Annotated in this window: 42 protein-coding genes and 2 tRNA genes (1 of these 44 running past the window's edge); 24 read left to right on the top strand and 20 right to left on the bottom strand. The window is 68.0% G+C overall.

The features are described from left to right. The 7 genes from tig to AC3WXD_RS31625 all read left to right on the top strand — a co-directional run. On the top strand, positions 1-1,056 hold the 3' portion of the coding sequence (tig, locus tag AC3WXD_RS31655) for a trigger factor (RefSeq protein ID WP_020203706.1). The gene continues 303 nt to the left of window position 1, outside the view; the window shows 1,056 of its 1,359 coding nt (coding positions 304-1,359); its start codon lies beyond the left edge, outside the window; its stop codon occupies positions 1,054-1,056. Positions 1,057-1,152: 96 nt separating this feature from the next. Further along, the gene (gene clpP / locus AC3WXD_RS31650) at positions 1,153-1,803 is read left to right on the top strand and encodes an ATP-dependent Clp endopeptidase proteolytic subunit ClpP (protein ID WP_020203705.1); all 651 of its coding nucleotides are present in this window, start codon (positions 1,153-1,155) and stop codon (positions 1,801-1,803) included. A gap of 211 nt (positions 1,804-2,014) precedes the next feature. Further along, positions 2,015-3,289, top strand: a complete 1,275-nt coding sequence (clpX, locus tag AC3WXD_RS31645; RefSeq protein WP_020203704.1) for an ATP-dependent Clp protease ATP-binding subunit ClpX — start codon at positions 2,015-2,017, stop codon at positions 3,287-3,289. Between the two features lie 249 nt (positions 3,290-3,538). Beyond that, the gene (gene lon, locus AC3WXD_RS31640; RefSeq protein ID WP_059412835.1) at positions 3,539-5,950 is read left to right on the top strand and encodes an endopeptidase La; all 2,412 of its coding nucleotides are present in this window, start codon (positions 3,539-3,541) and stop codon (positions 5,948-5,950) included. A gap of 322 nt (positions 5,951-6,272) precedes the next feature. Beyond that, positions 6,273-6,348: transfer RNA gene (locus AC3WXD_RS31635), tRNA-Val, on the top strand. A 92-nt stretch (positions 6,349-6,440) separates the two neighbouring features. Then, positions 6,441-6,517, top strand: a tRNA-Asp gene (locus tag AC3WXD_RS31630). Between the two features lie 196 nt (positions 6,518-6,713). Next, positions 6,714-8,651, top strand: coding sequence for a SurA N-terminal domain-containing protein (locus AC3WXD_RS31625; RefSeq protein WP_020203702.1), 1,938 nt, complete (start codon positions 6,714-6,716; stop codon positions 8,649-8,651). Positions 8,652-8,737: 86 nt separating this feature from the next. Here the strand turns inward: AC3WXD_RS31625 and AC3WXD_RS31620 are convergent, their stop codons facing one another. Beyond that, a complete protein-coding gene (locus tag AC3WXD_RS31620; RefSeq protein ID WP_492325410.1) occupies positions 8,738-9,403 on the bottom strand; it encodes an arylesterase in 666 nt (221 codons plus the stop codon). On the opposite strand from AC3WXD_RS31620, the gene AC3WXD_RS31615 reads away from it, so the two are divergent. Next, entirely contained in the window at positions 9,402-10,100 is a 699-nt protein-coding gene (locus AC3WXD_RS31615; RefSeq protein ID WP_029043755.1) for an ABC transporter ATP-binding protein, read from the top strand. The two genes, AC3WXD_RS31620 and AC3WXD_RS31615, sit on opposite strands and share 2 nt — an antisense overlap. 57 nt (positions 10,101-10,157) lie before the next feature. Here the strand turns inward: AC3WXD_RS31615 and pgi are convergent, their stop codons facing one another. The 8 genes from pgi to AC3WXD_RS31575 form a co-directional block, all read right to left on the bottom strand. Further along, complete coding sequence (pgi, locus tag AC3WXD_RS31610; protein ID WP_492325409.1) at positions 10,158-11,789, bottom strand: glucose-6-phosphate isomerase; 1,632 nt, start codon at positions 11,787-11,789, stop codon at positions 10,158-10,160. A 184-nt stretch (positions 11,790-11,973) separates the two neighbouring features. Then, positions 11,974-12,972 (bottom strand): DMT family transporter, encoded by a 999-nt coding sequence (locus tag AC3WXD_RS31605; RefSeq protein ID WP_492325408.1) that lies wholly within the window; start codon positions 12,970-12,972, stop codon positions 11,974-11,976. After that, positions 12,969-14,579, bottom strand: coding sequence for an NAD(P)H-hydrate dehydratase (locus AC3WXD_RS31600; RefSeq protein ID WP_020203697.1), 1,611 nt, complete (start codon positions 14,577-14,579; stop codon positions 12,969-12,971). The genes AC3WXD_RS31605 and AC3WXD_RS31600 overlap by 4 nt, the downstream gene beginning before the upstream one ends. Before the next feature lie 2 nt (positions 14,580-14,581). Further along, positions 14,582-15,892, bottom strand: coding sequence for a D-amino acid dehydrogenase (locus AC3WXD_RS31595; protein ID WP_059412677.1), 1,311 nt, complete (start codon positions 15,890-15,892; stop codon positions 14,582-14,584). Between the two features lie 74 nt (positions 15,893-15,966). After that, positions 15,967-17,277: a TRAP transporter large permease gene (locus AC3WXD_RS31590; RefSeq protein ID WP_020203695.1), complete on the bottom strand. Its 1,311-nt coding sequence runs from the start codon at positions 17,275-17,277 to the stop codon at positions 15,967-15,969. Then, positions 17,277-17,828 (bottom strand): TRAP transporter small permease subunit, encoded by a 552-nt coding sequence (locus AC3WXD_RS31585; RefSeq protein ID WP_020203694.1) that lies wholly within the window; start codon positions 17,826-17,828, stop codon positions 17,277-17,279. Before AC3WXD_RS31585 ends, AC3WXD_RS31590 begins: the two co-directional genes overlap by 1 nt. Positions 17,829-17,977: 149 nt before the next feature. After that, positions 17,978-18,940 (bottom strand): TRAP transporter substrate-binding protein, encoded by a 963-nt coding sequence (locus AC3WXD_RS31580; RefSeq protein WP_020203693.1) that lies wholly within the window; start codon positions 18,938-18,940, stop codon positions 17,978-17,980. Between the two features lie 204 nt (positions 18,941-19,144). Further along, a complete protein-coding gene (locus tag AC3WXD_RS31575; protein WP_492325407.1) occupies positions 19,145-20,488 on the bottom strand; it encodes an amidase in 1,344 nt (447 codons plus the stop codon). A gap of 320 nt (positions 20,489-20,808) precedes the next feature. Between AC3WXD_RS31575 and AC3WXD_RS31570 the strand changes: the two genes are divergently transcribed. The 3 genes from AC3WXD_RS31570 (at position 20,809) to purL (ending at position 29,463) form a co-directional block, all read left to right on the top strand. Further along, on the top strand, positions 20,809-21,417 hold the full coding sequence (locus AC3WXD_RS31570) for a winged helix DNA-binding protein (RefSeq protein ID WP_020203691.1): 609 nt from the start codon (positions 20,809-20,811) through the stop codon (positions 21,415-21,417). 89 nt (positions 21,418-21,506) lie between these two features. Beyond that, on the top strand, positions 21,507-25,148 hold the full coding sequence (locus AC3WXD_RS31565; RefSeq protein WP_492325406.1) for a hydantoinase B/oxoprolinase family protein: 3,642 nt from the start codon (positions 21,507-21,509) through the stop codon (positions 25,146-25,148). Positions 25,149-25,404: 256 nt separating this feature from the next. Further along, positions 25,405-29,463, top strand: coding sequence for a phosphoribosylformylglycinamidine synthase (purL, locus tag AC3WXD_RS31560; RefSeq protein ID WP_492325405.1), 4,059 nt, complete (start codon positions 25,405-25,407; stop codon positions 29,461-29,463). Positions 29,464-29,569: 106 nt separating this feature from the next. On the opposite strand, the gene AC3WXD_RS31555 is transcribed toward purL, so the two are convergent. From AC3WXD_RS31555 to AC3WXD_RS31540, 4 genes are all read right to left on the bottom strand, one after another. Beyond that, the gene (locus tag AC3WXD_RS31555) at positions 29,570-29,848 is read right to left on the bottom strand and encodes a hypothetical protein (protein ID WP_492325404.1); all 279 of its coding nucleotides are present in this window, start codon (positions 29,846-29,848) and stop codon (positions 29,570-29,572) included. A gap of 260 nt (positions 29,849-30,108) precedes the next feature. Then, a complete protein-coding gene (locus AC3WXD_RS31550; protein WP_020203687.1) occupies positions 30,109-30,948 on the bottom strand; it encodes a molybdopterin-dependent oxidoreductase in 840 nt (279 codons plus the stop codon). Beyond that, complete coding sequence (locus AC3WXD_RS31545; RefSeq protein ID WP_492325403.1) at positions 30,945-31,589, bottom strand: cytochrome b/b6 domain-containing protein; 645 nt, start codon at positions 31,587-31,589, stop codon at positions 30,945-30,947. The genes AC3WXD_RS31550 and AC3WXD_RS31545 overlap by 4 nt, the downstream gene beginning before the upstream one ends. A 10-nt stretch (positions 31,590-31,599) precedes the next feature. Then, entirely contained in the window at positions 31,600-32,247 is a 648-nt protein-coding gene (locus AC3WXD_RS31540) for a hypothetical protein (protein ID WP_020203685.1), read from the bottom strand. Between the two features lie 148 nt (positions 32,248-32,395). On the opposite strand from AC3WXD_RS31540, the gene AC3WXD_RS31535 reads away from it, so the two are divergent. From AC3WXD_RS31535 to AC3WXD_RS31485, 11 genes are all read left to right on the top strand, one after another. Continuing rightward, positions 32,396-33,067, top strand: coding sequence for a heavy metal response regulator transcription factor (locus tag AC3WXD_RS31535; RefSeq protein WP_020203684.1), 672 nt, complete (start codon positions 32,396-32,398; stop codon positions 33,065-33,067). Between the two features lie 44 nt (positions 33,068-33,111). After that, entirely contained in the window at positions 33,112-34,596 is a 1,485-nt protein-coding gene (locus tag AC3WXD_RS31530; protein ID WP_492325421.1) for a heavy metal sensor histidine kinase, read from the top strand. Between the two features lie 412 nt (positions 34,597-35,008). Continuing rightward, positions 35,009-35,800 carry an ABC transporter permease gene (locus AC3WXD_RS31525; protein ID WP_492325402.1) on the top strand — a complete coding sequence of 264 codons (792 nt, stop codon included), beginning with the start codon at positions 35,009-35,011 and terminating at the stop codon, positions 35,798-35,800. Beyond that, the gene (locus tag AC3WXD_RS31520; protein ID WP_020203681.1) at positions 35,797-36,459 is read left to right on the top strand and encodes an ABC transporter ATP-binding protein; all 663 of its coding nucleotides are present in this window, start codon (positions 35,797-35,799) and stop codon (positions 36,457-36,459) included. Before AC3WXD_RS31525 ends, AC3WXD_RS31520 begins: the two co-directional genes overlap by 4 nt. Continuing rightward, positions 36,456-37,559 (top strand): KpsE/RkpR family capsule polysaccharide export protein, encoded by a 1,104-nt coding sequence (locus AC3WXD_RS31515; protein ID WP_492325401.1) that lies wholly within the window; start codon positions 36,456-36,458, stop codon positions 37,557-37,559. The genes AC3WXD_RS31520 and AC3WXD_RS31515 overlap by 4 nt, the downstream gene beginning before the upstream one ends. Positions 37,560-37,561: 2 nt before the next feature. After that, positions 37,562-39,313 (top strand): polysaccharide biosynthesis/export family protein, encoded by a 1,752-nt coding sequence (locus AC3WXD_RS31510; RefSeq protein WP_492325400.1) that lies wholly within the window; start codon positions 37,562-37,564, stop codon positions 39,311-39,313. A gap of 8 nt (positions 39,314-39,321) precedes the next feature. Then, a complete protein-coding gene (locus tag AC3WXD_RS31505) occupies positions 39,322-40,350 on the top strand; it encodes a galactosyltransferase-related protein (RefSeq protein WP_492325399.1) in 1,029 nt (342 codons plus the stop codon). Positions 40,351-40,576: 226 nt separating this feature from the next. Beyond that, the gene (locus tag AC3WXD_RS31500) at positions 40,577-44,698 is read left to right on the top strand and encodes a CDP-glycerol glycerophosphotransferase family protein (protein ID WP_492325398.1); all 4,122 of its coding nucleotides are present in this window, start codon (positions 40,577-40,579) and stop codon (positions 44,696-44,698) included. Continuing rightward, positions 44,698-45,516 (top strand): phosphodiester glycosidase family protein, encoded by an 819-nt coding sequence (locus tag AC3WXD_RS31495; RefSeq protein ID WP_492325397.1) that lies wholly within the window; start codon positions 44,698-44,700, stop codon positions 45,514-45,516. Before AC3WXD_RS31500 ends, AC3WXD_RS31495 begins: the two co-directional genes overlap by 1 nt. After that, on the top strand, positions 45,513-47,552 hold the full coding sequence (locus AC3WXD_RS31490) for a capsule polysaccharide biogenesis protein (RefSeq protein WP_492325396.1): 2,040 nt from the start codon (positions 45,513-45,515) through the stop codon (positions 47,550-47,552). Before AC3WXD_RS31495 ends, AC3WXD_RS31490 begins: the two co-directional genes overlap by 4 nt. Before the next feature lie 74 nt (positions 47,553-47,626). Beyond that, positions 47,627-48,952, top strand: a complete 1,326-nt coding sequence (locus AC3WXD_RS31485; RefSeq protein WP_492325395.1) for a capsule polysaccharide biogenesis protein — start codon at positions 47,627-47,629, stop codon at positions 48,950-48,952. A gap of 36 nt (positions 48,953-48,988) precedes the next feature. Here the strand turns inward: AC3WXD_RS31485 and AC3WXD_RS31480 are convergent, their stop codons facing one another. Continuing rightward, a complete protein-coding gene (locus AC3WXD_RS31480; protein WP_492325394.1) occupies positions 48,989-50,200 on the bottom strand; it encodes a globin domain-containing protein in 1,212 nt (403 codons plus the stop codon). Between the two features lie 275 nt (positions 50,201-50,475). On the opposite strand from AC3WXD_RS31480, the gene AC3WXD_RS31475 reads away from it, so the two are divergent. Then, a complete protein-coding gene (locus AC3WXD_RS31475; protein WP_492325393.1) occupies positions 50,476-50,985 on the top strand; it encodes an RrF2 family transcriptional regulator in 510 nt (169 codons plus the stop codon). 13 nt (positions 50,986-50,998) lie between these two features. On the opposite strand, the gene AC3WXD_RS31470 is transcribed toward AC3WXD_RS31475, so the two are convergent. The 5 genes from AC3WXD_RS31470 to AC3WXD_RS31450 form a co-directional block, all read right to left on the bottom strand. Next, a complete protein-coding gene (locus tag AC3WXD_RS31470; protein WP_492325392.1) occupies positions 50,999-52,264 on the bottom strand; it encodes an NnrS family protein in 1,266 nt (421 codons plus the stop codon). A gap of 343 nt (positions 52,265-52,607) precedes the next feature. Next, a complete protein-coding gene (locus AC3WXD_RS31465) occupies positions 52,608-53,063 on the bottom strand; it encodes a carboxymuconolactone decarboxylase family protein (protein ID WP_454731543.1) in 456 nt (151 codons plus the stop codon). Between the two features lie 115 nt (positions 53,064-53,178). Continuing rightward, a complete protein-coding gene (gene pdxR, locus AC3WXD_RS31460; protein WP_059412692.1) occupies positions 53,179-54,600 on the bottom strand; it encodes a MocR-like pyridoxine biosynthesis transcription factor PdxR in 1,422 nt (473 codons plus the stop codon). A gap of 107 nt (positions 54,601-54,707) precedes the next feature. Further along, a complete protein-coding gene (locus AC3WXD_RS31455) occupies positions 54,708-55,142 on the bottom strand; it encodes a MarR family winged helix-turn-helix transcriptional regulator (RefSeq protein ID WP_020206932.1) in 435 nt (144 codons plus the stop codon). A gap of 128 nt (positions 55,143-55,270) precedes the next feature. Beyond that, on the bottom strand, positions 55,271-56,140 hold the full coding sequence (locus AC3WXD_RS31450; RefSeq protein WP_492325391.1) for an AraC family transcriptional regulator: 870 nt from the start codon (positions 56,138-56,140) through the stop codon (positions 55,271-55,273). Between the two features lie 115 nt (positions 56,141-56,255). Here AC3WXD_RS31450 and AC3WXD_RS31445 point away from each other — a divergent pair, with 115 nt between their 5' ends. Further along, the gene (locus tag AC3WXD_RS31445) at positions 56,256-56,732 is read left to right on the top strand and encodes a hypothetical protein (protein ID WP_492325390.1); all 477 of its coding nucleotides are present in this window, start codon (positions 56,256-56,258) and stop codon (positions 56,730-56,732) included. Positions 56,733-56,979: 247 nt separating this feature from the next. Here the strand turns inward: AC3WXD_RS31445 and AC3WXD_RS31440 are convergent, their stop codons facing one another. Beyond that, positions 56,980-57,306, bottom strand: a complete 327-nt coding sequence (locus AC3WXD_RS31440; protein ID WP_020206935.1) for a hypothetical protein — start codon at positions 57,304-57,306, stop codon at positions 56,980-56,982. Positions 57,307-57,671 lie beyond the last annotated feature (365 nt).

The following is a 57,671-nucleotide window of genomic DNA, read 5'->3' as shown; positions in this document are numbered from 1 at the left end:
GACGAAGTGGCGTTCGACGCCACCTTCGAGGTGTACCCGGAAGTCAAGCTGGGTGACCTGGCCACGGCCGAAGTGACCCGCACCAAGACCGAAATCACCGATGCCGAAGTCGACAAGACCATCGACATCCTGCGCAAGCAGCGCGTGCACTACCACACCCGCGGCGAAGCCGGCGAGCACGGCGACGGCGGCGGCGAAGCGGCTGCCCAGAACGGCGACCGCGTCACGCTGGACTTCGTCGGCAAGATCGACGACGTCGAATTCCCCGGCGGCAAGGCGGACGACTTCGCCTTCGTGCTGGGCGAAGGCCGCATGCTGCCCGAGTTCGAGCAGGCCGCCCTGGGCCTGAAGGTCGGCGAAAGCAAGAGCTTCCCGCTGACCTTCCCCGCCGACTACCACGGCAAGGAAGTGGCCGGCAAGACCGCCGAGTTCACCGTCACGCTCAAGAAGATCGAGTGGGCGCACCTGCCGGAAGTCAACGACGAGTTCGCCAAGTCGCTCGGCATCGCCGACGGCAGCGTCGAGAAGATGCGCGCCGACATCCGCGAGAACCTCGAGCGCGAAGTCAAGCGCCGCACCCACGCCATGCTGAAGGACCAGGTGATGGACGCGCTGCTCAAGGCCAGCGAGCTGGACGTGCCCAAGGCACTGGTCGAGCAGGACCAGGAGCGCCTGGTCGAGATGGCCCGCCGCGACCTGGAACAGCGCGGCATGCCGAACGCCAAGGACATGCCGATTCCGGCCGAGATGTTCACCCAGCAGGCCGAGCGCCGCGTCAAGCTGGGCCTGATCCTGGCCGAGATCGTCAAGGCCCACGGCCTGGACGCCAAGGCCGACCAGATCAAGGCCGAGATCGAGGACTTCGCCAAGAGCTACGAGGACCCGAAGGAAGTCATGCGCTGGTACTACGGCGACCAGCAGCGCCTGGCCGAGATGGAGGCCTACGTGCTCGAAAACAACGTGGTAAATTTCGTGTGCGACAAGGCCAAGGTCACCGACAAGACGGTGTCCTTCGAGGAACTGACTGCCGAAGGCAACCAGCCCCAGCAGGCCTGAGCCTGGCCAGTCCGGCGCGCCGTCTTCTGACGGCGGCGCCGGCCGCGGCCTCGCTTCTCGCCGCCTTGTCTCTCACCGAACTCCAGGAGAACTTGCATGACCCGCAATGATTTGCTTGACCGTCTGGCCACCACGCAGGCCTCCGCCCTGGAAACGCAGGGACTCGGGCTGGTGCCGATGGTGGTCGAGCAGTCCGGTCGGGGCGAGCGCGCCTATGACATCTACTCGCGCCTGCTGAAGGAGCGCGTGATCTTCATGGTGGGCGAAGTCAACGACCAGACCGCTAACCTGGTGGTGGCACAACTGCTGTTCCTGGAGAGCGAAAATCCCGACAAGGACGTCTCGCTCTACATCAACTCGCCGGGCGGCTCGGTGTCGGCGGGCCTCGCCATCTACGACACCATGCAGTTCGTCAAGCCGGACGTATCCACGCTGTGCATGGGCATGGCCGCCAGCATGGGCGCGTTCCTGCTGGCAGCCGGCGCCAAGGGCAAGCGTTCGGCGCTGCCGAACTCGCGCATCATGATCCACCAGCCGCTCGGCGGCGCGCGCGGCCAGGCCTCGGACATCGAGATCCAGGCCCGCGAGATCCTGTACCTGCGCGAGCGCCTGAACGGCATCCTGTCGGAAGTCACCGGCCAGCCGGTCGAGAAGATTGCCCGCGATACCGATCGCGACAACTTCATGAGCGGCGACCAGGCGGTGGACTATGGCCTGATCGACAAGGTCATCGCCCGCCGTAGCTGAAAACGCCACCCCGGGACCCGCGGGTTCCGGGGCCGGCGCGGATTGAAGAAGGCTATGCAGAAACGAGGCCTGGCGCCTCGTTTTTTGCTTTTGCCCCACAGCGTAGGGGTTCCACCGCCGCGCCAATTGTTTTGGCGTATGATGCGTTTGAAGCGTATCCCCGCAGCGCCTTGGCCCTGCGGCACGCACACTGCTAATGTGACTGATTCCTATGGCGGATAAAAAAGGTTCATCCAGCGAGAAGCTCCTTTACTGCTCGTTCTGCGGCAAGAGCCAGCACGAGGTAAAGAAGCTCATCGCCGGCCCGTCGGTGTTCATTTGCGACGAATGCATCGACCTGTGCAACGAGATCATCCGCGACGAGGCAGCGGCATCCGACAAGGATGCCGGCGCCACGGCCAAGTCCGATCTCCCCACGCCGCACGAGATCCGCGAAAGCCTCGATCAGTACGTGATCGGGCAGGAACAGGCCAAGAAGATCCTGGCCGTGGCGGTGTACAACCACTACAAGCGCCTCAAGCACCTCGGCAAGAAGGACGACGTCGAGTTGTCCAAGAGCAACATCCTGCTGATCGGGCCGACCGGCTCGGGCAAGACGCTGCTCGCGCAGACGCTGGCGCGCCTGCTCAACGTGCCGTTCGTGATCGCCGACGCCACCACGCTGACCGAAGCCGGCTACGTCGGCGAGGACGTGGAAAACATCATCCAGAAGTTGCTGCAGAACTGCAACTACGAGGTGGAGAAGGCGCAGCGCGGCATCGTCTACATCGATGAGATCGACAAGATCTCGCGCAAGTCGGACAACCCGTCCATCACCCGCGACGTGTCGGGCGAGGGCGTGCAGCAGGCCCTGCTCAAGCTGATCGAGGGCACGATGGCCTCGGTGCCGCCGCAGGGCGGGCGCAAGCATCCGAACCAGGACTTCCTGCAGGTCGACACGACCAACATCCTGTTCATCTGCGGCGGCGCGTTCGACGGCCTGGAAAAGGTCATCATGCAGCGCTCGGACAAGACCGGCATCGGTTTTGCCGCGCAGGTGCAGAGCAAGGAAGAGCGCGACGCCAGCGAAGTGCTGCCGCAGACCGAGCCGGAAGACCTGATCAAGTTCGGCCTGATCCCGGAACTGATCGGCCGCCTGCCGGTGGTCGCCACGCTGGCCAAGCTCGACGAGGCCGCGCTGATGCAGATCCTGGTCGAGCCCAAGAACGCGCTGGTCAAGCAATACCAGAAGCTGCTGGCGATGGAAGGCGTGGAGCTGGAAATCCGCCCGGCCGCGCTGTCCGCGATCGCGCGCAAGGCCATCCGCCGCAAGACCGGCGCGCGCGGCCTGCGTTCGATTCTCGAACAGTCGCTGATGGACGTGATGTACGACCTGCCGAACTACAAGGGTGTGCAGAAGGTGGTGATTGACGAGAACACCATCACCGGGGATGCCCCGCCGCTGCTGATGTACGAGGACCAGCCCAAGGTGGCCGGTTCGAACTGACGGCGAACGCCGGCGCTTTGTGTTTGATCGAGGCCGGCAGCGAGACCGAAAGGCCGCTCGCAAAAAGCGAGCGGCTTTTTTTCTTCATTTTCGTAAAACGAAGGGGAGGAAACGGGGGTATGCTGTTTGGACGGGTCCTGCAAGTGCGGAAACCGGCATTTGCATGGGGTCATGAATCGTTGGCGAAGCGTGTCTTGCAATCGATTCATGCGGCCCAATTTACGCCTAAATGACTGACTGGGGAAAATGATGTCCGGAACACAACTCCTCCCGGCTGAGCCGATTCGCCTGCCACTGTTGCCGCTGCGCGACGTGGTGGTGTTTCCGCACATGGTGATCCCACTGTTCGTGGGACGTCCGAAGTCCATCAAGGCGCTTGAAACTGCGATGGAGTCGGGCAAGAGCATCATGCTTGTAGCCCAGAAGACGGCGGCCAAGGATGAGCCGACCGCCGACGACCTCTACGAGGTGGGCTGCATCGCCAATATCCTGCAGATGCTCAAGCTGCCCGACGGCACCGTCAAGGTGCTGGTCGAAGGCACGCAGCGCGCGAATATCCGCGAAGTGAGCGAAGACGACTCGCACTTCATGTGCGAAGCCGTGCCCGTGCCGCCGGGCCCGGTCGAGACCGCCGAGACGGAGGCGCTGCGCCGCGCCATCGTGTCGCAGTTCGACCAGTACGTGAAGCTCAACAAGAAGATCCCGCCCGAGATCCTGACCTCGCTGTCGGGCATCGACGAGCCCGGCCGCCTGGCCGACACCATCGCCGCGCACCTGCCGATCAAGCTCGAGCAGAAGCAGAAGATCCTCGAGATGGTGAACGTCACCGAGCGCCTCGAGAGCCTGCTGTCGCAGCTCGAGGGCGAGATCGACATCCTGCAGGTCGAAAAGCGCATCCGCGGCCGCGTCAAGCGCCAGATGGAGAAGAGCCAGCGCGAGTACTACCTGAACGAGCAGGTCAAGGCCATCCAGAAGGAACTGGGCGAGGGCGAAGAGGGCGCCGACCTGGAAGAGCTCGACAAGCGCATCAAGGCCGCGCGCATGCCGAAGGAAGCCAAGAAGAAGGCCGACGCCGAATTCAAGAAGCTCAAGCTGATGTCGCCGATGTCGGCCGAAGCCACCGTCGTGCGCAACTACATCGACACGCTGGTCAACCTGCCGTGGCGCAAGAAGAGCAAGGTCAACAACGACCTCGCCAACGCCGAGCGCGTGCTCGACGAAGACCACTATGGCCTGGAGAAGGTCAAGGAACGCATTCTCGAGTACCTCGCGGTGCAACAGCGCGTGGACAAGGTGAAGGCGCCGATCCTGTGCCTGGTCGGGCCCCCCGGCGTGGGCAAGACCTCGCTCGGGCAGTCGGTGGCGCGCGCGACGAACCGCAAGTTCGTGCGCATGGCGCTGGGCGGCGTGCGCGACGAGGCCGAGATCCGCGGCCACCGCAGGACCTACATCGGCTCGATGCCGGGCAAGATCCTGCAGAGCCTGTCCAAGGTCGGCGTGCGCAATCCGCTCTTCCTGCTCGACGAAATCGACAAGATGGGCATGGACTTCCGCGGCGATCCTTCGTCGGCGCTGCTCGAGGTGCTGGACCCGGAACAGAACCACACGTTCCAGGACCACTATATCGAAGTGGACTTCGACCTGTCCGACGTGATGTTCGTGGCGACCTCGAACTCACTGAACATTCCGCCGCCGCTGCTGGACCGCATGGAAGTGATCCGCCTCTCCGGCTACACCGAAGAGGAAAAGGTCAACATCGCCCAGCGCTACCTGCTGCCCAAGCAGATCAAGAACAATGGTCTGAAGGCAGGCGAGATCGAAGTCAGCGAGGAAGCGCTGCGCGACATCATCCGCTACTACACGCGGGAAGCGGGCGTGCGCTCGCTCGAGCGTGAAGTGTCGAAGATCGCGCGCAAGGTGGTGAAGCTGCTGCTGCTCAAGAAGGAATCGGGCACGGTCAAGGTGGCCTCGGACAACCTGGACAAGTTCCTCGGCGTGCGCAAGTACGACTTCGGCCTGGCCGGCAAGGAAAACCAGGTCGGCCAGGTGACTGGCCTGGCGTGGACCGAGGTGGGCGGCGACCTGCTGACCATCGAAGCCGCGATCATGCCGGGCAAGGGCAACATCACGCGCACCGGCTCGCTCGGCGACGTGATGAAGGAGTCGGTCGAGGCGGCCCGCTCGGTGGTGCGCTCGCGCGCCCGCCGCCTGGGCATCCCGGACGAGATGTTCGAGAAGCGCGACATCCACATCCACGTGCCCGAAGGCGCCACGCCCAAGGACGGTCCTTCGGCCGGCGGCGCCATGACCACGGCGCTGGTGTCGGTGCTGACGGGCATCCCGGTGCGCGCCGACGTGGCCATGACCGGCGAGATCACGCTGCGCGGCGAAGTGCTGCCGATCGGCGGCCTCAAGGAGAAGCTGCTGGCGGCCCATCGCGGCGGCATCAAGCTGGTGCTGATCCCCGAGGAGAACGTGAAGGATCTGGCCGAGATCCCGGACAACGTCAAGAACGCCATCGAGATCATCCCGGTGCGCTGGATCGACAAGGTCCTGGAACTGGCGCTCGAGCGCAAGCCCGAGCCGCTGCCCGAGGAAGTGGCCAAGCCCGCCGACGTGGCGGACAAGGCCGCGGCCAAGGTCGAGATGATCCATCACTGACATCGCAGGGGCCCGCTGTCCGGGGCCCCGCCGCATGACGGCAGCACGAGACGCCGCGGGTTTTGCCCGCGGCGTTTTTCATTGCGCGCAGACATCGCGAAGGTCGGGGCGCACGACCATCGCGCAGGGTTGCGCGGGGTTGCGCAGGGTTGTTTACGGGGCTTTCACGCGGCCCGTACGCGGCTTTTGCGCCGCCCGATGCGGCCATGAAGAATGCTTGGCAAAACGGCGACGCCTGTATTACACTTGCGGCCTCGCAACGCAAACAGCAGTAAGTGCTCTGATATGTGCGCGGCGATACATGCAGATTCGCGGTACGAGCGGGTGCTTAGCTCAGTTGGTAGAGCGGCGCCCTTACAAGGCGTAGGTCGGGGGTTCGAGCCCCTCAGCACCCACCACGCTCGGTGCCTCGGACGCCTCGCCGTCTCTCGCCTCTTCGGTCTCGTCGCGACGAAGAACAGCGCGCAAGAGCACGGCCGCACCGAATCCAGGAGTGGTAGTTCAGTTGGTTAGAATACCGGCCTGTCACGCCGGGGGTCGCGGGTTCGAGCCCCGTCCACTCCGCCAAACAAGCAGTGAGCAGAACGTCAGCAGAACGGGCCCTTAGCGGCCCGTTCTGCTTTTCGGCGTTCGCCGGCTTTCCCCGTTCCCGGGCGGATCCGCGCGCAACCGCGCAATGGCGGGCCGTAAATCGCGTGAAGCGTGCCGCTCCTGATAGAATCCCGGAGTTTGCCGTTCGTACCAACCCTTCTCCTGAGTCCGCATGCTTGATTTCGTACGCAACAACCGCCGCTTGATGCTTCTGCTGCTGCTGGTGCTTGTCTTCCCGTCGTTCGTATTCTTCGGCGTGGAAAGCTACTCGCGCTTCATGGACAGCTCGCACGACGCAGCCAAGGTCGACGGCCGCGCGATCACCACGCAGGAAGTCGACAACGTCGTGCGCGACCAGAGCGAGCGCATGCGCCAGGTGCTCGGCCCCAACTATGACCCGCGCCAGTTCGAAGGCGCGCAGGCCCGCCAGCAGGTGCTCGACCAGCTCATCCTGCAGCGCGTGGTGGCCAACGACGTCGCCAACAAGCATCTGACGGTGTCCGACGTGGCGCTCCAGCAAGCTATCTACAGCATCCCGGCGATCGCCAGCCTGCCCAAGCAGGCCGACGGCCGCCTCGAGCCCAAGCCCTATCTCGAACTGCTGGCCCAGCAGGGCCTCACGCCCGAGCAGCTCGAGGCGCGCATGCGCTTCGACCTCGCCACGCAGCAGCTCGGCGGCTCGATCGGCGCCACGGCCTTCGTGCCCAAGTCGCTGCTCGACCGCCTGATCGCCATCCGCGACCAGCAGCGCGACGTGCAGGTGCTGCAGTTCAAGCCGGCCGATTTCGCCGCCAAGGTCACGCCCGACGAAGCCGCGCTGAAGGCGTACTACGAAAGCCACAAGACGCAGTTCGCCGTGCCCGAGCAGGCCAAGGTCGAATACCTGGTGCTGTCGGCCGACGCGCTGGCCGCCTCGACGCCGGTCACGCCCGAGGAACTCAAGTCCTACTACGACAGCAACATCGCGCGCTTTCGCACCGACGAGCAGCGCCGCGCCAGCCATATCCTGATCGCCTCGCCCAAGGACGCGCCGGCGGCGGACCGCAAGGCCGCCCAGGAAAAGGCGGCCAAGCTGCTGGAAGACCTGCGCAAGCATCCGGAAACCTTCGCCGACGTGGCGCGCAAGGAATCGAAGGATCCGGGCTCGGCGGAGAAGGGCGGCGACCTCGGCTTCATGGGCCGCGGCGCGCTGGTCAAGCCGTTCGAGGACGCCATGTTCTCGCTCAAGGACGGCCAGCTCAGCGATGTGGTGGAAACCGACTACGGCTACCACATCATCAAGCTCACCGGCATCAAGCCGGCCGAGACCAAGCCGCTCGACCAGGTCCGCACCGACCTCGAAGCCGAACTGCGCAAGCAGCTTGCCGCCAAGAAGTTCACCGAACTGGCCGACGCGTTCGGCAACACGGTCTATGAGCAGTCCGACAGCCTCAAGTCCGCCGCCGACAAGTTCAAGCTGACCATCCAGACCGCCGACGGCGTGACGCGCGAGCCGAACCCGGCGCTGGGCGCGCAGAACCCGCTCAACAACGACAAGCTGCTCAAGGCGCTGTTCAGCGAGGACTCGCTCAAGAACAAGCGCAACACCGAAGCCGTGCAGGTCGCGCCCAACATGCTGGTGGCGGCGCGCATCGTCGACTACCGCCCGGCCACCACGCGCAAGTTCGAAGACGTGCAGGCCAAGGTGCGCGAAGGCTACATCGCGCAGCAGGCCGCCGAGCTGGCCGACAAGGAAGGCGCGGCGCGCCTGGAAGCGCTCAAGAAGAGCGGCGCCGCCGAAGGCTTCGGCCCGGTGCTCACGGTGTCGCGCGCCAAGCCCGAGAACCTGCCGCCCAAGGCGCTGGAAGCCGTGATGCGCGCCGACGTCGCCAAGCTGCCCGCGCTGGTCGGCGTCGACCTCGGCGCGGACGGTTATGCCATCTATCGCATCGCCAAGGTCAGCCAGCCCGCGCAGGTGGACCCCGCGCAGCGCCAGGGCGAGGCCCAGCAGCTGGCGCAGATGGCCGGCCAGACCGAGCTCGAAGCGTTCTATGACAGCCTGAAGGCGGCAGCGAAGGTGAAGGTGCTCAAGCCCGTCGCCGCGGCCGCGAGCGAGGCCGCCGCGCAGTAAGGATTACCGGCAGCAAGACGACCCATCGGCACAAAGCCAGAGGCGCCCCAGCGGGCGCCTCTTTTTCATTCCGGCAGTCGTATGCCCTAGCGCTCGGCGGCGCGCGGCGCCGGCGCCTTCAGCAGCGGCCTGAGCTGCGGCCACACCGTATCGAGCAGCGTGCCCTGCGCCTGCGCCGTGGGATGCATGCGGTCCTGCTGGAACCAGTCCGGCCGGGCGATGACCCCTTCGAGCAGGAACGGCACCAGCCGCGTCTTGTATTCGCCGGCCAGCTTCGGGTAGAGCGCGAAAAAGCGTTCCGTGTAGTCCGGCCCGTAGTTGGGCGGGATGCGCATGCCGACCAGCAGTACGCCGGCCCGGGCCTGCTGCGCGGCGGTGACGATGCTGCGCAGGTTGGCCTCGGTGGTCTGCAGCGGCAGGCCGCGCAGCGCATCGTTGGCGCCGAGCTCCACGATTACCACGGCGGGGTGGTGGCGCGCCAGCAGGTCGGGCAGGCGGGTCTTGCCGCCCACGGTGGTCTCGCCGCTGATGCTGGCGTTCACGACGCTATAATCGAGGCGCTCGGCGCGCAGCCGGGCTTCCATCAGCTTGACCCAGCCCGCGTCGCGCGCGATGCCATACTCCGCGGACAGGCTGTCGCCCAGCACCAGGATGGCCGGCGCCGAGGCCGCCGCCGCCGTCAAGGGCAGCAGCGTGGCCGCACACAGCGCCAGCCCCAGCTTGCGCCAACCGCACCAGAACTTCTTGCTCATGTCTTCTTCCATTCTTGCTGTCGAGTCATTAGGAAAGACCGTAGCCGACACGACCGGTTCGCTGACGATTCTGCATGACGTCACGTTTTCCGTCACGCGCGGCGAAACGCTGGCCATCGTGGGAGCCTCCGGCTCGGGCAAGTCGACGCTGCTGGGCCTGCTGGCCGGCCTCGACCTGCCCACCACGGGCACGGTCCGGCTCAACGGCCAGGACCTGTTCCAGCTCGACGAGGACCAGCGCGCGGCGCAGCGCGGCCGCCACGTCGGCTTCGTGTTCCAGTCGTTCCAGCTGGTCGGCCACCTGACCGCGCTGGAGAACGTGATGCTGCCGCTGGAGCTGCGCGGCGAGACCGAAGGCGTGCGCGAACGCGCGGCCGACATGCTGGCGCGCGTCGGCCTGGGCGGGCGTCTTTCGCATTATCCGCGCACGCTGTCCGGCGGCGAGCAGCAGCGCGTGGCGCTGGCGCGCGCGTTCGTGGCGCGCCCGGACATCCTGTTCGCCGACGAGCCCACCGGCAGCCTCGACACCGCCACCGGCGAGGCCGTGATCGCGCTGATGTTCGAACTCAACCGCGATGCCGGCTCGACCCTGGTGCTGGTCACGCACGACCGCTCGGTGGCGGCGCGCTGCGGGCGCGTCCTGACCATCGAGGCCGGGCGCGTGGCCAGCGACGAGTTGATGGCGGCGCCGGTCTGAGCCGGCGGCGAACGAGACGCGCGGGAAGTCCGGGAAGTCCGGGAGGGGGCGGGAAAACTAGGCCGTGCCCAGCGCGGCGCGCGCGCGGGCGATCAGGCCGCTGGTGGAGGCGTCGTGCGGCGCCGGCGCGGCCACCGCGCCGGTCAGCTCGGCTTCGATCGGCTTGGCCAGGATCTTGCCCAGCTCCACGCCCCACTGGTCGAACGAATTGATGTTCCACACCACGCCCTGCACGAAGGTGCGGTGCTCGTACAGCGCGATCAGCGAGCCGAGCGCATGTGGCGTGATGTCTTCCATCAGCAGCGTGTTGCTGGGCCGGTTGCCTTCGAACACCATATGCGCGATGCGCACCTCGTCGGTCATGCCGGCGGCGCGCAGCTCGTCGGCGCTGCGCCCGCGCATCAGCGCCTCGCCCTGCGCGAAGCAGTTGGCCAGCAGCTTGGCATGGTGGCCGGGCAGCTCGCGCGGCGGCCGCAGCGGCGCCACGAAATCCACCGGCACGATCTGCGAGCCCTGGTGGATCAGCTGGAAATACGCATGCTGGCCGTTGGTGCCGGCCGAGCCCCACACCACCGGCGCGGTATGCGCGCGCACCGGGCGGCCGTCGAGCTGGACCGACTTGCCGTTGCTCTCCATCTCCAGTTGCTGGAGGAAGGCGGGAAACAGTTCCAGCGAGGTCGAGTAGGGCGCCATGCAGCTGGTCGGCATGCCGAAGAAATCGCGGTACCAGATGCCGATCATGGCCAGCACCACCGGCATGTTGCGCGCCAGCGGCGCGCCGGCGAAATGCTCGTCCATCGCGCGGCCGCCGGCCAGCAGGTCGGCGAAGGCATCGTAGCCGACCGCCAGCGCGATCGACAGGCCCACCGAGGACCACAGCGAGAAGCGTCCGCCGATCCAGTCCCAGAATTCGAACATGTGCGCCGGGTCGATGCCGAACGCGCGCACCGCCTCCACGTTGGTCGACACCGCGGCGAAGTGGCTGGCCAGTTGCGCCTGGCTCACGCCGCGCGACAGGAACCACGCGCGCGCGCTGTTGGCGTTGGCCATCGTCTCGAGCGTGGTGAAGGTCTTGGAGCAGACGATCACCAGGGTCTGCTCCGGGTCCAGCCGCGCCAGCGTCTCGGCCAGCTCGGTGCCGTCCACGTTGGAGACGAAATGCATGCGCGGCCCGCCGTCGGCCAGGTGCGACAGCGCCCGGCACACCATGCGCGGGCCCAGGTCCGAGCCGCCGATGCCGATGTTGATGACGTCGGTGATGCGCTTGCCGGTGGCGCCGGTCCACTCGCCGCCGCGCACCCGTTCGGAAAACACGCGCATGCGCTCGAGCACGGCATGGATCGCCGGCGTCACCGGCTTGCCGTCCACCTCGAAGGTGGTGCCGGGGCAGGCGCGCAGCGCGATGTGCAGCACCGCGCGGTCCTCGGTGGCGTTGATGTGGTCGCCGGCGAACATGGCGTCGCGGCGGCGGGCCACGCCGGCCTCGTCGGCCAGTTGCATCAGCAGCGCGAAGGTCTGCGGCGTGATGCGGTTCTTGGCGTAGTCGAGGTACAGGCCGGCGGCTTCCAGTGAGAATTGCGCGGCACGCTGGCTGGCATCGTCGGCATCGAACCAGTCGCGCATGGGGGTGTCGCGGATGGTCTCGTGGTGTTGCAGGAGGGAGCGCCAGGCGTGGAAATCAGTGGGCATGCGTGCGGAATTCTCTGGAGATTCTTTGATATGCAGTGCGGAAACCGGCCGGCGGCGCCGCGCATGAAGTATAGCGCCGCCACATGACGTGTTTTCGCCAAATAGCGGCAATAGACGGCATTGCTTCGTATTTCGAAACACTACCAAATAGGGGTATGGCGCGCTGTCGGTGCGTGGCTGACATTCAGCGCGCGCGGCCGAGCCTCCGCGCCAGCATGCGCAGCGCCGGTTCGCCGCCGGCCACGCACACGCCGCCGGCGCAGATCACGGCCACGCCCAGCGCCGTGATCCAGTCCGGCAGCTGGCCGAAGGCCAGGTAGCCGATGGCGGTGGCCGACAGGATCTGCAGGTAAAGGAAGGGGCTGAGGAACGATGCGTCCGCGTACTGGAACGCGCGGATCACGAAGTAGTGCCCGATCGAGCCGGTGATGCCGGTGCTCAGCAGCAGGCCCGCCTGCAGCGGCGTGGGCACCGACTCGAACCAGAAGAACGGCACCAGCGCGGTGGTCAGCGCCGCGCCGGTGACGCCGCTCTGGATCAGCGTGGTCATGGGCGCATCGTGCGCGGCGATGCGCCGCGTCAGCATCTGCATCAACGCGAACACCAGCGCCGACAGCAGGCCCAGCGCGATGCCCGGCCCGCTCAGTTCGCCGCCGGGGCGCACCACCACCAGCATGCCGGCGAAGCCGACCGCCACGCCGCTCCAGCGGCTGGCGCGCGCGTGGAAGCCGGGGCGCTCGCCGAGCAGCCACGGCGACAGCGCCACCACGAACAGCGGCGCGCAGAAATTGAGCGCGGTGGCCTCGGCCAGCGGCATCAGCCGGAGCACGCTGAAGAACACCAGCGTGGATACCAGCATCAGGCCGCCGCGCAGCCATTGCAGGGCCGGCTTCGCCGGGCGGCACTGCGCGCGGAAGCGCGCCGGCCCCAGCAGCAGGAAGATCGCCGCCACGTGGCCCACGTAGCGCACCCAGGCCACGCCCATCACCGGCAGGCCCTGCTGGGTCAGCATCTTGCTGCTGGCGTCGAGCAGGCTCAGGATCCACTGGCCCAGCACCAGCAGCGCCACGCCGGTCAGCAACTGGCGGCGGGCCGTGGCGGGCGCGGCGACGGATGCCGCGGTGGATGCCGTAGCGGAACCGGCCGGCGCCAGCGGCGCGGCGCGCTCGGCGGCGTCGCTCATGCGCGGCCCGGCTGCCGCAGCAGGTCGTTGAACAGCGCGCGCAGCGGCAGGTAGAGCTCGCTGGCGGTCAGCCCGGCCGGCCCGATGCCGTCGGCCACCAGGCGGTCGGCGGCGCGCCCGTGCAGCCATACCGCGGCCTGCGCGGCCTGCAGCGGCGGCATGCCCTGCGCCAGCAGCGCGCCGGCCATGCCGGCCAGCACGTCGCCGGTGCCGGCGGTGGCCAGGCCCGCGTTGCCGGTCGGGTTGACCGACAGCGCCACGCCGCCGGCCGCGTCGGGCGGTGCCGCGATCACCGTGCCGGAGCCCTTGAGCACCACCACCGCCTGCCACTGCGCCGCCAGCGCGCGCGCCGCGGCGAGGCGGTCGCGCTGGATCTCGGCCACGCTCAGGCCGGCCAGGCGCGCGGCTTCGAGCGGGTGCGGCGTCATCACGCGCACCGCCGCGCTGCCGGCCAGCAGCGCGGCCAGCGCGGGGTCGGCGGCCAGCAGGTTGAGCGCGTCGGCGTCCAATACCAGCGCCGGCGGTTCGGCCGCCGCCGCGCAGCCGTGCAGCAGTTGCGCGAGCTGCTTGCGCGCCGCCGTGCCGGTGCCCATGCCGGGGCCGATCACCAGCGCGTTCATGGCGGACAGGTCGACCTCCGCGATCGGGTGCAGCATCAGTTCCGGATGCACCGGATCGAGCAGCGGCGCCGGCTGCGCCAGGAAGGCGATGTGCACGCGCCCGGCGCCGAGGTGCTGCGCGGCGCGCGCGCCCAGCAGCGGCGCGCCGGTCATGCCCACGCCGCCGCCGATCACCGCCAGCGAGCCGAAGCTGCCCTTGTTGGTGGCATGCCGGCGCGCCGGCAGCGCCGCGGCGAACGAGGCCGGCACGTTGACCGTGGCGCACGCATGCTCGGCCGGCGGATAGATCAGGTCGAGCGGGGCGATGTCCACCTCGCCCGCGCAGTCGCGGCCGTCCAGCGTCAGCAGGCCCGGCTTGGCGCCGATGAAGGTCAGCGTGCGGCATGCGCATACCGCCGGCGCGCCGGCGCCGGTGTCGGCGAACAGGCCGCTGGGAATGTCGAGGGCGAACACCGGCAGCCCGGCGCCGTTGAGATGCGCGATCCACTGCGCGACGTAGCCGTCGGCGGGGCGGTTGAGGCCGATGCCGAGCAGGCCGTCGACCAGCGCGCGGGTCTCGGCCGGCAGCGGCGGCAGGCCGCCCTGGCAGGCGGACTGGGGCAGCACGCGCAGCGGCACGCCGGCGGCGCGAGCCTCCAGCCAGGCGCGCGCCGCGTCGGCGGGCAGGCGGTCCGGCTCGGCCGTGAGCCAGGCCTGCACCGCGCGCCCGGCCAGGTGCAGGCGGGTGGCGGCCACCAGCGCGTCGCCGCCGTTGTTGCCCGGGCCGGCCAGCATCAGCAGCGGGCCGTCCGGCGCATGCCGCGCCAGCCAGTCCGCGGCGGCGGCGCCGGCGCGCGACATCAGCTCGAAGGCGGGCAGCGTCGCCATCGCCGCGGCCTCGATGCGGCGGATGGCGGCCACGTCGTAGAGCGGGATGCCGGCGGCGCTGGCGGCGTCGAGCGGCAGCCAGGCCGCGGCGGAATGGGAAGCGGGCAGGGGTGTGTGCATGGTCAGCGCGGCCCGAGGCCGTAGCGGGCGGGCGTGAGGCCCTCCAGGTCGATGGCGGCGGCGTTGCCGGCGATCAGGTCGGCGGCGATGCGGCCCGAGCCGCAGGCCATCGCCCAGCCGGTCGAGCCGTGGCCGAGGTTGAGGAACAGGCCGGGCACGGCGGTGGCGCCGATCAGCGGCGGGCCGTCCGGCAGCATCGGGCGCGCGCCGGCCCACAGCGTGGCATTGCCGTAGTGGCCGGCCACCGGGAACCAGTCGCGCGCCACCTTGAGCAGGGTGTTGACGGCGGCCGGGCGCAGGTCGAGCCGGCGCGAGCCGAGCTCGGCCGTGCCGGCCACGCGCAGGCGGTTGCCCATGCGCGTGATGGCCACCTTGTACGACTCGTCCATCAGCGCGGCCAGCGGCGCCTGCAGCTCGTCGCTGACCTGCACGGTGGCGGAGTATCCCTTGACCGGGTAGAGCGGGATGCGCAGGCCGAGCGGGCGCAGCAGCGCGGCGCTGCCCACGCCCGCGCACACCAGCATGCGGTCCGCGGTGAGCGTCTCGGGCGCGCCGCCGGCGGCGTGGCCCGCATCGTGGCCCGTGCCATGGTCCACAGCGCGCAGGTCCAGCGCGAGCCCGCCGCCCGGCAGCGGGCGCGGCGCGCCGGCGTCGCGGTCCATGACGAAGCGCACGCCCGCGGCCTCGGCCAGCGTGCGCAGGCGCCGCACGAACATCGGGCAGTTGCCGGACTCGTCCTCGGGCAGGTGCAGGCCGCCGGCCAGCGGCGTGTCGGTGGTCAGGCCGGGCTCGATGCCGCGGCAGCCGTCGGCGTCGACCAGGCGGTGCGGCACCTTGTGCTCGCGCAGCAGCGCCAGCGCCGGCTCGGCCAGCGCCAGGTCGCGCCGCGTGCGGAACAGTTGCAGGTAGCCCTGCGACTGCTCGTAGTCGATCTCGAGCTTGCCGCGCAGCGCGTGCAGGCATTCGCGGCTGTAGAAGGCCAGCCGCTGCATGCGCAGCTTGTTCACGCGATAGCGCTCCAGCGTGCATTCGCCGAGCCAGCGCGCGATCCAGCGCCACATGGCCGGGTCGGCGCTGGGGCGGAACAGCACCGGCGAGGTGCTGGCGAACAGGTTGCGCAGCACCTTGCCGGGCATGCCCGGCGCGGCCCACGGCGTGACGTAGCCGGGCGCGATCACGCCGGCGTTGCCGAAGCTCGATTCCTGCGCGGGCGCCGCGCGCCGCTCGACCACGGTCACGTCGAAGCCGGCTTCGCGCAGATACCAGGCCGAGCACACGCCGATCACGCCGGCGCCGATCACGATCACATGCATGGCACTCCGTCGGGGCCGCGGCCCCCGCTGTTGCGCAATGCCGCCGGCGGCATGCGGCGGCCGGCAGCGCGGTCCTACTTCAGTTCCTTCTGCATCACCACGTCGGGCAGCCACGTGACCAGCGTCGGCCACACCGTGATGATGCCGATGGCGATCACCATCATCATGAAGAACGGCAGCGAGACCCGCGCGATGTAGTTGCTGTCCTTGCCTGTCATGCTCTGCAGCACGAACAGGTTGAAGCCGACCGGCGGCGTGACCTCGGCGATCTCCACCAGCAGCACGATGAATATCCCGAACCATACCAGATCGAAGCCCGCCGCCTGCACCATCGGCAGCACCGTGGCGGTGGTCAGCGCGATCATGGAAATGCCGTCCAGCGCGGTGCCCAGCAGGATGTAGATCACCGTCAGCACGGCGATCAGCGCCCACGGCGACAGGTGCATCGACGCTACCCACTCGGCCAGCGCGCGCGGAATGCCGGTGAAGCTCATCGTCACCGACAGGAACGAGGTGGCGCCCAGCACGAACATGATCATGGCGGTCAGCCGCGTGGCCGACATCAGGCTCTCCCAGAACGCCTTGCGCGTCAGCGAGCCGCCCGCCCAGGCCAGCGCCAGCGAGGCCACCACGCCGTAGGCGGCGGCCTCGGTGGCGGTGGAGTAGCCGGTGATCATGATCCAGGTGATGAAGGCGATCAGGATCATGCACGGCATCAACTGGCGGATCGAGGCCAGGCGCGCGCGCCAGCCGAAGTGCTCGGCCGGCGGCGTCTTGTCCGGGTTGGACAGCGCCCACGCCACGATGTAGCCCGAGAACAGCAGCATCAGCAGCAGGCCCGGCAGGAAGCCGGCCAGGAACACGCGGATGATCGACACGTCCGCCGACACCGCGTACACCACCATCGTGATCGACGGCGGGATCAGGATGCCGAGCGTGCCGGCGCACGACAGCGAGCCCAGCGTCACGCGCTCGTCGTAGCCGCGCCGCGTGAGTTCGGGCAGCGCCGACTTGGCGATGGTGGCGCAGGTGGCGGCCGACGAGCCCGACACCGAGCCGAAGATGCCGCAGCCCAGAATGTTGACGTGCATGAGCCGCCCGGGCAGCCAGTTCAGCCACGGCGACAGGCCGTTGAACATCTGCTCGGACAGCTTGGTGCGGAACAGGATCTCGCCCATCCACACGAACAGCGGCAGCGAGGCCAGCGTGTAGGACGCGCTCGAGGACCACCACGCATTGGCCAGGTTGACCAGCGCGTCGTGGTCGGCGAAGACCACCAGCCCCACCCACGAGGTGACGGCGATGGCCACCGGGATCCACGCTCCGATCACCAGGAACACGATCATCACCAGCAGCAGGATCAGGGAAACCAGGACGGTGCTCATCAGACGGTCTCCCCGAAGTCGCCGGCGGCCAGCTTGGCCTCCTGCGCGAGCTGGTAGCGCGGCTTCTGGCGGCGCGCCACGCGCAGCAGCTCGTCGAGCACGGCCAGCGCGAAGCCGGCGCAGCCCAGCACCGCGAAGCTCTGCGGAATCCACAGCGGCACCACGATCTGTCCCTGCGAGACGTCGCCGATCTCCCAGCTCTGCCAGGCGAAGCTCAGCAGCGCCCAGGTGGCATAGCCGGCGAACACCGCGCAGATGGCGAGCGACAGCAGCTCGAGCCACCAGCGCTGGCGCGGGCTCACCGCTTCGAGCAGCATTTCCACGCGCACGATGCCGCCGTGCTGGAAGGTCTGGCCGAGCACGAGGAAGGCGGAGGCCGCGCACAGCCAGGCGACGATGTCGTCGCCGCCCTTGAAGATGATGGTGGTCTCGCGCGAGAAGGACATCAGGATCATGATGATGCAGACCCCGAGGATGCACAGCGCGCCGAGCACGGCGAACAGGTCAAGCAGCCGGTCGAGCCAGCGCTTGTTGACGGCAGGAGCTTCCATGACGGCAGAGGAGGGAGGATGCGGTGAAAGGAGACGCATGCCGCGGCGGCAGCGGGCGCCGCCGCGGCTGCGCGCGGGAAATGCACGGGAAACGCGCGGTGGCGCCGCGTGCCGCGTGCATGGCGCCGGTCCGGCGCCGGCTGCCCGGCTTACTTCTTGTAGGCTTCGAGAATGGCCTTGCCGTCGTCGCCGGCGCTCCTGGCCCATTCGTCGACCATGACCTGGCCGACCTTCTGCATGTCCTGCCGCAACTGCGGCGAGGGCGGCTGCACGGTCATGCCGTTCTTGCCGAGCACGGCGAGGTAGTCGCGCGTCTTCTGCTCGGAGACCTGCCAGCCGCGCTTCTCGGCCTCGGCCACGGTCTTGAGCAGGGCGTCCTGGGTCGGCTTGTCCAGCGCGGCGAAGGCCTTCTTGCTGACCACCAGCATGTTCTTCGGCAGCCAGGCGTCCACGGTGTAGAAGTACTTCACGCTTTCCCACACCTTGGTGTCCACGCCGGTGGCGCCCGAGGACATGAAGGAATTGACGGTGCCGGTGGCCAGCGCCTGGGCGAGGTCGGCGGCCTGGATCGTGACCGGCTGCGCGCCGACCAGCTCGGCGATCTTGGAGGTGGCGGGATTGTAGGCGCGCCACTTGAGGCCCTTCATGTCGGCCGCGGCGTTGATCGGCTTGTTGGCGTAGATGCCCTGCGGCGGCCACGCCACCGCGTAGAGCAGCTTCATGCCCTGCTTGTCGAGCACCTTGTCGGTGACGGCGCGCGAGGCCTGCCACAGCTTGTAGGAATCCTGGTAGCTGGTGGCCAGGAAGGGCACCGCGTCCACGCCGAACACCGGGTTCTCGTTGGCCAGCAGCGACATCAGGATCTCGCCCATCTGCACCTGGCCGGTCTGCACGCCGCGCTTGATCTCGTTGGCCTTGAGCAGCGAGCCGTTGGGATGGATCAGGATCTTGAGCTTGCCGCCGGTGGCCTTCTCCACGTCGTTGGCCATCTGCTGCAGGTTCTCGGTGTGCAGGTTGTTGGTGGGGTAGCCGGTCGGCAGGTCCCACCTGGTCTGTGCCTGCGCCACGGGGGCCAGCGCCGACGCGGCGGCCAGCACCCCGCCCAGCAGCATGTACTTCAGTATTGCCTTCCCTTGCATCGATCTCTCCTGGTTGGTCGTTGCGGCTCGGTCTGTTCTGGTACGGTTTTTCTGTGCGGCTTGGGTCCTGCGTGTGTTTCGTGTGCTGCGTGGGTGCTGCATGGCGGTGCCCGTCCCGCGCGCGCGGCCTGGCTCAGGGGCCGCGCGGCGCGAAGGCCCGCCCGGGGGGCGAGCGTGTCAGGCGGCGGGCCTGACGATGGTTTCCAATGCAATTGCCGTGCCCAGCAACTGCGCGTCGCGCAGCGCACCGTGCGAGAGCATCAGCCCGACCGGCAGCTCGCCCGGCTGGTGGCAGGGCAGCGAGATCGAGCAGCCGTCGAGGAAGTTGAAGGCCGAGGTGTTGCGCAACAGCAGCGCGTTGGTGCGGAAGAAGAGGTCGTCGTCCGCCAGCAGCGGCGCGACCGGCGGCGCCACCATCGGCACCGTGGGGCAGGCCACCGCGTCGAAGCCTTCGATGCGCGCCAGCACGCGCGCGATCCAGGCGGCGCGCGCGCGCACCAGGTCCACGTAGTCGGGCGCGCTCATGGCGGCGCCGCGCTCGATGCGCATGGCCACGCGCGGGTCGTACTGGCCGCGCCGGGCCGCCAGCACGTGGCGGTGGATGGCGTAGGCCTCGGGCGCGGTGAAGCCGCCGGTGGCGTTGATGCCGGGCAGCTCGGCCAGTTCGGGCAGGTCGACCGGCTCGATGCGCACGCCGGCCGCGGACAGCAGGCCGAGGGTGCGGTCGAACGCGCGCGCCACGGTGGCGTCGAGGTCGTCCAGCAGGTACTGGCGCGGCACGGCCAGGCGGATGCCCGCCGCGGCCTTGCTGGCCGGCACCACGGCCTGGTCGGCGATCACGCTGTCGACCAGCGCGCAGTCGTGCACCGAGCGCGCCATCGCGCAGGCGGTGTCCAGCGTGTAGGACAGCGGAAACGCGCCGTCGAGCGGCACCCGGCGCTGGGTCGGCTTGAAGCCGGTCAGGCCGCACAGCGCGGCCGGGATGCGGATCGAGCCGCCGGTGTCGCTGCCCAGCCCGGCCACCGCCAGCCCCAGCGCCACGGACACCGCCGCGCCCGACGACGAGCCGCCCGGAATGCGCGCCACGCTGCGGTCGGCCGGGTTGACCGGCGTGCCGAAATGCGGGTTGATGCCGACGCCGGAGAACGCGAACTCGGTCATGTTGGTGCGCCCGATCAGCGCCGCGCCGGCCTCGCGCAGGCGGCGCACGACGGTGGCGTCCGCGGCGGCCGGCGCCGCATCGTCGCGCACCGGGGAGCCCGCGCGCGTGACCTCGCCGGCCACGTCGAACAGGTCCTTGACCGAGACCGGCAGGCCCGCGAGCGGATGCAGCGGCTGGCCCGCGCGGGCGGCGGCGTCGGCTGCGCGCGCGGTCTCGGCGGCGGCCTCGAAGGTGGCGTGGAGCAGCACGGACTGCGCCGCGGGCTGCCGCGCCAGTTCGGCCGCGGCGGCGATCACGCCGGCGCGCGTGGCGCTGCCGTCGTGAAGTTTTGTCTGCAATGTATGGATATCGGTGGGCATCTGGTTCGCGGTTCAGCCGCGCTCGGCAAGGTTCGGGTCGAGTCTAGCCAGTGCGCCGGTGCCGCGCAACCAGAGCGCCGGCGGGCGTCGCGCTAGCCCCGCGATAGTGCGTCCGCCGGTTTTCCTGCCCTGTCTTCGTGCAGAATCCACTGCTACGTCCCCGATGTTTTGCTTGGATTTATTTGGTGTTTATCCTCATAATTTGTTTATAAACTGTCAAGCCAAATCTGCGGGCCAAGCCCCCGGGGATATACCTAGCCGGGCCGCCGGCCGCGCCACGCCGGCGCATCGGACCAACAATGAGAGAGAGGAGTGTAGACATGGCGCGTAAGCCAGCCGCCGGCCAGGACCCGGCCGAGCACGACAACGGCGCGCAGGACGCGCCCGCGCGGTCCGCCGCCGCAGCCACCACGTTGCCGCGCGCGGTCGGGCCCAACATCGTGTCGTCCTCGCACCTGGTGTCCGAGCGCAGCCCCGAGCTGTCCGAGTTCGAGTTCGGCCTGAACACCGCCTACAACGCCTACAGCCGCTGGGTGGTGCGCTGCATGGGCGCCTCCGGCGTGCGCGACCTGACCTTCCTCGACGTGCTGGTGCTCCATCACGTCAACCACCGCGCGCGGCCCAAGCGGCTGGCCGACATCTGCTTCGTGCTGAACGTGGAAGACACCCACCTCGTCACCTACGCGCTGAAGAAGCTGCAAGGCATGGGGCTGGTGGAGGGCGAACGCGTCGGCAAGGAAGCCATCTACACCACCACGCCGGCCGGCACCCAGGCCTGCGCGCGCTACCGCGAGATCCGCGAGCAGTGCCTGACCAGCAATTTCACCGCCGGCAGCGCGGAGAACGCCGAGATCGGCGAGCTGGCGCGGCTGCTGCGCGTGCTCACCGGCCTGTACGAGCAGGCCGCGCGCTCGGCCACTTCGCTGTAGGCCGCGGCATGCGCGCGGCACCGGCGCGCATGCCATCGTTCCCGACATCCCATCACGCCAGACAAGGAAGCCCCCGCATGCCGTCGCCAATGCCGCAGTCATCCTCCGTTGCAGCCCCGGACCGCCGCCGCTGGCAATTCTGGATCGACCGCGGCGGCACCTTCACCGATGTGGTCGGGCTGCGGCCCGACGGCACGGTGGTCACGCACAAGCTGCTGTCCGAGAACCCGGAGCAATACCGCGACGCGGCCGTGGCCGGCATCCGCCACCTGCTGGGCCTGGCGCCCGATGAGCCGGTCACGCCGGCGCTGGTGGAGGTGGTGAAGATGGGCACCACGGTGGCCACCAACGCGCTGCTCGAGCGCAAGGGCGAGCCGCTGGCGCTGTTCATCACGCGCGGCTTCCGCGACGCGCTGCGCATCGCGTACCAGAACCGGCCGCGCCTGTTCGACCTGAACATCGTGCTGCCCGAGCTGCTCTACCGCGAGGTGGTGGAGGTCGGCGAGCGGCTCGACGCGCGGGGCGGCGTCGTCGCGCCGCTCGCCGAAGCCGCGCTGCGCGCCGACATGCAGCGCGTGTTCGCCGGCGGCATCCGCGCCATCGCCATCGTGTTCCTGCACGGCTACCGCGCGCCGGCGCACGAGCAGGCCGCGGCGCGCATCGCGCGCGAGACCGGCTTCACGCAGATCTCGGTGTCGCACCAGGTGTCGCCGCTGATGAAGCTGGTCTCGCGCGGCGACACCACCGTGGTGGACGCCTATCTCTCGCCGATCCTGCGCCGCTACGTGGAGCAGGTCGAGCAGCAGATGCCCGGCGTGCGGCTGCAGTTCATGCAGAGCAGCGGCGGCCTGACCGACGCGCACCGCTTCCAGGGCAAGGACGCGATCCTGTCCGGGCCGGCCGGCGGCATCGTCGGCATGGTGCGCTCGTCGCAGGGCGCCGGCTTCGGCCGCGTCATCGGCTTCGACATGGGCGGCACTTCCACCGACGTGTCGCATTTCAACGGCAGCCATCCCAACGATTTCGAGCGCGTGTTCGAGACCGCCGTGGCCGGCGTGCGCATGCGCGCGCCGATGATGAGCATCCACACGGTGGCCGCCGGCGGCGGCTCGATCCTGCATTTCGACGGCAGCCGCTTCCGCGTGGGGCCGGACTCGGCCGGCGCCAACCCGGGGCCGGCCAGCTACCGGCGCGGCGGCCCGCTGGCCGTGACCGACTGCAACGTCATGCTCGGCAAGATCCAGCCGCGCCATTTCCCCAGCGTGTTCGGCCCGGGCGCGGACGCGCCGCTGGACCGCGACGCCGTGGTGTCGCGCTTCGCCGAGCTGGCGCGGGCCGTGAGCGCCGCCACCGGCGACGCGCGCAGCCCCGAGCAGGTGGCCGAAGGCTTCATCGAGATCGCGGTCGGCAACATGGCCAACGCGATCAAGCAGATCTCGGTGCAACGCGGCCACGACGTGACCGGCTACACGCTCACCACCTTCGGCGGCGCTGGCGGCCAGCATGCCTGCCTGGTGGCGGACGCGCTCGGCATGCAGACCGTGTTCGTGCACCCGCTGGCGGGCGTGCTGTCGGCCTACGGCATGGGGCTGGCCGACCGCACCGCGATGCGCGAGCGCGCGGTGGAGGCGCGGCTCGATGCCGATGCGCTGCCGGCGCTGCAAGCCACGCTCGACGCGCTGGCGCGGGAAGCGCGCACCGAACTGCTGGAGCAGGAAGTGGCCGACGCGCAGATCGAGGTGGTGCGCCGCGCCCACCTGCGCTACGAAGGCACGGACTCCGCGCTGGTGGTGCCGTTCGGCACGCTGGCCGGCATGCAGGCCGCGTTCGACGCCGCCTACCGCCAGCGCTATGCGTTCCTGATGCAGGGCAAGCCGCTGATCGTGGAAGCGGTCTCGGTGGAAGCCATCGGCAGCAGCGAGCCGCCCGCGGAAAAGCTGCCCGAGCCGGCGCCGCGCGGCGGCGGCCCGGTGCCGGCCGAGCGCGTGCGCATGTTCAGCGGCGGCGCCTGGCACGACACCGGCCTGTTCCCGCGCGACACGCTGCGCCCCGGCGACGTGCTACCCGGCCCGGCCATCATCGCCGAGCGCAACGCCACCACCGTGGTGGAGCCCGGCTGGCAGGCCGAGCTGACCGCGCGCGACCACCTCGTGCTCACGCGCGCGGTGCCGCGCCCGCAGCGCCGCGCCGTGGGCACCGACGCCGACCCGGTCATGCTGGAGGTGTTCAACAACCTGTTCATGTCGATCGCCGAGCAGATGGGCCAGCGGCTGCAGAACACCGCCTACTCGGTCAACATCAAGGAGCGGCTCGACTTCTCCTGCGCCATCTTCGACGCCGCCGGCAACCTGATCGCCAACGCGCCGCACATGCCGGTGCACCTCGGCTCGATGGGCGAGAGCATCAAGACCGTGATCGCGCGCAACGCCGGCGGCATGGCCGACGGCGACGTCTACGTGCTCAACGATCCCTACAACGGCGGCACGCACCTGCCGGACGTGACCGTGATCACGCCGGTGTTCGACCAAGCCGGCCGCGAGATCCTGTTCTACGTGGGCTCGCGCGGCCACCATGCCGACATCGGTGGCATCACGCCGGGCTCGATGCCGCCGGACTCCACCGTGGTGGAAGAGGAGGGCGTGCTGATCGACAACTTCCCGCTGGTCAAGGCCGGCGTGCTCGACGACGCCGGCATGCGCGCGCTGCTGGCCGGCGGGCGCTACCCGGCGCGCAACGTCGACCAGAACATGGCCGACCTGCGCGCCCAGGTGGCGGCCAACGCCAAGGGCGTGGAAGAGCTGCGCAGGATGGTGGCGCAGTTCGGCCTGCCGGTGGTGCGCGCCTACATGGGCCACGTGCAGGACAACGCCGAGGAAGCGGTGCGCCGCGTCATCACCGCGCTCAGGGACGGCGCCTACGATTACCCGCTCGACAACGGCGCGTGCATCCGGGTGCGGGTGACGGTGGACCGGGAACGGCGCGAAGCCGTGGTGGACTTCACCGGCACCTCGGCGCAGCTGCCCAACAACTTCAACGCGCCGCGCGCGGTGTGCATGGCGGCGGTGCTGTACGTGTTCCGCACGCTGGTCGACGAGGACATCCCGCTCAACGCCGGCTGCCTCAAGCCGATCAAGGTGATCGTCCCGGAAGGCTCGATGCTCAACCCGCGCTATCCGGCCTCGGTGGTGTCGGGCAACGTGGAAACCTCGTCGTGCATCACCAATGCGCTGTATGGCGCGCTCGGCGTGGTGGCGGCCAGCCAGGGCACCATGAACAACTTCACGTTCGGCAACGAGCGCTACCAGTACTACGAGACCATCTCGGGCGGCAGCGGCGCCGGCAACGGCTTCGACGGCTGCGACGTGGTGCAGACCAATATGACCAACTCGCGGCTGACCGACCCGGAAGTGCTGGAATGGCGCTTCCCGGTGCGGCTGGAAAGCTACGAGATCCGCCCGGGCTCGGGCGGGGCGGGGCGCTGGCATGGCGGCAACGGCGGCATCCGCCGGGTGCGCTTCCTGGAGCCGATGACCGCCTCGATTCTCTCCAACAACCGCCTGCACGCGCCGTTCGGCATGGCCGGCGGGGCGCCCGGCGCCACCGGGCGCAACTACGTGGTGCGCGCCGACGGGCGGGAAGAGGCGCTCGGCCACGTGGGCCGCTGCGAGATGGCGGCCGGCGACGTGTTCGTGGTCGAAACGCCGGGCGGCGGGGGCTTCGGCGAGGCCTGAGCGGGGCGGGCGGCGGCGGCCCCGGCGGTACTCCGGCAGGCGCTTCGCGCGGCGAGTGGCGATAGCGCCGCTCGTTGGCCCTTGACCGGTCCGTGCCGGTCCGTGCCGGTCCGTGCCGGGGCGCGGCGGGCCGTGCTGCAACGCGGGAAAGGGCGGCCGACAAGGTATAATGCCGGTTTCCCGCCAGCACGGCGCCCCAACCAGCGGCGCCGGCCGGTAGCAGCCCCTACCTCCTGCCCTCCCGACCGCTCAGATCATGGCGCATTTTTCGTGCTTCCCCGGCGCATTGGCCCTTTCCGCCTTTCGCCAGCAACGCCTGCTCACCGCCCTCAAGCAGATCGACGCCGACATCGAGTCGGTTCACGGCCAGTTCTTGCATTTCGTCGATGCCAACGCGCCGCTGTCGCCGGCCGACAGCGAGCGCATCGCCGCGCTGCTGACCTACGGCGCGCCGTTCGAGCCGCAGGCCGAGGGCGACCGCTTCGTGGTGATCCCGCGCTTCGGCACGATCTCGCCGTGGGCCAGCAAGGCCACCGATATCGCGCACAACTGCGGCTTCGGGGAGGTGCACCGCATCGAGCGCGGCATCGAGATCACCGTGATCTGCAAGAAGGGCCTGCTGCGCGGGCGCAAGACGCTGGACGCCGGCACGCGCGCCGCCGTGGCCGCGCACCTGTTCGACCGCATGACCGAGACCGTGGTCGCCGCGCGCGAGGACGCCGCCGCGCTGTTCCAGGAACTGCCCGCCAAGCCGCTGCGCTTCATCGACATCGCTGGCGGCCGCGCCGCGCTGGCGCAGGCCAACGCCGAGATGGGCCTGGCGCTGTCGGAAGACGAGATCGACTACCTGGTCGAGGCCTACGCCAGGCTCGGGCGCAACCCGACCGACGTCGAGCTGATGATGTTCGCGCAGGCCAACAGCGAGCACTGCCGCCACAAGATCTTCAACGCCACCTGGACCATCGACGGCGTGCAGCAGGACAAGTCCCTGTTCGCCATGATCCGCAATACGCACCAGCTCAACCCGCAAGGCTCGATCGTGGCGTACTCGGACAACTCCGCCGTGATGGAAGGCGACGTGGCCGAGCGCTGGTTCCCGCGCGGCGCCGCGCAGAAGTACGGCCGCCACGAGGCGCTCACGCACACGCTGATGAAGGTGGAGACGCACAACCACCCGACCGCCATCTCGCCGTTCCCGGGCGCCTCCACCGGCGCCGGCGGCGAGATCCGCGACGAAGGCGCGACCGGCCGCGGCGCCAAGCCCAAGGCCGGCCTGACCGGCTTCACGGTGTCCAACCTGATGCTGCCGGACGCCGTGCAAAGCTGGGAAAACGCGCGCGACGCCGCCCAGCCGCTAGCGCACCGCAACCCCGACGACAAGGCCGGCCGGGCCGACAACATCACCGGCAAGCCCGACCGCATCGCCTCGCCGCTGCAGATCATGATCGACGGCCCGCTCGGCGGCGCCGCCTTCAACAACGAATTCGGCCGCGCCAACCTGGGCGGCTACTTCCGCGTCTACGAGCAGAACGTGGGCGGCACCGTGCGCGGCTACCACAAGCCGATCATGATCGCCGGCGGCATCGGCAACATCGACGCCGGCCACACCCACAAGAACCCGCTGCCGGCCGGCACGCTGCTGATCCAGCTCGGCGGCCCCGGCATGCGCATCGGCATGGGCGGCGGCGCCGCCAGCTCGATGGCTACCGGCACCAACACCGCCGACCTGGACTTCGACTCGGTCCAGCGCGGCAACCCGGAAATGGAGCGGCGCGCGCAGGAAGTCATCAATGCGTGCTGGCAGCTCGGCGACGACAACCCCATCCTGTCGATCCACGACGTGGGCGCGGGCGGCATCTCCAACGCCTTCCCCGAGCTGGTGGACGGCGCCGGCCGCGGCGCGCGCTTCGACCTGCGCCAGGTGCACCTGGAAGAGTCGGGCCTGAGCCCGGCCGAGATCTGGTGCAACGAATCGCAGGAGCGCTACGTGCTGGCCATCGCGCCGGACTCGTTCCCGCTGTTCCAGGCCATGTGCCAGCGCGAGCGCTCGCCGTTCGCGGTGGTCGGCGTGGCCACCGAGGAACAGCAGCTGCAACTGGTGGACGCGCACGTCGACGCCTCGCTCAAGGAGCACTACGCCGTCGACATGCCGATGGACGTGCTGCTCGGCAAGCCGCCGCGCATGCACCGCGACGTGCGCCATGTCGAGCAGGTGCTGCCGCCGGTGGACGTGACCGGCCTCGCGCTCGACCAGGCCGTGCGCGACGTGCTGCGCCACCCGACCGTGGCCAGCAAGTCCTTCCTCATCACCATCGGCGACCGCACCGTGGGCGGCATGAACGCGCGCGACCAGATGGTCGGCCCGTGGCAGGTGCCGGTGGCCGACGTGGCCGTGACCACGCTCGACTACAAGGGCCGCGCCGGCGAAGCCATGACGATGGGCGAGCGCACCCCGCTGGCCGTGATCGACGCGCCGGCCTCGGGCCGCATGGCCATCGGCGAGGCCCTGACCAACCTGGCCGCCGCGCCGGTCAAGGATCTGGGCAAGGTCAAGCTGTCCGCCAACTGGATGGCCGCCTGCGGCGTGGACGGCGAGGACGCGCGGCTGTACGACACCGTGCACGCGGTCGGCATGGAACTGTGCCCGGCGCTCGGCATCAGCATCCCGGTGGGCAAGGATTCGCTGTCCATGCGCACCAAGTGGGACGACAACGGCATCGCCAGGGAAGTGGTGGCGCCGGTCTCGCTGATCATCTCGGCCTTCGCCGCGGTGGACGACACCGACCGCACGCTGACCCCGCAGCTGCGCACCGACGCCGGCGACACCGTGCTGATCGCCATCGACCTGGGCCGCGGCAAGAACCGCCTCGGCGGCAGCATCCTGGCGCAGGTCACGCAGCAGGTCGGCGACGCCACGCCGGACGTGGACAGCGCCGACGACCTGAAGCACTTCTTCAACGTGATCCAGCGCCTGAACCGCGAAGGCAAGCTGCTGGCCTACCACGACCGCTCCGACGGCGGCTTCATGGCGGCGCTGGCGGAAATGGCCTTCGCCGGCCACTGCGGCGTGTCGCTCAACGTCGACATGCTGGCGCTGGACCCGCAGCAGGAGCAGGACTACGGCGACGCCAAGAACTGGGCCCAGCAGATCGGCGAGCGCCGCAACGACCAGACCCTGCGCGCGCTGTTCTCGGAAGAGCTCGGCGCGGTGATCCAGGTGCGCCTGTCCGAGCGCGACGCCGTGTTCGGCGTGCTGCGCGAAGTCGGCCTGTCGGCCTGCAGCCACGTGGTCGGCAAGCCCAACGCCACCGACCAGATCGAGATCTACCGCGACGCCAAGAAGGTCTTCGGCGCCGCGCGCGGCGAGCTCCAGCGCATCTGGAGCGAGGTGAGCTGGCGCATCGCGCGCCTGCGCGACAACCCGGCCTGCGCCGACAGCGAATACGACCGCCTGCTGGACGCGGCCGACCCCGGCATCTCGCCGGTGCTGACCTTCGACCCGGCCGAGGACATCGCCGCGCCGTTCGTGGCCACCGGCGCGCGTCCCAAGGTGGCGATCCTGCGCGAGCAGGGCGTCAACTCGCAGATCGAGATGGCCTACAGCATGGACCGCGCGGGCTTCGACACGCACGACGTGCACATGAGCGACCTGATCGCCGGGCGCGCCAGCCTGGCCGACTTCAGCGGCTTCGTCGCTTGCGGCGGCTTCAGCTACGGCGACGTGCTGGGCGCCGGCGAGGGCTGGGCCAAGACCATCCTGTTCAACGCGCGCATGGCCGAGCAGTTCGCCGCCTTCTTCAACCGCCAGGACACCTTCGCGCTGGGCGTGTGCAACGGCTGCCAGATGATGAGCAACCTCGCCCCGATCATCCCGGGCGCGGGCGCCTGGCCCAAGTTCACGCGCAACCAGTCCGAGCAGTACGAAGCGCGCTACGTCACCGTGGAAGTGCAGTCCTCGCCGTCGATCTTCTTCGCCGGCATGGAAGGCAGCCGCATCCCCATCGTGGTGGCGCACGGCGAAGGCTTCGCCGACTTCTCGCAGCAGGGCGACCAGAAGCAGGCCCGCGTGGCGCTGCGCTTCGTGGACAACCACGGCGCGCCGACGCAGACCTACCCGCTCAACCCGAACGGCTCGCCGGAAGGCATCACCTCCGTGACCACCACCGATGGCCGTTTCACCGTGCTGATGCCGCACCCGGAGCGCGTGTTCCGCACCGCCACCATGAGCTGGGCGCCCGACGCATGGAAGCAGGTCGCCGACGGCGGCAGCCCGTGGATGCGCATGTTCCGCAACGCCCGCAAGTGGGTGGGCTGAACCGGCGCAGGCTGGTTGCAGTGGAAACGGGCCCTTCGGGGCCCGTTTTTTCATGGAGACGTGGCAGCGCGCGAGACAGGCCATGTCGACATGGGCCGCGCCCGCATCACCCCGCCACCGTGCTCCACGCCTGATAAACGTAATACAGAGGCCGCTGCGGATCGCAGCGGCGCGCCGCGTCCGGCGCGGCGCCGCGCAACTGCATGGTGACGAGCACCATGCGCGCGGCCTTGACCGGCGAGTAGCGGTCGCGCAGCGGCAGCATGGGCAGCACCGCGCGCCATTCCGGCGGCAGGCCGTCGCAGGTGAAGGTGCCGAGCGCGCAGTAGCCCCAACCTTCGGAGGTCAGGTGCCAGAGTCGCCGGAACTGGTTGCGTGCGGGCATGATCTCCCTCGTTCGTCGCGGCGCCCGCCGCGGGAGAGGATGTGCGGGCATGGGCCAGGCCGGCCGCGCCTGGTCGGGCGGCGGCGGGCGAATGGGTTCGATCTTACCCACGGGCGGCCGCGCTGTGAATGCCCCGCGGCGTTGCCGGCCGGAAATGCGTGCGCCGGGCTGCATCCGGCGGCACGCCTGCAGCCATTTCCGGGGCCGGACCGCGCCGGCGTCACCCGCTGCCCGCCGCCGCTCGGCTCCGGACTGCCGGCCTAGATCCCGCTGAACCAGTTGTAGCCCTGGTCTTCCCAGTAGCCGCCGGGATTCTCGTTGGTGACGAACAGCGCGGCGATATGCTTGGGGTTCTTGAAGCCGAGCTTGGTCGGCACGCGCAGCTTGAGCGGATAGCCGTACCTGGGCGGCAGCGGCTCGCTGCCGAAGTCCAGCGCCAGCATGGTCTGCGGGTGCAGCGCGGTCGCCATGTCGAGGCTGGAGTAGTAGCGGTCCGCGCACTTGAAGCCGACATAGCGCGCCGTGGTGTCCGCGCCGATGCGCTGCAGGAACGTGCGCAGCGGCACGCCGCGCCATTCGCCGACGGCGCTCCAGCCTTCGATGCAGATATGGCGCGTGATCTGGCCCGCCTGCGGCAGCGCGCGCAACTGCGCCAGGCTCCAGCTGCGCTTGTCGGCGACGAGGCCGGAGACTTCCAGTCGGTAGTCGCCGCCGTCCACCTCGGGCACGTCGAATTCCTGGTAGAAGGCGTTGAACGGGAACGGCTGCGTGATCTGGCTGCGCGCGTAGGTCGGCGCCAGCCGCGCGCCGCTGAACAGCCACGCCTGCACGCGGTCGTTCCAGCGCGACATGGACCACAGCACCTTGTCCACGGTGTCGCCGTCCTGCAGCGTGCAGCCGGCCAGCATGGACACCGCGCCGAGCGACAGCGACGAGCGCAGGAACATGCGCCGCTGCAGGCGCGCCAGCTGCGGCCGGAAATCCGCCGCGCTGAGGGCCGGCCGCGCCGGCGTGGCGATGACGCCGGCCGCGCGCGGCGCGTCTTCCGTGCGGATGGAATCGGGACGCGCGGCTGGCGTCTTGCCGGACGGCTCGCTCATGCTTCGGCTTCTCCGTGATGGCCGCGCCGCGCGCGGCCGGTGAACATGGGCAACAAGGTGGACGGCACAGCCACGACCAGCGCCAGGTGCACGGCGACGAAACCGACGATGCCGGCCATCGCGAAGAAATGCACGCGGCGCGCGGTGTCGAAGCCGCCGAACAGGCCGGCCAGCCACCAGAGCTGGACCGGCTTCCAGATCGCCAGCCCGGACGCCACCACCAGCACGCCGAGCAGCAGCACCGCCACGTACATCAGCCGCTGCACCGCGTTGTAGGCGCCGGGCCGGTGCGGCAGGCGCAGGCGCAGCGCCAGGCCGGCGTCGCGCAGCGCGGCGCGCGCGCTCAGCGGCAGGAAATGCCGGCGGAAATGGCGCGTGGCCAGGCCGTAGCCGAGATAGAGCAGGGCATTCGCGCCCAGCAGCCACATCGCCGCGAAATGCCAGGCGATCGAGCCGCCCAGCCAGCCGCCGACCGTGGCCCACGCCGGGAAGCGGAAGCCGAACAGCGGCGAAGCGTTGTAGATGGCCCAGCCGCTCATCACCATGCAGGTCATGGCGAAAGCGTTGATCCAGTGCGTGGCGCGCACCGCCAGCGGGTGGACGATGGCGCGCCGCGCGGCGGCGGGAGTCGGCTTGCGCATGGCGCGTGCCTTACATCGGCGGCACGACGCCGTTCTTGCCGGCCGAGACGAAGCGCGCGGTCAGCGCGCCGTCGGCGGCCTTGCTGGCGAACAGCACCACGTGGGCGCCGGGCACCAGCAGCGAGCGGTCGCCCGGCTCCAGGTTGACGATGGGCACGTCGGCGGGGATCACGATGCGCTTTTCGCCTTCGGGGTACTTGACGGTGATGGTGCGGCCGTTGCTGACCACCACGCTGCCCACGGTGCCGTTGGTCATGCTGCTGTTCTTGCCCAGGTCCCAGGCGCGGTGGCCTTCGCCGCTGCCGCGCATGCTGGGCGGGAACACGTGCACTTCCAGCGCCTTGAGCGAGCCGTCGGCCTGCGGGATGGCGGCCGAGCCGATGTAGCTGCCGGCCTTGATCTCGTCGACCTTGGCCAGCGTCACGGCGCGCACGGCGGTGTCCTTGCCCAGGCCCACGTCGAGATCCTGGCCCGAGCGGGTATGCACCTTGAGCGTGTCGCCGGCGAGGGCGGTCACGGTGCCGCGCACGCCGATCGGCGCCGCGGCCGGCGCGGCGGTGGCCTGCGCCTGCGCCGCCGGGGCGCCTGCGAGGGCGGCGCCGGCCAGCAGGGCGGCGGCCAGCACGGTACGGCTCAACTTGCTCGAAACGATGTTCATCCTGCACCTCTGTAAGGGTGGAAACCGAGGTGCAGGTTAGGGCCGCCGGCGGGTCGCGCTGGTGACTTTTTGGTGACAAATTTGTCACTAATTCGCGCGTACCGCTCGCTAGAATGACAGCCATATCCGCACAACCGGGCAGTGCATCATGAGCATCCTCGTCATCGAAGACGATCCCAAGACCGGCGACTACCTGCGCAAGGGCCTGCGCGAAAGCGGCTATGCCGTCGACCTCGCGCGCACCGGCACGGACGGCCTGCACATGGCGCTCGAGCATCCCTACGACCTGGTCGTGCTCGACGTGATGCTGCCCGGCATCGACGGCTGGGAAATCATGCGCACGCTGCGCGCGCGGCGCGACCTGCCGGTCATCTTCCTGACCGCGCGCGACCACGTCAACGACCGCATCCACGGCCTCGAGCTGGGCGCCGACGACTACCTCGTCAAGCCGTTCTCGTTCGTCGAACTGGTGCTGCGCATCCGCACGCTGCTGCGCCGCGGCGTGGTGCGCGAGGCCGAGCTGTTCGAGTTCGCCGACCTCAAGCTCGACGTGCTGCGCCGCAAGGTCACGCGCCAGGGCATGGAGATCACGCTGACCAACAAGGAATTCCTGCTGCTGCACCTGCTGGTCAAGCGCCAGGGCGAGGCGCTGTCGCGCACGCTGATCGCCGCCGAGGTGTGGGACATGAACTTCGACAGCGACACCAACGTGGTGGACGTGGCCATCAAGCGCCTGCGCGCCAAGGTGGACCAGCCGTTCGACAAGAAGCTGATCCACACCGTGCGCAGCATCGGCTATACCTTCGGCGAGGGCGCATGAGCAGCGGCACGGGCACCGGCACGGGCACCGGCACGGGCACCGGCATGGTCACCTGGTACCGGCGGCCGTGGTCGCTCACGGTGCGCACCACGGTGTCGTTCGCGCTGATCGCCTGCGTGGTGATCGGCACGCTGGGCGCGTATTTCTACCAGTCGGTGAAGGCCTCGATGGAGGCGCACGCCGATCTCCAGCTGATCGGGCGCGTGACGCATTTCAGCCGGCTGGCCAGCGACGTCTACACCGTGGCCGAGCTCAAGCACCGCCCGCTGCTGTTCGAGACCATGCTCGGCGCCGAGCGCGACGTGCTGATCTTCCGCCGGCCGGGCGAGGCGCCGTTCATCCGCGTCAACCCGGACGACCTCGCGGTGCCGCCGCAGCTTGCCGCGCTGATGGCCGGCGACGGCAGCGCGCCCACGCGCGAAGCCATCCTGCGCACGCGCCTGCGCGACGGCGTGCCGATCTACTGGGCGGCGGCGCTGGCGCGCTCGAACGAGGACGGCAGCATGGTCGAGGTGATCGCCGCCCATCCGCTGGCCAACGAGATGCAGATGCTCGGCGCCTACCGCGACCGCGTGCTGCTGGCCACGCTGGTGGGCATGCTGGCGGCCACCGCGCTGGCCTTCTTCGCCATCCGGCGCGGGCTGCGGCCGGTGGGCAGCATCGCCGCGCGCGCGGCCGAGATCAGCCCGGCCAGCCTCGACGTGCGCCTCGACGAGCGCGGCGCGCCGGCCGAGCTGCGCGGCCTCGTGGGCGCGTTCAACGCCATGCTCGACCGCCTCGGCGAAGGCTACGAGCGGCTCTCGCAGTTCTCCGCCGACCTCGCGCACGAGATCCGCACGCCGGTCGGCGCGCTGATCGGCCAGACCCAGGTGGCGCTCAGCCAAGTGCGGCGGCCCGAGGAATACGAGGAGGTGCTCGAATCCAACCTGGAAGAACTCAACCGGCTCGGCAACATCGCCGAGAACATCCTGTTCCTGGCCCAGGCCGACCACGCGCGGCTGTCCATCGAGCATGCCGCGGTGGCGCTGCCGGCCGAGCTCAACAAGATCGCCGATTACTTCGAAGGGCTCGCCGACGAGAAGGGCATGCGCTTCGAGGTGGCGGCCGACGGCATGCTGTGGGCGAACCCGCTGCTGTGCCGCCGCGCCATCAACAACCTCGTGGTCAACGCCGTGCGCTACGGCGCGCCGGGCAGCGTGATACGGCTGTGCGGCGCGCGCGAGGCCGGCAGCACCGTGGTGTCGGTGGAGAACCAAGGCGAAGCCATCCCGCGCGAACAGCTGGACCGCCTGTTCGACCGCTTCTACCGCGGCGACGCCGCGCGCAGCCGCGTGGCCGAATCCAACGGGCTCGGCCTGGCCATCGTGCAGGCCATCATGGCGCTGCACGGCGGGCAAGCGGAAGCCACCTGCCCGGCGCCGGGGCGCGTGCGTTTCGCGCTGCGCTTTCCTTCGCATCTGCCTTCGCATCTGCCCCCGCATCTGCCCCCGCATTCTGCTTCGCAACTGTCGCCCGAATCCGCCGCGTAAGGACGCCGGCGCGCGGCGCGCAGGAAACGTCTTGCCACCTTGGCGGAAACGGCTGATGCGCACGCGCCGCATCAGATCGATCGCGCCCGCCGACAGAAACATGCCGCGCATGCTTGGGAAGTGTCTGGTGCGCAAGCCGCATTCGGTCACGTACTATTTCCACGCTGCTGCAACGCATTTTTCGCAGCGATATTCTGGAAGGTAGCGGCAACGAGGCCGGGCAGCCGATGGCACCGTGCCTCGCGGCCATCTTGTCTTAGCCGGTGAAGTCTGCCGGGTGCCGGGCTTGCCTGCCGGGCGCCCGCCGTTTCCCGCCGCGGCCCCCGTGCGGCGAAGGCTAGTGCGCTCGCGCGCCACTCTCCAGCACGCTCCCCCGGCCGCCTGGCGGCCACTGGTCATGGTTTGCCCGAGCATGCCTTCAAACGTCGTCCGCTCCCGTTTCTCCGTCGCCCTCTCGGTGTGGCGCGCCCTGTTCCTGCGCGAGGCCAATGCGCGCCTGGCCACCGAGCGCGGCGCCTGGCTGTGGCTGCTGCTCGAGCCGGCCATCCACATCGGCTTCCTGATGCTGCTGTTCGGCGTGGTGCGCCACGTGCTGATCCCGGGCATGGCGTCCAGCCTGTTCATCCTGGTCGGCATCCTCGGTTTCTTCCTCGTGCGCAACGTCGCCGGCCGCGGCGCCGAGGCGATCAAAGCCAACGCCGCGCTGTTCGCGTACCGGCAGGTGCGCCCGGTCGATGCGGTGCTGGTGCGCACCGCGCTCGAAGGCCTGCTCTACGGGCTGGTGTTCGTCGTGCTGCTGGCCGCCTGCGGCCTGGCCGGCGTGGACGTGTGGCCGCGCGACCCGCTGCAGGTGCTGCTGGCCGCCGCGCTGCTGTGGCTGCTGGGCGTGGGGCTGGCATTGAGCCTCGCCACGCTGGGCACGCTGGTGCCCGAACTGGGCCGCATCGTCAGCCTGTTCTTCGCGCCGCTGTATTTCATCTCCGCGGTGATGTACCCGATCGCCAGCGTGCCGCGCCCGGCGCGCGACTGGCTGCTGCTCAACCCGATCCTGCACGGGCTCGAAGCCATGCGCGGCGGCTTCTTCCCGGCCTATCGCGGGCAGGCCTACGCCAGCCTGTCCTACCTGCTGGCATGGTCGCTCGGCAGCGTCCTGTTCGGGCTGGCCCTGCAGCGGCGCTTCGCCACGCGGCTGGTGGCGCAATGATCAGGATCTCCGGCCTGCACAAGCGCTATCGCGGCGCGCCGACGGACGGCTGGGTGCTGCGCGACGTGTCGCTCGAAATTCCAGCATCGAGCCGGATCGCGCTGATCGGCCGCAACGGCGCGGGCAAGTCCACGCTGCTGCGCCTGATCGGCGGCACCGACACGCCCAACCGCGGCGAAGTGGTGCGGCGCTGCCGCGTGTCGTGGCCGCTCGGGCTCTCCGGCGGCTTCCAGGGCTCGCTGAGCGGGCGGCAGAACGCCAAGTTCGTCTGCCGCATCCACGGCGCGCAGGCGGGGCTGGACGACAAGCTCGCCTTCATCGAGGACTTCGCCGAACTGGGCGCGGCGTTCGACGCGCCGGTCAAGACCTACTCGTCCGGCATGCGCTCGCGGCTGGCCTTCGCGCTGTCGATCGCCTTCGAGTTCGACATGTACCTGGTCGACGAACTGACCGCGGTCGGCGACGCCGCCTTCAACGTCAAGTCCCGCCAGGCCTTCCAGGATCTCGCCGGGCGCGCCGGGCTGGTGATGGTGTCGCACAGCGAATCGACCCTGCGCAGCTATTGCGAATCCGCGGTCTGGCTGCACGAAGGCAGCGCCTACCGTTTCGACAGCGTGGATGACGCCATCCAGGCATACAAGAAGAGCATGACAAGGTGAGCAAGCTGTTCGGGCAACTCAAGCAATGCGGCTGGCTCTGGCGCATCGCCATCGGCGCGTGCCTGCTGGCCGCCGTCTACTGGGGCGTGGTCGCCTCCGACCGCTACGTGTCGGAAGCCAAGGTGGTGGTCGAGCGCAGCGACGCCGTGGGCACCACCGCCACCGACTTCTATGCCTCGCTGCTCGGCGCCAGCGCGGCGCCGCAGGACCTGCTGCTGCTGCGCGAATACCTGCTGTCCGCCGACATGCTCAGGAAGCTCGACACGCGGCTCGCGCTCAAGGCGCACTACAGCAGCGCGCAGCGCGATGCCCTGTCGCGCCTGTGGCCGGCCGACGCCTCGTTCGAGCGCTTCCATGCGTACTACCTCGGGCGCGTGAGCGTGGAATACGACGACTTCTCCCGCACGCTGGTGATCCGCGCGCAGGCCTACACGCCGGCGATGGCGCAGGCCATCGCGCGCCTGCTGGCCAGCGAAGGCGAGCGCTTCATCAACGAACTGGCGCACCGCGTCGCCGGCGAGCAGGTCGTCTACATCGAGAACCAGGTGCGCGTGCTGGGCGAACGCATGAAGGCCGACCGCCAGGCGCTGCTGGCCTACCAGAACGCCAACGGGCTGGTGTCGCCGCGCGGCGACGTCGAGAGCCTCTCCGGCGTGGTGGCCGGCGCCGAGGCGGAACTGGCCGACCTGCGCGTCAGGCGCGCCGCGCTCAAGGACGTCTACACCCCGCAGTCGCCCGCGATCCAGCAGATCGACGCGCAGATCGCCGCCGTGCAGGCGCAGATCGGCGCGCAGCGCGCGCGCATGACCTCGCCCAGGAACCGCGCGCTCAACCAGGTGGTGGAAGAGCACGAACGCCTGCAGGCCGCCGCCGGCTTCAGCCAGGACCTCTACAAGACCGCGCTCGGCGCGCTGGAGAAAGCGCGCATGGAAGCCACGCGCAAGCTCAAGAACGTGGCCGTGGTGCAAAGCCCCACGCTGCCCGAATATCCGCTGCAGCCGCGCCGCGTCTACAACATCGCCGTGTTCGTGCTGGCGGCGCTGGCGCTGGCCGGCGTGCTCCAGCTGCTCGGCGCCATCATCCGCGATCACCGGGACTAGCCATGCTTCGTTTTCTTCTCGTCCTCCTGTTCGCCATGAGCGCCGCAACGCAAGGCGCGCACGCGCAGGCCGGCGCGCGCGCCGGTGCCCGCATCGGTGCTCCCATCAACGGCGAGCCCGACTACGCCGCCCTCGCCGCGCAGGGCGGCCTGCCGCCGCCGGGCGCCACTGGCATGGCCGCCGAAGCCGCCATCCCCACGGTGCCGGCACGTCCCGCCCAGCCCGTGCCGGACAGCGCGCCGCAGAATGATGACTATGTCGCCAACCTCGCCAGCGACGCCTTCGGCGCGCAGCTCTTCACCGGCGCCTTCAGCCGCGAGAGCGCATCGGTCTTCAATCCCAGCCACGTCATCTCCGTGGGCGACCGCATCCAGTTGCGCATGTGGAACGGCTACAACCTCGACACCGTGCTCGCGGTGGACGCCGGCGGCAACATCCTGCTGCCCGAGGTCGGCCCGTTCCGCGTGCAGGGCATCGCCAACGCCGACCTGCAGGCCGCCGTCACCGCCGCGCTGCGCCGCGTGTTCGCCGGCCGCGTCTCCATCTACGCCAGCCTGCTCGCCGCGCAGCCCGTGCGCGTGTACGTCACCGGCGCCGTCTACCGCCCCGGCATGTACAACGGCACCTCCAGCGACAGCGTGCTGCGCTACCTCGACCAGGCCGGCGGCATCGACCCCGAGCGCGGCTCCTTCCTCGACGTGGCCATCAAGCGCGGCACCCAGACCCTCGCCGTGGTCAACCTCTACGACTTCCTGCTCAAGGGCGAGCTCGCCACGCGCCAGCTCAACAACGGCGACGTGATCTTCGTCCAGCCGCGCAAGCACACCGTCAAGGTCGGCGGCCTCGCCGAGAACGCCCGGCGCTTCGAATTCCAGGGCGAGCAGGCGCGGCTCGACCAGATCGCCCGGCTGGCCAAGCCGCTGCCGTCGGCCACCAACGTGCGCGTGGTGCGCAACACCGGCACCATTCGCAATGTCGAATACTTCCCGATCTCCCAGGACCGGGAAATCATCCTGCAAGACGGCGACGAGATCGAATTCACCGCCGACAAGCGCCCCGGCACCATCACCGTGCGCGTGGAAGGCGAACACGCCGGCCCGCAGGAATTCGTGCTGCCCTACGGCAGCCGCATGGGCGAGCTGCTCAGCCAGGTCGCGTTCACGCCGCAGTCCGACGCCGACAGCATCCAGCTCTACCGCCTCAGCGTGAAGGCGCGCCAGAAAGTGCTGCTCGGCACCGCGCTGCGCAGCCTCGAATCCAGCGTGCTCACCGCCCGCTCCGGCACCGCCGACGAAGCCCAGCTGCGCAAGGAAGAAGCCGCGCTGGTCCTGCAATGGGTGGAGCGCGCCCGCAAGATCGATCCCACCGGCCAGACCCTGATCGCCAGGGCCAGCACGCGCGACCAGCTGCTGCTGGAAAACGGCGACATCCTGCGCGTGCCGGTCAAGGACGGCCTCGTCATCGTCAACGGCGAAGTCCTGTTCCCCAACGCCGTCGCCTTCGACGCCGGCATGAGCGTGGCCGACTACATCCAGCAGGCCGGCGGCTACTCGCAGAACGCCGACAGCGCCCGCGTGATCGTCGCCCACCGCGACGGCAGCTTCTCGGAAAGCAAGTGGGGCACGCAGGTGCGCCCGGGCGACGAAATCCTGGTGCTGCCGCGGGTGGACATGAAGACGCGGCAGTTCGCGAAGGATGTGTTTCAGATTCTTTATCAGTTGGCGATTTCGGCCAAGGTGGTGTTGGGGTTGTGAGGGGGAGTATGCAAAACCAGAGGTATATCGATGCTCGCCTGACTGCGGTGGTTCCCGTCGATCTGCTGCGCAGGCCGGCCGAGTTGTTGCGGCGAATGGTGGATCAGGTCAGTTTCCCGGGCATGAACCAACTGAAGATGGTGATTGCGCATAACGACCGCGGTAGCCGACACGACCGGGCATTGGTCGATGTGCTGTCCAGATTTCCGCATGTCACGCTGGTCTCGCACATGTTCTATGGCGGCGCGGTAAACAACGCACACCTTCGTAACCGCGCGGTCGAGAAGGTGGACACGGAAATGCTCGTGCTACTGGACGCTGACCTGCACCCTAATCCGACGCTGTTGGCAGAGAGTAGCCGCTTGTTGGAGTTGCAGGAAGAAAGGCTGGTGATTCTGCCTTGCCTCTATCTCACCAAATGGGCCAGTCAGCGTTTGCGAACCGGCCGTGAAACGCCGGACACGATACTCGGCGGCTATTTCTCGTTCCGGCGCCGATATTTCCAGCACATGGCGAGCCCATCCTCGGTGCTGGTGATGCGAACGCAGGACTACAGGGATTTGGGCGGCTTCGACGAGGAATTCCAGGGGCACGGCTACGAGGATTTCGATTTCATGCTGCGCCTTGCTATGCGCCACGGTCTGGTGCCCCGTACCGAGGACTTGCTCGAGAACAAGAGCTTTCGGGCTCCCTTGCTGGCCGTGGGCTTTCGCAAGTATCTGGGACGCCTCAGCTTGCCACGCTTGTTGGAGAAACGGGTGGTGCTGCATCTCTACCATGACAAGCCAGTTGACGGCTATTACCACGCACGAGCCAAGAATGCGGCCCGGCTGCAGCGCAAGTTGCGTGCGTATATCGGCACCGCTGCCGGCGAAACGTACTGCCGGGAGTTTCTGGTGGACGAGTTCCTGGAATGTTGCCGGAAGCAGGGTGTATCCGCACAGGACTATCTGGTGCTCTTCGACACGCGACCGGGCCATATCGACAGGCTGAGCAAATGGACTGATCGACTGAAGTACGTGCTAGGCATGTGTTGAGATGCGGCGCCGGCGGCCGCGGGCATGCGCATTCACCGATGCCGGAGAGTCGGTCGATGTTGCCATCCTGTGGATGGCCCCTCAGGGCGAGTCGGCAATCTTGGTGCATTCAACCCACATCGTAATGAGTCAAAAGATGACAACGACAGCAAAGACGTCCACGGTAACTACCGCATCTCAAAGACAAGGAAACGCGCGACGCGCCAAGTCTCGCCTCGGCAGGAAGATGCGCAAGCTCCTGAATGAACCCGGCTTGTTCTTTCGCGACATGCTGGAGAAGCAGCGGGCTCGTCTGACTCGGTCCAGTGAACCGAAAGTCAGGGCTGGGTCGGTCAAAGGCGAGCGGCTCTATTCGGTAGTGGCAGCGGTCTACAACGTCGACGCCTATCTGGATGATTTCTTCTCCAGCATGACCGCGCAGTCGCTTGATTTCGGCAAACATATCGAGCTGATCATGGTTGACGACGGCTCCACCGACCGTTCGGCGCAGATCATCCGGCGTTGGCAGCGTAAGTATCCCGCCAGTATCCGATATATCCGCAAGGACAACGGCGGGCAGGCTACTGCTCGCAATTTGGGGTTGGAGTGGGTTCGTGGCAGCTGGGTGACGTTCATCGATCCGGACGATTTCGTCGACGCCGGCTACTTCGCCGCCGTGGAGAAACACCTTGCGTCGATCCAGGGCAAACCGGCCCTGATCTCAAGCCGTTTCATTTTTTACCACGAGGATAAGAAGGCGTTCTCGGATACCCACCCCTTGAAATATCGCTTCAGCAAGGGCACCACGGTGGTCGATTACGCCAAACCGACCAAGCACATACAGCTGTCGTGCAATTCCGCCTTCTTCGACGCCGCGCTGTTGCTGGCCGACAAGACTTTGCGCATGGACGAGCGCATCCGGCCAAATTTCGAGGATGCACATTTCGTCAATACCTATCTGGCAGCCAGCCCCAACAAGGAGGTGGTATTCCTTGCGACCGCGAAGTACTACTACAGAAAGCGTTCGACGGGAGCGTCCACCTTGGATACGGCATGGGAGAAGCCGGGGCTGTTCGGAGACGTGCTTGAGCATGGCGTGCTGGACATGCTGAGACGGCATGCAGCAAAAGGGGCCGTGCCCGGATACGCCCAGCGCGTGGCGCTCTATCACATGATCTGGTACTTCCGCCAGTTGATGGACAAGCCCGGCACCTTGAACGTGCTCGACGATGCCGGCAAGGCGAGGTTCCTGGACCTCACGGATCAGATATTCTCGTATATCGATCGCGCCACCATCATGGAGTTCGAGCTTGGCGGCACGTGGTGGCTGCATCGTGTGGGTCTGCTGAGTATGTTCGGCAAGGCACCGCTCGGATTTCAGCGCATTTACTTCGAAGACTACGATCCGGAGCAGAGGCTCTTGCAGGTTCGCTACTTCACGGCAAAGCCAGGTTTCGAAGCGTTCGTTGTCGACGGAGTGGAAGTGGTACCGACGCACGCCACCACGCGTGCGCATCTTTTCGTCGGCAGGGAGTTCGCTTTCGAGCGGCTGGTCTGGATTGCGGTCCCGCAGACCGGCAAGCTTTCGGTGGCGCTCGATATCCAGAAGGTCGAGCTCGTCGTGGGAGGCGTGTCACAGGCAAGCGTGGAAATATCTCAGTTGAGAGCTATTTTTGACAAACGCCGCTCGGCGGTTGCTGGCAACCTGCCACGACTCACGAGATTGCTGAGATGGCTCGCAGGACGCGAGTTCGTGATGCGCCGCTATGGCGGCGCATGGGCACTTGCCGATCGGGATGTCCGTGCCGATGACAATGCCGAGCATCTTTACCGATACATCCAATCGCACGAGCCTGGCATCAATGCCTATTTTCTGCTGCGCCGAAATTCCCTGGATTGGGCGCGGCTCCGGGCGGAGGGTTTCCGACTGGTTCCTTTTGGCGGGCTCCGGCACAGGTTGCTGCTCTTGAACTGCGCACATCTGATTTCGTCCCATGCCGACGCGTACATGACCAGCTTCATGCACGAAACATGGTATCGGGACATGTTGCGCTATAGGTTTACCTTTCTTCAGCACGGTGTGATTCACAACGACTTGTCGCACTGGATGAATGGCAAGCGGATCGATTGCTTCGTTACCAGTGCAGAACGTGAGGCAGAGTCTATTTCTGGCCCATCCCGATACAAGTTCTCGTCCAGGGAGGTGGTGCTGACCGGCTTGCCGAGACATGACGAACTGGTGCGCCGCTCCGGAAAGACCGAGCGCGTCATCCTAGTGATGCCCACCTGGCGGAAGAACCTGGTCGGCAGTGCGCTGGGAAAGACCAATATGCGCGGGCTCAATCCTGATTTCGAATCCACTGATTATTTCCGGGAGTGGAGTGGACTGCTGCGTAGCGATGCGTTCGGGCAGATGGCCAAGCGTGCGGGATATCGCATCATCTTCCATCCCCACCCCAATATCCGCCCCTATCTGTCGCAGTTCGGATTGCCGTCCTATGTCGAGGTGTTGGGTGATGATATAGAAGGGGGAATGCAGTCTCTGTTCAAGGCGGCCTGCGTGATGGTGACCGACTACTCTTCGGTCGCGTTCGACATGGCATTGATGAGAAAAGCCGTTATCTATTTTCAATTCGACGCCGAAAGCCTGTACGACGGAACGCATATCGCCGACGAGGGCTATTTCCACTATGGGGACGACGGCTTCGGTCCCGTGTGCCGGGACTGGAAGGAGGTGCTCTCGAGCATGCAATCCATTCTTGGCGACGAAGGCAGGATGCCGACGCCGTATGCACTGCGAGCCGAAGCGTTTTTCCGCTACCGCGATGGCGGAAACTGTGCGCGTGTCGTCGATGCTGTACAGCGAGTCTCCAGAGCGGCGCCAGGGCATGATGCCGACGAAGCTGCCTTGTTGGAACGCGCAAGGGCCGCCTCCGCGGCAAGGAAGTGGACCTTCGCGGAAGGCCGGTGGGAAGCGTTGGAAAAGCGCTCTCCCGATACGACACTGGAACTCATCCGCGCCAAACGGCAACTCGGCAAGCTCGACGAAGCGTTGTCGCTCGCTTGCGAACGTCCGCAGGACGGTTACCCGCTCGCATGGAAGATCGAGTATGCGGAATTGTTGTCGGCAAAGCAGGACTGGGAGGAAGCCGCTGCTGCGTGGATCGCCGTCTGCTCCGAACTGGAGCCGGAACATCGGTTCTGGATCGATGCGATGCTCAGGCGGATTGAAGCACATGTGCGCTCGGGCAACCTTCAGCGTGCGATGCGAGAACTGCGGCACCTGCCAGACACTGCGCGCGCGGACGCAAACTGCCGTCATGCTCGGGTCCATGTCGCGCTTCGGAAGCGGGCTTGGGACGAGGCGGTGGGGCTGTGGGAAACCCTGCCTGCACAGCAAACAAAGTACGCGACGGAGGAAGCGAGGCTGGCATTGGGCTGGGCCTACTATCGCCTGGGTCGCAAGGACAAGGCGGGCAGCATGCTCGCGGGTCTCCTGAAGAGCCGGTCAGATTGGCGGGAAGCGAGGCAGTTGGCGTGCCGCCTGGCGTTGGATGGTGGCGAGCCAAAGAAGCTTGCGGAGGCGTGGGAGCGGCTGCTTGTGTCCGCAGGATATGCGGAGGCAGTGGCAGTGGAGGACGTAGGCTCGCTATTGGGCGAGCCTATGTCGGAGGAGGAGCAACTGGCACTGGCACGCGCGCTGCGTCAACATGGCAAACCGCGCCTGGCGCTGGCATTGCTGCAAGGATCACCGGCATTATCGGAAAGCCTGGCGCTCGCAGGGGAATTCATCACGTGCGCGCATCTGGCCCAGGACTGGCCGTTGGTGGTGGATTGGTCGCGGCGGCTTCTGGGCAGGCATGACATCGAAGACCAAGGCCGTCTGCTGCGTCTCGAGGCCGAAGCCAACCTCGCGCTTGGCAACCTCCCTGCGGCGAGGACGGCATTCGAGGCAGCGGTCGCGGCCGCGCCGGATGCAACGGACCTGCGGCTTGCCTGTGCTGACGTTGCGTATGCCACGGGCGATTTCGAAGAGGCGGCCTCTCACTGGTTTGCGGTATATGACTCGCATCGCCAGCGGCTTACCAATTTACCGCTTCCCGAGGGCCTTGTGCTGAAGCTGATCGGCCTGTGGCAAGCCATTGGAGAAATCGACCGGATCAGGCAACTCTTGTGCAGGGAGGCGGCATACCAACGGTTGTTCGGTGTGCTGTCGGCAAAAGTATTCAAGCCGGAGGACCTGGTTCAGTGCGCGGTCATGCTGGGCCAGTATGCCAATGAGGCCATTGCGGACCAGTCAGCCCGCGATGGCACGCCCCATGCGGCCAACGATGCTCCGCCACGGATCGCCAGAGTGGGGACAGAGTAATGGCCATTTTGAATAGAGTCCCGACCGGAGTCCTGGTAGCTAGCTTTCTGCCAGCTGTTTTGCTGGGGGGGTGCACGGTGCAGCACAGATCCGCATGGGAGCCGGTGGCCGCCTGCGTGGATTATGCGCAGATGCAGCCGCACGTTCATGTGGTACGGACGGACCTGCACTGTCCCGAGGTACGGCTCGAGGTGACGCCGGAGGGGCAGCGAGGTCAGACTACCTCCGGGTATGCTAGGGAATCGGGCGTCACCGTTGCGGTCAATGCGAATTTTTTCCAGATGGACACGCTAGTGCCCAGGGGAGACGTGGTGGCGGGAGGCGTGGCATGGCGTCAGGTGAGCAAGGCCGATGGCTTACCCAGACTGGTATGCGATCGCAGCAAGCGGTGCGAAATATCGGTTGTCTCCGAGAGAGGAGACGGCATTTCGGAGATGAAACCCGACATTGAGGTAACAGGTCTGCAGTTCTACCGCGATGGGGGTTTTCATTGTTCTCCCGGCGCGCCGGCTGCCTGTGCCGGTAGCAACGCCAGCGAGAAAAATCCCCGCACGCTGGCTGGCCTGTCTCTTGACGGACGGTGGCTTTACCTCCTCGTGCTGGAGGGACGGCAGCGATCGTTCTCGGGCTTTACCCTCGCTGAATCTGCCGGCCTGCTCGCAGGTCTTCGAATCGATGCCGGACTCAATCTCGACGGCGGCGGCAGTTCGACCCTCGTGATCAATGGCCGCCGTGTCAATGCCTTGCCTGTGAAGCAGGCCGCGGAGCGTCCCGTTGCGAATCAGCTTGGCATTCGAACAATGCGGGTGCAGCCGTGATCGGAATCTTGTCGCGCGGCGTTTTGCGCATTCCAAATCTTGACGCGCTGATTGGTGAGAAATCGGTAAGGTTGCGAGCCTGGCAGCGGCCGCCGGTAGGGCTCTCGGCGATTGCCGGCTGGGGACGCCGGCAGTCCTCCGCACGAGCCCGCTCTTTGGCACAGACCTGCATGTTGCCGTACATCGCACTTGAGGACGGCTTTCTGCGTTCGATCTGGCCCGGGCCCGCGGAGCGGACACTCTCAATGGTGACGGATCGCACAGGCATCTACTATGATGCGAGCCAGCCCTCGGACCTCGAGAACCTCATTGCCCATCCTCGCCAGGATGCGCGCACGATGGCGCAGGCGCGCAGCGCCATGGATCGCCTCCGCCGACATCGTCTGTCGAAATACAACCACGCACCGGCGATCCAGTTGCCCGTCACACCAGGGAGGCGGCGCGTGCTGGTGGTAGATCAGACAGCGGGAGATATGTCGGTTGTCCTTGGCGGCGCAAGCGCGGCAACTTTCGCGGCCATGCTTGCCGCGGCGCAAGTGGATCACCCGGAAGCGCAGATATGGGTCAAAGCGCATCCCGAGGTAATCCAGGGCCGCAAGAGCGGCTATCTCGGTCGAACGCAGACGTCCACGCAAGTGCGCTGGCTGGAGCGGGAGTGCTGCCCGCATTCGCTGATCGAGCAGTTCGACTATATCTACGTCGTTACGTCGCAGGTCGGCTTCGAGGCTCTGCTGCTCGGCAAGCCGGTGGTTTGCTTCGGCATGCCGTGGTACGCGGGCTGGGGACTTACCGATGACCGCCATCCCGATATCCACCGCCTGCGCCAGCGCCGGCCGGCGCCGCGTTCGCTCGAGCAATTGTTCGCGGCAGCCTATCTGCAATACACACGCTATATCCATCCTATGACGGGGAAACCGGGGCAACTCGCCGATGTCGTCGACTGGCTTGCGCGCAACAAGATCTTGAACGACCAGGTTCGGGGGACTCTGTATTGCATAGGCATGAGTCCCTGGAAGCGGGCGATCGTGCGGCCCTTTCTTGCCATGCCATCCAATCGCCTTGTCTTCATGCGGAAGATGGAGGAGCACCATCTGCATGGTTTGGCCGAGGACGCAAGGATTGTGGTGTGGGGAAGCCAGCATCTAGCGCTGCGGGAGGCCTCTATCGAGGCAGGAGTGCCAGTCATGCGGGTCGAAGATGGTTTCATCCGCTCCGCGGGACTCGGGTCCGATCTGCATGCTCCGCTTTCGCTCGCGCTTGACGGTCCAGGCATTTACTACGATCCGGCCTCATCCAGTCAACTTGAGTATTTGCTGGAAACGACAGTCGTTAGCGACGAGGAACGACTGCGGGCAGCACGCTTGCGCGACATCTTGCGGCGGCAGGGGATCAGCAAATACAACGTCGGCGGCGCATTTGCTCTTGATCGCGAGAGTGCGGGGCGGCGTGTGCTGCTGGTACCGGGCCAAGTGGAAGACGACGCCTCGATTTGCTATGGGTCACCCTTGATCCGGCGTAACAAAGACCTGTTGCGCGCGGTTCGGGCAGCCAATCCCGACGCATGGATTGTCTACAAGCCGCATCCCGATGTGGTCGCCGGCAATCGGCGCGGCGCGGTGGAAGACGTTGCGCTTGCTGGGCTCGCGGACCAGGTGGGAGCTCACGCCAACATCACCGCCTGTATAGCGCTCGCAGACGAGGTGCATACGATGACATCGCAAGCCGGCTTCGACGCCTTGCTGCTTGGAAAGCCCGTGCATTGCTACGGCGCGCCGTTCTATGCGGGCTGGGGCCTGACTACGGACATCCTGCAACTGCCGCGCAGGCGACGCCGCTTGTCCGTCGAAGAACTGGCTTATATCGCACTCTGCAGGTATCCGTACTACCGGCTGCCTGAAGGGTATGGCTGCTGCGCGCTGGAGGATGTTCTGACGTACCTTGGGCCGGCGGATCAAAGAGGTGTTGTCGATATCGGTGTTCATTGGCTGGCACGGCAGTATCGCAAGGCAAGGGCGCTGATGCGTGCGCTGGGCTAGCCCATCGTCGCAGCCGTGCGCCGAATGGCGTGTGCGGAATGAAATGCGCGGAAGACGGGAGACTTCAGTTTTCAATGGAACCATCTGGTTTTCGACAACTCGCCGGGTATCGGCGAGTCCTTTTGCTTCAGGGTCCCAACGGTCCCTTTTTTGCCCGCCTGCGCGACTGTCTCGAGTCACTCGGTTGCCAAATATGGAAGGTCAACTTCAACGGTGGCGACGATCTCTTCTATCGCGACGGGCGAATCACGCGCTTTGCTGGGCAGATGACAGCTTGGCGGTCATTCTTGCGCGATCTGCTGGTGTCGCAGCGGATCGATGCTGTCGTGGTGTTCGGGGATTGCCGGCGGCCTCATCGCATGGCTGCGCAGATCGCGCAGGAGCTTGGGGTTGCTTTCTGGGTCTTCGAGGAGGGTTACGTCCGCCCCGACTACGTGACGCTCGAACGCGGCGGCGTCAACGCAAACTCGCCCATCGCGCGCTTGTCGCTCGCCGAAATGCCGGTGGTCAAGCCACCAGCCAAGCGGCGCCGATTCGAACATGGCTTTGCCCGGATGGCGTGGTATTCGTTCTGGTACTTTGCCGGCGGTATGCTTGGCCGCTACCGGTACCGGCACTACCGGCACCACAAGCCCTTCAGGTTCAGGGAACTCGGATTCTGGGTGCGTGCAGGTGTCCGCAAGCACGTTTACCGATGGCGGCAGCGCAAGAACATAGCTGGCCTGCTGGCGAAGAATGGTCCCGCATTCTTCATGGTGGCATTACAGGTGCACAACGATAGCCAGATATTGACGCACAGCCCCTGGCAGAGGATCGAGGCGTTCATCGAGTCGACATTGTTCTCTTTTGCGCGGCATGCACCGACGGACAGCGTTCTCGTTATCAAGCACCATCCGATGGATCGTGGACACACCAACTATGCGGCAGTGATTCGGGCGTGCGCGCAGCGTCTGGATATTCCCGGACGGGTGGTCTACCTGCACGATGCGCACCTGCCGACGCTGCTGCGGCATTGCAGCGGCCTCGTCACCATCAACTCCACGGCGGGCTTGCAGGCGCTCTTTCACGGCGTGCCGGTCATCGCGCTGGGCCGCTGTTTCTATGCGAAAGAGGGCATCACCTATCAGGGCAGCCTGGACGAGTTCTGGCGTGCCGCGCGGCCACCCGACCGGAAGCGGGTGGCGCATCTGCGCAACTACGTGATCCACGTCTCGCAGGTCAATTCCTCGTTCTACGCGGACCCGGCGCCTGGCCGGGCGGCACAGCCGGACGGCGCCTCGCCGGGTCTGTGGGCGAGGCTGTGCTGCGGACCCGGCCTGCGCGCTCCGTGGCTGCTGGAAGTCATCGGCCAGGCGATTCCCATCGCGCTGCAATGGGCGGTCACGCATATCGCCGCATGAAGGCGGCCGGGCGCGGCGGCCTGCGGGGACTACCGCCTACAACAACCCATCCAGCAAATCCGGCCCGAACACCTCGCGATGCACGCGCTCCGCCTTTACCCCGCGCGCCGCCAGCGCGGCGCGCTGCGCCTGCATGAAGGGCAGCGGGCCGCAGAGGTAGAAGTCGGCGTCGGCGAGGTCGTCGCCGGCGAAGATGACGTCGATGTCCATGCGGCCGGGCAGGGCGGGCTGGGCCAGGAATTCGGCCGGCTCGCCGGACTCGAGGAAGAAGTGGGTGCGCAGGCCGGGCAGCTGGCGCGCGGCGTGCTTGACGTCCTTGACGTGGGCCACGTGCGAGGCCATGCGCGCGGCGTGGCCGAAGACGACCTTGCGCGCGGGGTTGCGCTGCGCGACGGCGTTGAGCGCGGAGATCATGGGCGTGACGCCGACGCCGGCGGAGAGCAGCACGATGGGGTGGGCGGGCTCGATGGCGGGCGCGAAGTCGCCGAACGGCTGGCTGACCATCAGGACGTCGCCGGCGCGGGCGTTGTCGTGCAGCCAGTTGGAGACCGCGCCGGCGGGCAGGCCGGCGTCGTCGCCGCGCTCGCACTTGACGGAGATGCGCCAGGTGCGGCCGTTGGGCGCGTCGGAGAGGCTGTACTGGCGCTGCTGGAACACGCCGTGCGAGAGTTCCACCACCACGGAGATGTACTGGCCGGGCAGGAAGTCGGCGAGGGTGGTGCCGGGGACGGCTTCGAGCGTGAATGAGGTGATGTCGGCGCTCTGTTCCTCGCGCGCGACGATGCGCACCGGCTGGCGGTGGTCGGGGCCGGTGCCGGCGCGTTCGTAGAGGCGCGTCTCGGCGGCGATCAGCTCGGCGGCGAGCAGCCAGTAGGCTTCGTCCCAGGCGGCGACGAGCTCGGGCGTGGCGGCTTCGCCCAGCACTTCGCCGATGGCACCGAGCAGGTGGCGGGCGACGACGGTGTAGTGGCCGGGCTTGATGCCGACCGAGGCGTGCTTGTGGACGATGCGGCTGACCACCGGGGCCAGCGCGCTGTTGTCGCCGTAGTTGGCGGCATAGGCGAATACGGCGGCGGCGAGCGACTGCTGCTGCGCGCCGTTGGCCTGGTTGCCCATGTTGAACAGGTTGGTCAGTTCGGGCCTGTCGGCGAACATATTGCGATAGAACGCGGTGGTGATGGCCAGGCCATGCTGGCGCAGCACGGGTACGCTCGCATCGATCAGGGGTCTCGATTTTTCAGACAGCACTGCAACCTCCAAAGATATGCACTAAATGCAACAAATGGGGCGAATGAATCCGCAACAGGGGCGGCGGCGGGCGATCTGCGCTTTGTCCGCGTCACCTCGGAACCCATTCTATTAAACATGCATTTACCGTGCAACATAAATTTGCGGCATCGCAAAAGATGTATCGAAGGGCCATGTTAGACTGCGCGTGCCGCCGGCGCGGCGCCCGCGCGCCGCGCGCATGCCGGCTGCCCCGCATTCCGCACCACGATCCGCACGGCGGAGGACCACTTTGCATGAGACTGACCGACTACACCGACTACAGTCTGCGGACCCTGATCTACGTCGCGGTCCACCCGGGCGAGCTCGTCACCATCCAGCGCATCGCCGATGCGTTCGACATTCCCAAGAACCACCTGATCAAGATCGTGCAGAAGCTCGGCCAGGCCGGCTTCCTGCATACGGTGCGCGGGCGCGCGGGCGGGATCGAGCTGGGCCGGCCGGCGGCGGCGATCAACGTGGGGGAGGTGATCCGCACGATGGAGTCGGATTTCAGCCTGGTGGAGTGCTTCCAGGGCGACGACAATCATTGCGTCATCACGCGGGTGTGCGGCCTGCGCGGCGTGTTGTCGGCCGCGCTGCGGGCTTACTTCGACGTGCTGGACGCCTATAGCCTGCAGGACCTGGTGGCACGCCCGGCGGCATTGAGCCGCGCGCTGGCGCCGGATGGCGGCACGGTGGCCGGCATTCCGGTCAGGAGCGTGACACGCAAGGCGCGCGCGGCGCCCGGCGGCGGGACGGCGTAGGCGCGGCCCGGCGCTAGCCTTCGCGCCCGTCGGCGCGCGGACGCATCAGGAACGGCACGTACTTGAACAGGTACAGCGCGAACGCGGCCATCCACGCCACCGCCGCGGCGGCGATCCAGAACGGCTTGTACTGCGGCAGGACCAGCGGCCCGGCCACGCGCAGCACGGCCGCGGCGAAGACCGCCGCGTAGGCCGCCGTCTCCACCGCGCGCGCTTCGAGCAGGCGCCCGGTGTGGCCCAGCGCGGTGCGCGTGATCATGCCGATGATGGCGCAGCCGATCGCGCCGACGGTCAGCGCATGCAGGGCCGAGGAGCGGTCCGCGTGGCCGAGCGCGGCGGCGGCCAGCAGCGCCAGGCCGAGCGGCAGGCAGACATAGGCCAGGTGCAGGATGCCGATCAGCGGGCGGCGCAGCGCCCGCCGCGAGCCCCAGCCGCCCAGGCGCACGGCGTGCGCCAGCGCCGCCAGCAGCGCGAGCGCGGCGGTGATCATGCCTTGCGGCGCCAGCGCGCACGCCGCCATCGCGGCCAGCGTCAGCGGCACCACGGTGCGCTCGGCCAGCGGCGAGCGGCGGATGCGCACGCCGGGCACGCTGTTGGCCGTGAACATCGGGATGACGCGCCCGCCGATCACGGTGATGAACACCACCACCAGCCCGATGCCCGCCTCCGCGCTTTGCAGCGCCGCCGGCACGGCGCCGCGCGCCAGCGCCACGTGGAACGCCACGTTGAGCGCCCACAGCAGGAACAGCGCGCCGGCCAGGCCATAGTTGCGCTTGCTGCCGGCGCGCACCAGCACGTGCAGGAAGCTGGCCGCGCACAGCGGCAGGAAGGCCAGGTCCAGCGCCACCGCGAGCGGCGCCGGACCGGTCCACATCAGCACGCGCGCGGCCAGCCAGAGCGCGGCCAGCCCGGCCAGCGCCGCGCCGCGCGGCGTCTGCAGCCCGGTCCAGTTCCTGCCCGCCGTGAAGAGGAAGCCGACCACCACCGCGGCGGCAAAGCCGAACACCATTTCATGCGCATGCCAGAGCATGCCGCCCATCGGCGGCTGCGCGGCGCCGGCCGGCCACCAGCCCAGGTAGATGGCGGCCCACGCGCCGACCGACAGCACGGCGAACGCCGCCGCGAGCAGGTAGAAGGGCCGGAATGCCAGCGCCAGCACGGGCAGCCCGCCGTGGCGGGCGGACGCGGGGCGGGACGGCGGCGGGGTCTGGAGCAGCGGCTGCATGGATGCCGCGCGCGGTGTCGGGTCGGGGTGCATGGTGTCGATCGATGTGGTCATGGCGCGGCTTCCTTCCCGTTCGTTTTTTTCTGGCCGGCCGGCATCCTGCCGCATGGCAGTCTCACGACGATTCTATAAAACAAGCATTTTTAATGCAACATAAAAGACGGCATGCGAACGTGTCTGACGGAAAAGGCCGGCGGGGCCGCCGGGCGCATCCGTTCCTGCCGCAAGCCCGTCACTCCGGGGCCCGGCAAAGCTGCCGCGGGCGGCAGCGGTGGTCAGATGACCGCCGGAATGTGCGTGCGGAAAGCGCAAGCCGGCCGCACCCTGAAAGACGCGAGTGCCGGCGAACGGGCATTCCCGTGCGCAGGGCACTCGCTCTTGGCGCGCTTGTGATCCTTCAGGCTTTGCCGGCGGCGGCGGGGGTGGCGCGGAACGTCACGCCCAGGCGGTTGAAGGCGTTCATCAGGCCGATGGCATACGTCAGGTCGACCAGTTCCTTGTCGCTGAATTCGGCCGCGGCGGCTTCGTAGTCGGCATCGGGAACGCCGGTGTCGGCCACGCGCGTCACGGTTTCCGCCCAGGCAAGCGCGGCGCGCTCGCGGGCGCTGAACAGATTCCCGGCCTCGCGCCACACGGGCACCAGCACGAGCTTGTCCACGGAAAGGCCCTGCGTGAGCAGGTCGCGGGAATGCATGTCGATGCAATAGGCGCAGCCGTTGATCTGCGAAACCCGCAGGTACACGAGATTGACCAGTTCCTGCGGAAGGCCGCATTTCTGGAGGGACATGTACACCCCGCCGAAGGCCTTGTAGCCCTCGGGGGAAACCTTTGCATAGTCGAGGCGATGGCTCATGACGCATCCTTCTGTGTGTTGATCCGGAGCCCTAATCATGGCGCATCTTGGCCTATCCCGGATGGTCCATGATTCGCCTTGCGACATGGGCCATGACGCCTGCCCGCGCGCCGCGTCAGATGAGCTTCAGGATGCGCCTGCCGAGATGTTCGGCGGTGGCCCGGGAGTCGATGTTCGTGAAGCCCAGCAGCAAGGCCGAGACGCCATCGCCCGCCGTCGTCCAGCGCGACAGCGCCTCGCCGTACAGGCCGTGCTCCCGCATGCTCGCCGCCAGCCGGCGATCCGAGCGCTGGCCCCGCAGGCGCAGGATCAGGTGCATGCCGCCCGGCTGCGCATCGATGCGCGCCTGCTTTCCCAGCACGCTTTCCAGGCCCGCCGTGGCGGCGTCCCGGCGCTCGGCATAGAGCTTGCGCATCCGCTGGATATGGCGCGCGAAATGGCCTTCCCTGATAAAGGCGGTGACGATCGCCTGCGTCAGCTGGGGGCTTCCGCCGGCGAAGACCTGGCTGATCCGCTCGAACCGCTCGACCTGCGTCGGCGGCACGACGAGATAGGCGAGCCGGATGCCGGGGAACAGCACCTTGCTGAACGTACCCGCGTAGAGCACGCGCTCGTCACGGTCGAGGCTTTTCAGCGCGGGCAGGGGGCGGCTGACGTAGCGGTATTCGCTGTCGTAGTCGTCTTCGACGATCCATGCGCGGTTTCGCGTGGCCCAGTCCAGCAGCGCCAGGCGCCGCGGCAAGGACAGGGACACGCCCAGCGGGCTCTGGTGCCCGGGCGTGACCACCGCCGCGCGTGCTCGCGGCGCCGCCTCGATGCCGGCGGCGACGACCAGGCCGTCGCGGTCCACCGGCACCGGCACGGTGGCGAGGTGCATGTGCTCCAGCAGTTCCCGCGTGGGCGGGTAGCCCGGGTCTTCGAGCCAGACGCGGTCCCCCGCCTTCCACAGCGCCTGGCAGATCAACTGCATGGTGTGCCGGTATCCCGAGGTCACGAACACCTGCGACGCGGCGCAGTGGATCCCGCGCGAGACCTGCAGGTACGCGGCGATCTCGGCGCGCAGGCCCGGCAGGCCGTATACGGACGGGTGCGCCATGTCCGACGGCTGCATGGCGCGCACGCATTGCGCGCCCAGGCGTGCCCAGATCTTGCGGGGAAACATGTCCAGCGCGGGCAAGCCCATCTGGAACGGCAGCACCGAGTCCGGGCGGAAACTGAGTTCGGGCGCGTCGGTCCCCGGCGGCGGCATGGCGCCGCCGGCGGGCGGAAGCTTGAGGCCCGGCGTCACGATGGTCCCCGCCTGGCCGCGAGCCTGGATGTACCCCTCGGCGGCCAGCAGGGAATAAGCCGTTTCTATCGTGCCCCGCGCCAGTCCCAGTTCTTGCGTCAGCGCGCGCACCGAGGGTATCCGGTCGCCCGGCTTCAGCAATCCGCTGGTGATGGCGCCGCGAAAGCGCTCGTAGATCTGCCGGTAGAAAGGGGCGGCTGCCGCCGGATCCAGCGGCGCGAAATTGCCGTGCTTCGCGGTGGGAGTCATGGGCTGGCCTCGTCGATTGTCTCTTCGATGTCGTGAAAACCGTCGCCGGACCGGCGCGGCGCATGTCCGCGCATATTGGCTCGCCGGCGCCCGCGCGCCCGCCGCGCTCAGGCCGAGAACTTGTCCAGCAGCCGCAGCAGTTCCTCGAACTCCGCCTTGCTGAAATCCTTCAGGCGCGCGTTCAGCACCTCGGGGGCGATCTCGGGAATCCGCTCGGCCACGACGCGGCCCTTGTCGGTGAGTTCGAGGTTGACCACGCGGCGGTCCTCGATGCTGCGCGAGCGCGCCAGCAGGCCCTTTTGCTCCAGTTTGTCCAGCATGCGCGTCATCAGACCGGTATCGATGACCAGCAGCTTGCTCAGTTCGAACGGCGTGGTGGCGGTGCCGCGCGACAGCGACAGCAGGATGCCCATCTGCTGGGCGGTGATGTCGAGCTCCTTGAGCGCGGCATCCATTTCCATCAGCACGAGGTTGCGCGCCTTGTTGAGGTAGAAGCCGACGCTTTTCGTGAGGTTGAAGGTGTCCCTGGTGTAGTGCTTCATCCGGTTCCCCGCGTTGGCATGCAGATGTTCCGATCTTATTTGATTTGTCAGATAGCCTCAAGGTCAGAATCTACGGCCGGCTTTGCGAGCGGTCGCCGCAAGGCCTGTTCCGCCGGCTATTCCACCAGTTATTCCGCCAGTCCGCGGCTGGCGAAATAGTGCGCGGGCGAGTCCCCGAACGCGCGACGGAACATAGCGATGAAATTGCTCGGCGTGGCGTAGCCCAGCGCTTCGGCCACCTGCGCCACCGCCTCGCCGCGCGCCAGCCGCTCGAGCGCGTGGGTCAGGCGCGCCTGCTGGCGCCAGTGGGCGAAGCTCAGCCCGGTCTCGCCCTGGAACAGGCGCGACAGCGTGCGCGGCGACACGCCCGCCCACGCGGCCCATTCGGCCAGGCCGCAGTGATCGCCGGGCTGCGCCAGGATGGCGTCGCTGATGCGGCGCGCGCGCCGGTCCACGGGCAGCGGCAGGTGCAGCGGCTCGCGCGGCGCCTGCTCGATCTCGTCGAGCAGGACCGCGACGATGCGCTGCTGCGCGTCGTCGAGCGCGAACGGCGCCGGCCAGGAGGCGGCGCGGCCGACCAGCGCGCGCATGACGTCGCTGATGCCGAACACGCAGGGCAGGGGCGGCAGGTCGCGCGCCGCCGACGGCGCGACCCACACGTTCCAGCCGCTCAGCACCCCGCTGATGCTGATGCGGTGCATCTCGCCGGGCGGCATCCAGCCGGCGCGCTGCGCGGGCAGCAGCCAGGAGCCGTGGCGCGTGCGCACGTGCACCAGCCCGTTGTCGATGCAGAACAACTGGCCGCGCAGGTGCCGGTGCCAGCCCAGCTCGCGCGTGCCCAGGCGGAATGCGTTGCTGTCCCGGTCGCTGCCCCGCATGGCGATCAGGGCCGGGCCGCCGGGCTGCTCGTAGCGGTCGGCAAAGGTATCCAGCAGGTCGCGGGTGGCGGCGTCCACCGCAGCTTCGTCGTCCGCGGGGTCAGGCGGGCGGATTGGCATGGCTCGATTGCATTGTTTTTAGTCCAGGTAACGTTATCGAGTCTACGCGCTTCGCCCCGATACTGCTTCCCAGGCGCATCCCGATGCATTGATCCCGCGCCGCAGGAGAACAGACATGCAAGACCAGGTTTCCGCTTTCCGCGAATCCGCGAATTTCTTCATCCACGACGTTTCCGCCTTCCCGCTGGTGCTCGGCCGGCCCGAGACGCTGGTGCCCGGCTACGCCGGCCAGTGGTGCGAGGAGATGACCACGCTGGTGCGGCAGGCGCATCCGTTCGTCATCGTCATGGGCCCGCAGGCGGACGCGGAGCGGCACGAGGACCGGCGCCTGCGCGCCTTGTGGCTGAAGCACAACCGGGAGCCGCTGGTGCGGCGCTGCCGGCTGCTGGTCTACGTCGAGCCGGATGCGGCCAAGCGCGCCGGGCTGTCGGCGCTGGCGGCGCTGGCGGTCAAGGCGTTCGGCGTGCCGGTGGCGCTGACCGCCGGCATGGACGAGGCGCTGGCGCGCGGCGAGCAGGTCCTGCGTGCCGAGGCGGCACAGATGGCGCGTGAAGGGGCGCGCGAAGGGGCGAGGGACAGCGTCACGCAGTGACCGCGCCGGCGCCACGCTGTTGCCGCCGCGCCGGCAGAGCGCGGACACGGCAACGCGCCGCCGGCGCAGGGCGGCAGCGGAGAAGCAGCGGGGAAGCAGGGCGGAAGCGGAAAAGAGGAAGCCCGGCCGCCGGGGAAAACCGCCGGCGGCCGGGCCTGGCCCGCGGCGCCGCGCGCGCGGCAGGCCAGAATGCAACCGTGGAACGTGGCGGCCGGGCGGCCGCCGTCATGCGCTTAAGGCTTACGGCTTACTGCGACTTGGCGCCGTCCGTATAAGGGTCGCGCGTACCCGACTTGGCGCCGTCGGTGTAGGGGTCGCGCGTGCCGGACTTGGCACCGTCGGTGTAGGGATCGGCCTTGGTCTGGGTCGCGTTCAGGTCCGTGCGGGTCGACTTCTTGGCGCCGTCCGTATAGGGATCGAACTTGCCCGACTTGGCGCCATCGGTATAGGGATCGCGCGCGCCGGACTTGGCGCCGTCGGTATAGGGGTCGGGCTTCTTTTGCTGGCCATAGCTTGCGCCCGAGGCCACGGCAGCGGCGGCGACAAGTAAGGTCAGGGTGAGAACTTTGCGCATCGTTTGCTCCGGTAGTAGTGACAAGGCGCTTGCGGAATTTCCCCCGGCGGCAGGCCGTGGGACGCCCGGGCGTATGCTGCGTTTCGCACAGATAAATCCTAGGAGTGAAATCGGGGAGTCCGTAGGAAAACCTTGTAAGTGCTTGTTGCGGCAGCGCGGTCCATGACGGCAACGCGACTCCTGGCGCATTTGCCGGCAGGCGATATGGCGAAAGCCGCATGTTTCGCGATAACCGTGGGCCAATGCGTGCGCTTTGCGGCACAGCGGAGGACGAGCAGGAAATTCTTAGGAAAATTCCTTGACTATCTATCTACCAGTAGATAATATTCGGGTCATGGAAGCCGCTGCTCCGCCCCAGCCAGAAC

It is taken from the genome of Cupriavidus sp. FW216-B1, assembly GCF_058789195.1.
This window is presented reverse-complemented; position numbering and strand designations above follow the sequence as displayed.

Excerpts from the sequence above, each read along its gene's own strand:
- clpP (WP_020203705.1), top strand. The coding sequence starts at position 1,153 with ATGACCCGCAATGATTTGCTTGACCGTCTGGCCACCACGCAGGCCTCC.
- clpX (WP_020203704.1), top strand. The coding sequence starts at position 2,015 with ATGGCGGATAAAAAAGGTTCATCCAGCGAGAAGCTCCTTTACTGCTCG.
- lon (WP_059412835.1), top strand. The coding sequence starts at position 3,539 with ATGTCCGGAACACAACTCCTCCCGGCTGAGCCGATTCGCCTGCCACTG.
- AC3WXD_RS31625 (WP_020203702.1), top strand. The coding sequence starts at position 6,714 with ATGCTTGATTTCGTACGCAACAACCGCCGCTTGATGCTTCTGCTGCTG.
- AC3WXD_RS31615 (WP_029043755.1), top strand. The coding sequence starts at position 9,402 with ATGTCTTCTTCCATTCTTGCTGTCGAGTCATTAGGAAAGACCGTAGCC.
- AC3WXD_RS31620 (WP_492325410.1), bottom strand. The coding sequence starts at position 9,403 with ATGAGCAAGAAGTTCTGGTGCGGTTGGCGCAAGCTGGGGCTGGCGCTG.
- pgi (WP_492325409.1), bottom strand. The coding sequence starts at position 11,789 with ATGCCCACTGATTTCCACGCCTGGCGCTCCCTCCTGCAACACCACGAG.
- AC3WXD_RS31605 (WP_492325408.1), bottom strand. The coding sequence starts at position 12,972 with ATGAGCGACGCCGCCGAGCGCGCCGCGCCGCTGGCGCCGGCCGGTTCC.
- AC3WXD_RS31600 (WP_020203697.1), bottom strand. The coding sequence starts at position 14,579 with ATGCACACACCCCTGCCCGCTTCCCATTCCGCCGCGGCCTGGCTGCCG.
- AC3WXD_RS31595 (WP_059412677.1), bottom strand. The coding sequence starts at position 15,892 with ATGCATGTGATCGTGATCGGCGCCGGCGTGATCGGCGTGTGCTCGGCC.
- AC3WXD_RS31590 (WP_020203695.1), bottom strand. The coding sequence starts at position 17,277 with ATGAGCACCGTCCTGGTTTCCCTGATCCTGCTGCTGGTGATGATCGTG.
- AC3WXD_RS31585 (WP_020203694.1), bottom strand. The coding sequence starts at position 17,828 with ATGGAAGCTCCTGCCGTCAACAAGCGCTGGCTCGACCGGCTGCTTGAC.
- AC3WXD_RS31580 (WP_020203693.1), bottom strand. The coding sequence starts at position 18,940 with ATGCTGCTGGGCGGGGTGCTGGCCGCCGCGTCGGCGCTGGCCCCCGTG.
- AC3WXD_RS31575 (WP_492325407.1), bottom strand. The coding sequence starts at position 20,488 with ATGCCCACCGATATCCATACATTGCAGACAAAACTTCACGACGGCAGC.
- AC3WXD_RS31570 (WP_020203691.1), top strand. The coding sequence starts at position 20,809 with ATGGCGCGTAAGCCAGCCGCCGGCCAGGACCCGGCCGAGCACGACAAC.
- AC3WXD_RS31565 (WP_492325406.1), top strand. The coding sequence starts at position 21,507 with ATGCCGCAGTCATCCTCCGTTGCAGCCCCGGACCGCCGCCGCTGGCAA.
- purL (WP_492325405.1), top strand. The coding sequence starts at position 25,405 with ATGGCGCATTTTTCGTGCTTCCCCGGCGCATTGGCCCTTTCCGCCTTT.
- AC3WXD_RS31555 (WP_492325404.1), bottom strand. The coding sequence starts at position 29,848 with ATGCCCGCACGCAACCAGTTCCGGCGACTCTGGCACCTGACCTCCGAA.
- AC3WXD_RS31550 (WP_020203687.1), bottom strand. The coding sequence starts at position 30,948 with ATGAGCGAGCCGTCCGGCAAGACGCCAGCCGCGCGTCCCGATTCCATC.
- AC3WXD_RS31545 (WP_492325403.1), bottom strand. The coding sequence starts at position 31,589 with ATGCGCAAGCCGACTCCCGCCGCCGCGCGGCGCGCCATCGTCCACCCG.
- AC3WXD_RS31540 (WP_020203685.1), bottom strand. The coding sequence starts at position 32,247 with ATGAACATCGTTTCGAGCAAGTTGAGCCGTACCGTGCTGGCCGCCGCC.
- AC3WXD_RS31535 (WP_020203684.1), top strand. The coding sequence starts at position 32,396 with ATGAGCATCCTCGTCATCGAAGACGATCCCAAGACCGGCGACTACCTG.
- AC3WXD_RS31530 (WP_492325421.1), top strand. The coding sequence starts at position 33,112 with ATGGTCACCTGGTACCGGCGGCCGTGGTCGCTCACGGTGCGCACCACG.
- AC3WXD_RS31525 (WP_492325402.1), top strand. The coding sequence starts at position 35,009 with ATGCCTTCAAACGTCGTCCGCTCCCGTTTCTCCGTCGCCCTCTCGGTG.
- AC3WXD_RS31520 (WP_020203681.1), top strand. The coding sequence starts at position 35,797 with ATGATCAGGATCTCCGGCCTGCACAAGCGCTATCGCGGCGCGCCGACG.
- AC3WXD_RS31510 (WP_492325400.1), top strand. The coding sequence starts at position 37,562 with ATGCTTCGTTTTCTTCTCGTCCTCCTGTTCGCCATGAGCGCCGCAACG.
- AC3WXD_RS31505 (WP_492325399.1), top strand. The coding sequence starts at position 39,322 with ATGCAAAACCAGAGGTATATCGATGCTCGCCTGACTGCGGTGGTTCCC.
- AC3WXD_RS31500 (WP_492325398.1), top strand. The coding sequence starts at position 40,577 with ATGCGCAAGCTCCTGAATGAACCCGGCTTGTTCTTTCGCGACATGCTG.
- AC3WXD_RS31495 (WP_492325397.1), top strand. The coding sequence starts at position 44,698 with ATGGCCATTTTGAATAGAGTCCCGACCGGAGTCCTGGTAGCTAGCTTT.
- AC3WXD_RS31485 (WP_492325395.1), top strand. The coding sequence starts at position 47,627 with ATGGAACCATCTGGTTTTCGACAACTCGCCGGGTATCGGCGAGTCCTT.
- AC3WXD_RS31475 (WP_492325393.1), top strand. The coding sequence starts at position 50,476 with ATGAGACTGACCGACTACACCGACTACAGTCTGCGGACCCTGATCTAC.
- AC3WXD_RS31470 (WP_492325392.1), bottom strand. The coding sequence starts at position 52,264 with ATGACCACATCGATCGACACCATGCACCCCGACCCGACACCGCGCGCG.
- AC3WXD_RS31465 (WP_454731543.1), bottom strand. The coding sequence starts at position 53,063 with ATGAGCCATCGCCTCGACTATGCAAAGGTTTCCCCCGAGGGCTACAAG.
- pdxR (WP_059412692.1), bottom strand. The coding sequence starts at position 54,600 with ATGACTCCCACCGCGAAGCACGGCAATTTCGCGCCGCTGGATCCGGCG.
- AC3WXD_RS31455 (WP_020206932.1), bottom strand. The coding sequence starts at position 55,142 with ATGAAGCACTACACCAGGGACACCTTCAACCTCACGAAAAGCGTCGGC.
- AC3WXD_RS31450 (WP_492325391.1), bottom strand. The coding sequence starts at position 56,140 with ATGCCAATCCGCCCGCCTGACCCCGCGGACGACGAAGCTGCGGTGGAC.
- AC3WXD_RS31445 (WP_492325390.1), top strand. The coding sequence starts at position 56,256 with ATGCAAGACCAGGTTTCCGCTTTCCGCGAATCCGCGAATTTCTTCATC.
- AC3WXD_RS31440 (WP_020206935.1), bottom strand. The coding sequence starts at position 57,306 with ATGCGCAAAGTTCTCACCCTGACCTTACTTGTCGCCGCCGCTGCCGTG.